Below are 42,102 nucleotides of genomic sequence, written 5' to 3' on the forward strand. Positions count from 1 at the left end.
TAAGAGAAAAATATCCTAAAAGTTGGTTATTGACTTTTAGGATATTTTTTTCATTTTCTTAAGATATTTAATTTGATATTAATTACTATTACCATTAAAGGCTCACCAAGTAGGAAGATGAAAAACGTACAAATTTCAAGATTTATTAAATCTTGAAATTTTGTATGTTTTACTCGGGTAGCAACACTGTTTTTACTTGTTGTACAAATTTTGCTATGTTTAAAAAGTTAAATAAAGGAAACCTTAAATAATAGGAAAAAGGAGGACAACAACATGAAACAATCTGAAATGCAGCAATTAAAAGATACACTATTAGAAGAACTGAAAGATTTAAAAGAAGGCCTTGAAACGCATGATGATATTGAACGCACTGAACTATCGAATTATGATAACCATCCAGGTGACAATGCTACTGAATTAACAACACAGCTGCTGGAGTATGCTATGGATGATTTTAAACAAGAAAGTATAGATAAAATTGAAGCAGCTTTGGAAGCAATGGAAAATGGCACATATGGTGAATGTAAAGTTTGTCATGAAGAGATTCCTTTCGATCGTCTGGAAGCGGTCCCAACAACACTAACTTGTGTCGAGCACAGCCAAGAGAAGGTAGACATGGAAACTCGACCGGTGGAAGAGGAAATTATGAATGAGCTCACACATAAATCATTAAAAGCTGTGGACTTCGAGGATGGCTCTGGGGAATTTCCTTCATCCGATAGCCCACAGGATGTCCCACAGGAAGTGATCCACCAAAATAATCAAGAAACAACTATACGGGATCAATTTCAATAACTATATTCTTTTCATCAAGAAATATGGAATTCATCCCACCATATCTTATACAATATAGTTATTCTGAATTGGTGGGGGATACATGAATATTATTGATTTGCATTGTGATGTTTTAGATAAATTAACGCGGCTGGAGAATGCGAATTTCCGAAATGATGCTAGATTAAGTGCAAGTTTGGAGAAGTTGATAGCAGGAAATGTTAAGGTGCAGGTTTTTGCAATCTTTGTGCATGCAGACCTTCCTGAAAATGAGAAATTCCTGGCCGCAGTACGACAAATTGAAGCTTTCCATACTAAAGTGTTATGCGAGCCAGAAATGGTTCACATAACCGAATGGACGCAACTAAACGAACTGGAAGAAGGACAAATTGGAGCCATTTTAAGTCTAGAAGGCTGCGATTGCATCGGGGAAGACCTACAAAAGTTGGAGCATATACTGAATGCAGGTGTGAAATTGGTTGGTCTAACATGGAATCATGAAAATGGTGTTGCATTTGGTGCTTCCGAAGATCCTTTGAAAGGGTTAAAACCTTTTGCCAAAGAGGTTGTCCAATTGCTAAATGAACGGGATATCATTGTCGACGTTTCCCATTTGAATGAGCAGGGTTTTTTTGATTTGCTGCCGTTAGCCAAAAAACTTATTGCCAGCCATAGTAATGCCAGGGCTATTTGCGACCACTCGAGAAACTTAACGGATACGCAAATCAAGGAATTAGTGAAGCATGGTGGCAGGATGCATGTCGTCTTTTACCCGCCATTTATTGAAAATGGAAAAGAACATACGTCCATCGGGTATTTAGTGAAACATGTAGAACATATTGCCTCACTCGTTGGAATACAGAACATTGGATTTGGCTCTGATTTTGATGGGATGGATTATTCAATTGAAAAGTTGGCAAATGCCGGGGAGTACGAAAACTTTATTAGAGCCCTGTTGAAAACTTTTACCTATGAAGAGGTTTCTATGATGGCACATCGAGGGTTCAATCGGTTTGTAAATAATAAAAACTTGGCGCGAGAGTAATTGCTCTCGCTTTTTCATTGTTTAAATTGCCCAGTAATTATAGATAGAAAAGAAAATGAGGAAACAATATCGATATGGTATATGTGAAAAAAGTGATATGATAGAATAGATAAAGTAAACCAAAAACACACATAAACATTTTCATTATATAGTGGAAAATCGAATCTCTCGCTATTTTTAGCGGAGAAAATACTATATTAGCAAATAAAAGGCATAAAGTTAAGCCAAGTTTTCTAGGTAAAATAACTGCCTTTGATGGAGGGAAATTCGATGCATCAGAAGTGGTTATATACCACTGAAGTAGAAGTGGAAACAATTAATTCAAGATTATCCTTCTATATTGAAACGATAGAGGTAAGTAGATTATCTGCTTTAGCATTTTTTGCTGCTGGCGAATCATGTTATAAGGGGCAACGCTTTTTTTGGCAAAATCGTGAAAAAACATTTACGTTGGTTGGTCTTGGGCATGCGTTTAAAATTGAAAATAATAAAGACGATGACCGTTTTGACTATATAGAAAAGCAATGGAAAGCTTTAACGAAAAACATTGTTAAGGAAGAAAGAGAACCTCAACCGATTCTGTTTGGCGGGTTTACCTTTGATCCCAAGGATGACAAAAAAGGAGAATGGGACGGCTTTCCGCAAAGCTTCTTTTCGGTAGCTACATATCAACTAGTCATACGCAATGATAAAGCATATATCAGCATTCATTTGATTACGGATAAAGAAGATAGTCTTGGGGACTTTGAACTGTTACGGAAAGAGCGAGATCAATTAATTCATGCTGCGCAAGTAAGAGAGTTGAAAACCTATACAAAACCGACTATGACGAATTATCGCGAACCATATAAAAAAGAGTATATGGAGACTATTACAACTGTTACAAATTTAATTAAAGCCAAAGAAGCAGAGAAAGTCGTAATAGCGAGGTCACTTGAACTGGAGTTCGAGGATAAAGTCAGTTCGCCGCAAGTATTATCGCATGTGGTAAATGAACAGCCAGAGAGCTATTTATTTGGCTTGGAGCATGAACATCTGCTGTTTTTTGGCGCATCCCCCGAACGATTGGTGAAAGTGGAAGATGGAAAAGCCTTCTCGTCCTGTGTCGCGGGTTCCATTAAACGAGGCGAAACTGCCGAAGAAGATAAGCTTCTCGGAGATAGCTTATTAAACGATGCGAAAAATTTGGGAGAACATCAATATGTTGTTGAAATGATTGCAAATACCTTTGAAAAAAATTGTATCCAATATACTGTACCAAAACAGCCAAAGCTTTTAAAAATACGTGATATTCAACATTTATATACACCAGTCGAAGGGAAGTTGTCACAAGACGCTACCATCCTGCAACTTGTAAAACTGCTTCATCCAACACCAGCTTTGGGAGGGGTGCCACGTCAAGGAGCAATGAAAATCATTCGTGATAATGAGGCGATGAACCGTGGATTATATGCCGCACCACTAGGCTGGATTGATGCAGAGGGAAATGGCGAATTTGCAGTAGCTATTCGTTCCGCGGCATTAAAGGACAATAAAGCTTACTTATATGCTGGTGGAGGCATCGTTGCCGATTCCGAACCAAACTCAGAGTACGAAGAGACATTAGTTAAATTCCGTCCGATGTTGCGCGCTTTAGGAGGACAGTTACATGAATGAACGTGAAATATTAACGAACTATGTATATAAAATGGTTGCATCGCTTATGCAAAATGGCGTAGAGGATGTCGTGATTAGTCCGGGTTCCAGATCAACACCCCTAGCGTATGCATTTGCGTCGACGAAAAATATGTCAATCTACAGACAAGTAGATGAACGCTCAGCAGCTTATTTTGCTCTTGGAATTGCAAAAGCAAAAGCAAATCCTGTGGTTCTTCTTTGTACTTCAGGTACTGCTGCCGCAAATTATTATCCTGCTATTGTAGAGGCGAAATACGCCCGGGTACCATTGATTGTCATTACTGCGGATCGGCCTCATGAGTTGCGTGAGGTCGGTGCGCCCCAAGCGATTAATCAAATATCCCTTTACGGTGAACGTGTAAAGTGGAGTGCCGAGTTTCCAATACCGGATGAAGGGAAAATGACATTGCCTTACATAGAACGCCATATAGCTAGAGGTGTCAGTATAGCGACAACTGCCCCATTTGGACCAGTGCATTTTAATGTGCCATTCCGTGAGCCTTTACTCATTGATTTTCAAGAGGAGCTGCCAAAACAAACATTTCAAAATAGCTTTGTAGGACGGATAGCACCGTCAGAACAGGCAGAAGATATATTGACTTCGATTATTAATCAAACTAAAAGAGGGTTTATCATTGTGGGGGAACTAGCCCTGGGTATCGACTTAGAGCAAGTGTGGGCATTTATTCGCAAATTGAAATGGCCAGTCTTAGTGGAAAGCCTGTCAAATCTAAGAACCAATGTTCCAACAGATTGCAGGCAATACATTGTTTCTACATATGACGCGCTATTAAGAAGCACAATCTTTAAACAGCAGGTCGTAGCCGATACAGTTATTCGTTTTGGGGCGCAGCCGGTTTCAAAATTCTTGACGAACTTCTTGATGGAAACATTGCCAACAAATTATATTGTCGTTGATGAAGATCCAATGTTCCGTGATTCAACAGCTGTTTCAACTCATTTTATCCATGCAACCATCGGGGAGTGGATCAGTAGAATAAATATAGATAATACAGTGTTTAGTGAAGAATACTTAAGGCATTGGCGCCAAAGTGAGGATCTTGCTGTTAAACACATTTGTTCATACCTTGAATTTGAGCAAGATGAAGGTGCGGCAGTACGTTACTTGATCGAAAACTTACCAGACAAAAGTGATCTTTTTGTTAGCAGTAGTATGCCGATTCGTGATATTGACACCTTCTTATTGCCAACCACAAAAGATATCCAAGTTTTTGCCAACCGGGGCGCCAATGGAATCGATGGAGTGGTATCCACTGCTATCGGCTTCAGTGAGGCGAGAAAAGATCGAGAAATGTATTTATTGATTGGTGATTTAGCCTTTCTGCACGATGTCAACGCATTAATAGCAACACGATACCAGCATTGTAAAATCAATATCATTGTCTTTAATAATGATGGCGGGGGAATATTCTCCTATCTCGCTCAATCGACCGTCAAGGAATACTATGAGGATCTGTTCGGTACTCCTACCGCATTGACTTTCTCGGATGTTGCCAAAATGTATGAAATGGAGTATGTCGGAATTCAGGAATTCAATGAGATCGAAAAAATAATGGAACCAAAAAATAATCCTCTGCGCCTCATTGAAATTTTTACGGACCGGCAGCAAAACGTTGCAAGCCATCGAAAGCTTTGGCAGCATATCCATGAGGAGTTGGAGCAATGAACCTTCAGGCCCGTGGAATGAATGTAAATGTTCGAATTTGGAATGGCGATTTAGAGCAAACTATTGTTATGCTTCATGGGTTTACCGGTAGTACAGCAACTTGGGAGGATGTAGCAATCTCTATAACCGACTACAGAATTGTTGCAATTGATTTAATCGGACATGGTCAAACAGGTTCACCACTGGAAACGGCAGCCTATACAATGGAAGAGCAAATTTTGCAATTGAATGAAATCTTGCAACAGCTTGATCTTCATAAAGTGATATTACTTGGTTATTCTATGGGCGGAAGGGTTGCATTATCTTATGCGAAATCTTATCCTGATCGAGTTGCACAACTCATTTTGGAAAGTGCCTCACCTGGTCTGAAAACAGAAGGAGAGCGTGCCCTAAGGCGATCCTCGGATGAAAGTCTTGCTGACCGAATTCAAACATATGGCATCGAAGACTTTGTGAACAAGTGGGAGAACATCCCTTTATTTGCAAGTCAAAAAAGGTTGCCTCCTGACGTTCAACAGAAAGTTAGAAAAGAGAGATTGGCACAATCGGAAATCGGGTTAGCCAACAGTTTAAGGAGAATGGGAACAGGTGCACAAACTTCCCTTTGGCCTTATTTGGAACAATTGAGTATGCCGGTTACATTAATAACTGGGGATCTTGATGAGAAGTTTTGCAACATAGCGGGAGAAATGCAAGCATTGTTACCAAGTGCCCAACACACCATAGTGAAAAATGTTGGTCATGCAATTCATGTGGAAAATCCTGAGCAATTTGCTACAATAGTAAAGGATGCTATAAAGATTCAAAAGTTAACATGACTATGTAACTTACAGCCGTAAAAATAGAAACATTCCTTAAAAAAATAGGAAGACCTATTGGCCAAATCTTAATGCATAATAGAAACAAATACAGGGGGTATAAAAATGACTCGTGAATGGACAAGTTTACATACTTACGAAGATATCAAGTATGAATTGTATAACGGGATTGCGAAGATTACGATTAACCGTCCGGAAGTTCGCAATGCATTTCGTCCAAAAACTACTGCAGAATTAATCGATGCATTCACTCGTGCTCGTGATGATGAGCGAGTTGGCGTAATCATCTTGACTGGTGAAGGAGAACTTGCATTCTGCTCGGGCGGAGATCAAAAAGTACGTGGCCATGGTGGATATGTAGGAGAAGATAATATCCCACGCTTGAATGTACTGGATCTTCAAACATTAATCCGTAAAATTCCAAAACCTGTAGTTGCAATGGTAGCTGGTTATGCTATTGGTGGAGGTCACGTACTCCATATCGTATGTGACTTAACTATCGCTGCTGAAAATGCTCGCTTCGGTCAAACAGGACCTCGTGTGGGATCATTTGATGGTGGTTACGGTGCAGGTTACTTAGCGCGTATCGTTGGCCATAAGAAAGCGCGTGAAATTTGGTTCTTGTGCCGTCAATACAATGCACAAGAAGCGCTTGATATGGGATTAGTCAATACGGTTGTACCGTTGGAGCAATTAGAGGACGAAACGGTTAAATGGTGTGAGGAGATTCTGGAATTGTCACCAATGGCACTGCGTTTCTTAAAAGCTGCTTTCAATGCGGATTCTGATGGCTTGGCAGGTATACAACAATTGGCAGGAGATGCAACTCTTCTTTACTATACATCCGACGAAGCAAAAGAAGGTCGCGATGCATTTAAAGAAAAACGTAAACCGGACTTCGGTCAATTCCCAAGATTCCCTTGATTAACAACACTACAAAAGCAAGAGAAGGTAATTCTTCTTTTGCTTTTTTTTGTGTATAGAGTTGATAACGAGTTAAATACTAGTGATATATATGTATTAAGGAGAGATGAAAAAATGAAACATTCTCCTAACTTCCAAAACGCCAAAAAGGATTCATCCATTGATTATCAATTACTTTTTAAGTTGAATACAGATGCCATATTCATTATTGATCATTCAGGTGAAATTCATCATGGAAATGCTGCTAGCGAGAACATTAGTGGTTACTCCATAAATGAATTAAGAAATCAGTCCATTCTTACTCTTATAGAAAATAAAGAACATGCTAAAGCCCATTTTCAAGATATCCTGAGCGGCCTTATGACAGAAACTCGTATACAATTACTGCAGAGAAGCGGGAACATGATCAATTGTTTGGTGAAATGCATTCCTCTTGATGTATCCGATTTCAAAAAAGGATTTTTTTTAATATTCAAGGATATGTCACTGTATGATTCTTTGGATAGTAAATTTCGAGAAACTGAACTTAATTTCCAGATTATCGCTGAAAATGTTCAAGATGTCATTATTTTAATGAATGAACAGAGAGAATACCTATATGTCTCTCCTTCAAGCAAGAACATGTTTGGAGTGGAAAATAAAACAGTAGAAAAATTACTGCAAAACAATTCATTTTTCTATAATCATCCAGATGACACTGAGCTTTTGGAGCGGAGTTATATTGATGCAAAGAAAACAGGAAAACCTTTCCGAATCGTCATAAAGATTCTCCATAAAGAAAAAGGATGGGTTTATGCTGAGGTGAAGGGAACTCCTGTATATGATGATGACAACAAATTCAGGCAAATGGTATTGGTTGTGAGTGATATTTCGGCGCAAAAGGAAAAACTGGACAGGTTAGAGTTTTATGCTTATCATGATCCCTTAACAGGTTTGCCAAATCGAAGATATTTTGAAAAGCGTTTGAGGGAATCGATTGAAAAACTAAATATAAAAGGGCAAATCTTTACTTTGATTTTATTTGATATTGATGATTTCAAGAAAATCAATGACAGCTGGGGACATGAAATTGGGGACCAAGTGATACAGGAGGTTGCCAATCGCACTCAACAAGTAATAGAACATGGGATAGCAGCAAGACTTGGCGGCGATGAATTTATCGTGCTTCTTTATAATTGCATGGAAGTAGAAGAAGTGAAAACGGTTATTCATAAACTACAAAAGGAAATTTCCAGGGACATCGTTGCAGGGAGAAATACGATCGCCATCACGAACAGTATTGGTGCAACCATTTGCAGGAACAAGTATAAAAGTGAAACTTATTATTTCAAAAGTGCCGATGTTGCCCTTTACGAGGTTAAGCAAAAAGGAAAAAACCAATACCAAATTAATTATTCATAATCATTATGTCTATTGGCGGAATACAACTTTTCCTAACCATTTGCTCTATTCACTAAGAAGAGGCTTCTATAACGATCAGCCTCTTCTTTTTAGTTTGACCATTTCCCAATTAGAGTTAAAATAAGGGTGCAAGAATTGGAGGAATGACAATGTATCCAAATTGGATTTTACAGCGTGCACAATTAACGCCTCACCGAACTGCCTTAAATTTTGAAGGCCAAATTTGGACTTTTGAAAAACTTAAAAAAATATCGATTGAAAGGGCAGAACAGCTAACCGCATTGGGCATCAAGCCGAAAGAGCGTGTGGCAATCATGGGTCCCAGTCAACCACGCCTCATTTTTATGATGTATGCTTGTATGCACCTTCAATGTGAAATGGTAATGTTAAACCGTAAGTTATCGAAACACGAACTGGAATATCAAATAAAAGATGCTCAAGTTGAAAAAGTACTCGTGGATGATGAGGATAATTCGCTTTTGCCTGACCACCAGAAACCTCTTTTGTTTTCTGAAGTGGAAAGTTCAATGAGAAAACCATTCGAAATCGAAAAAGAATGGTCTTTGGATCAAACTATCTCCATCATGTATACATCCGGTACTACGGGATATCCAAAGGGAGTGCGTCAGACAGCCGGAAATCATCAAGCAAGCGCTTTGGCTTCTGTTTTAAATATTGGCTTAACAGAAGAGGATGTATGGCTATGTGCAGTGCCATTATTTCATATTAGCGGTTTTTCGATATTAGTTCGTTCTTTACTTTATGGAAATGCTGTGAAGCTTTATAAAAAATTCGACGAGGAGGGTGCTGTCGAGGATATTGCAAATGGCACAGTCACACATATGTCTGCGGTAGCTGTCATGTTGCAGCGTGTGATACAAGGACTGGAAGAGAGAGGTTTAAGAGCTTCCCCCAAGTTTAAATTACTCCTGGCTGGTGGAGGTCCTGTTCCGGAAAATTATATTGAACGGGCGCATCGCTTAAAATTGAAGGTTTCCCAAACTTATGGAATGACAGAAACCTCGTCTCAAACGGCTACCTTATCAAATGAAGATGCATTAAGAAAATTAGGCTCTGCCGGGAAACCACTATTCTTTAATCAAATTAAAATAGCGGGAGCCTTGTCGCCGAGGGAAATGGGAGAGATTTTAATCCGTGGACCACATGTGACGCCGGGATACATAGGGCATTTCTCAGAGAAGGGTGCCACGGCTGATGGTTGGTTACATACTGGCGATATTGGTTACTTAGATGAAGAGGGCTATTTGTTTGTGGTGGATCGTCGGTCAGATTTAATTATTTCTGGTGGGGAAAATATTTACCCTGCCGAGATAGAAAATGTCCTTTTGAGCCATGAGGCAGTTCAAGAAGCAGGTGTCTGTGCCTTGGCAGACGAAACATGGGGGCAAGTTCCGGCAGCGTTTATTGTATTGAAATCGGATGCAGAGGAGTCCGAGCTGATGCAGTTCTGTACAGAAAGATTGGCGAAATATAAAGTGCCTAAGCATTTCCACTTTGTACCGGCGCTTCCTCGGAATGGTTCGGATAAATTAATGAGAAGAAAACTGAAAGATTTGTTGAAGTAAATAAAAAGGTTCCCCTCAAATGATTGAGGGGAACCTTTTTGGTTATTAATTATTCAATGCTTGTTTTAAAGTTTCAATATTTTTTTCCATAAGAGTGAAGTATGTCTCACCATTTTTGATATCTTCTTCAGTCAATACGCTTAAATTATGTAATTCAAGCGAATCGGCCCCGACTTCATTCTGAATAACCGCGGATAGCTTTGAAGATACATTTTGTTCAAATAAAATATATGAAACCTGCAACATTTCAGCTTGATCAACAATTTCAGTTAGTTCTTTCTGTGATGGCTCATTTTGTGAATTGATTCCTGCAATGGCGATTTGCTCTAACCCATATTGCTTGGCGATATAGCCAAATGATGCATGAGAAACAAAGAAAGTCTTTGATTTAGCTTCAGATGCCATTTGTTCAAACTGTTGGTCCAATGATTCCAATTCACCAATCAACTCGTCATAGTTTTCATTAAGCGATTCTTCTTGTTCGGGAAGAGCGGCAACAAGCTCATCTTTAATCGCTCCTGCTAAATTTTGCGCAATAATCGGGGATAGCCAAACATGAGGATCGATATCGCCGTGGTTATGTCCTTCATGCCCCTCTTCATCATGGCTATCGTGATGTTCACCCTCATGGTCGTGGGCTTCATGATTTTCTTCCTCGTGGCTGTGTTCTTCTTCCACTGAAGCATTTAACATGTCGTCTGTAATAACATCAGATGTGGCAACAAGTTTTACATTTTCATTCGCTAAAGTATTTTTAGCCTTTTCAACAAATCCCTCTAAACCTAAACCGATATAGAAAAACAGGTCGGCATCAGCCAGGGACATCATATCTGCCTGTGTTGGTTCAAATGTATGTTCATTTGTACCTGGTGGATAGATGGAAGAAACATTGACGTACTCTCCACCGATACGCTCTGCAAAGTAGCTTAAAGGATAAACTGTTGTATAAATGTCGATCTTGTTGGAATCTTCTTCCTTATTAGTGGGTGCTTTTTTTGTAGTGGATGCCTCATTATTGGCCGTTGTATTTGTTGTGCTATTACATGCTGTCAATCCAAGGAAAAGAGCAGCGGTCAATAGTAAAAAAGATAATTTTTTCAAATGATATCAAACCTTTCTAAATAGTAACTATTACTATTTGCGTTTTCAACATTCTCAATAATACAGGAAGAAGCGAAAAAAGACAATTAGAAAATCAATATTTTTTAAAATTACTTATAAGCATAATGAAAGGCCTTCGAATTATTTTTTCTTCGAAGGCCGTTTTTCTGGAACAGGGTCAAAGCCGCCTGGGTGAAAGGGTTGGCATTTTAATATTCTTTTAGTAGTTAAGTAAAAGCCCTTTATCGCTCCGTGTTTCTGGAATGCCTCTAGCCCGTATTGAGAACATGTGGGATAAAAGCGGCATGTCGGAGGGGTAACAGGGGAGATTACGCGGCGATAAAATTTAATGAGCCAAATAAATGGATATTTCACTATGTATTTCCTCACTATTCTCCGGTTTTGTTTAAACTTTTTATCGATTTCTTAAATATAAACTTAACATAATATAATGAGACAACCATAAAATAGTTGCAGTAATAGGACTTACCTCTATTGATCATTATAAATCAAGAAAGCGAAGGGTGCATGCTTTTCTAACAATCATAAGGCAGTTTATATAGTGGAATGTTTTAAACGAACTTATAACGGTTATAGTAATTATGTCGAATCAATTGAAAAAGGCAAATAAAGTTTCATTGTTAAAATTTAAAAAGAGGTGGATAATATGGCAAACAAACCATTGGTAGATCTTCTAAATGAACTAGTTGCAACTTCATCAGTACTTTATACAAAACTTCATAATTATCACTGGTATGTAAATGGTCCTTCGTTCTTTACGCTCCATGCAAAATTCGAGGAGTTCTATAATGAAGTCACATTGAATTTGGATGAAATTGCGGAACGTATTTTAACAAAGGGCAGTAAACCGGTTGCCACTTTGGCGGAGCATTTGGAAATGTCCCATATTAAAGAAGCAACTGGCGCGGAAACAACGGAAGAGATGGTTGAAACAACTATCAGTGATTTCAAAACCATTATGGGCTTCCTGAAAGAAGCTATGCAGCAAGCGGCAGAAGAAGGCGATGATCGAACAGAAGATATGCTGAATGCTATGACTCAAAGCTTTGAAAAACATGTTTGGATGCTATCTGCGTTCCTTGGTACTTCGGAGCGATAACCATACATTGCTATATTAACTTGACCCAAAATTTCCATGTGAATGGTTTTGGGTCTTTTTAATACAGTTTTATGCAGTAAGGATTCAAGATGCATAGTTCAGATTTTTTCGCTGCATACTGTTTGAAAAGGAGTTGATCACAATCGATACAACAACAATTTATGTTTCTGTCGCTAATCAGTCTTACAGTTATCTACCACTGGGCTTACCTTGTGAATTTAAGTTGCAATTAGAAGAACAGAAAGCACTTTTATTTGAAAAATTATTTCTGCAGTTAAATTCTTTGGAATTTGATAATATAGTTCGAGCACATTTACCTTATATCCCATATCACCTGGATGAATCAAATGATGAAATTGATAATCGTATGAAGAAAATCTATGCTCTCATTCATGAGTTTGGTGATGAACACACGAAAGAATTCGTTGAACAATTACCTTATTTCCATTGATTCCAAAACATCCCTTAGCTAGACTATTACTATAAAGGAAGTGGCTTAGGGATGTTTACTTTTATCGATCAAAACGGTTATAAGTGTGAGTTGAGTTTTAATCAGCACCACTCTTTTGAAATTGAACCCAAACATGTACTGGTGTTCGTACTATACAAAGGAAAATGGCTATGTACTATCAATAAAAAAAGAGGCATAGAATTTCCTGGTGGTAAAGTAGAAGTAGGTGAAACGTTGGAAGATGCTGCAATTCGTGAAGTTTATGAAGAAACAGCTGTTCAAATTTCTGATTTGAAATGGTTTGCCCACTACGTTGTTCATGAAACACCTCCTTTTTGTAAAGCTGTTTTTACAGGAAGAGTCGTGAAAATTGATGAGTTCATACATGAACATGAAACATTGGGAATGACTTGGTTAACTACCGAAGAGTTGGCGAATCATCCTTCTTTAAGTTTCTATATGAAAGATGATGGCATGAAAAAGATGCTGCTGGAGGTGAAGAATCATGAAAGACAATGGTAGTATTGAATTGGTCAGAGGATATCCTTCACCAAATCCAAATGTCACCATGCAAGAGATCATTTATTGGTCGCAAGGACTTCGGGTGAAAGGATTATTAGCGAAACCGAAAAAAGAGGGTCAGTATGAAGCATTGCTTTATTTGCGCGGCGGTCTTCAGTCGATAGGGATGGTGCGACCATCAAGGATAGCGCAGTTCGCAAGCCAGGGATTGGTTGTCTTTGCCCCGTATTACCGCGGTAATCGAGGAGGCGAAGGCCGCGATGAAATGGCGGGTGACGACCGATTTGACGCAGTAAATAGTGTAGAACTGCTCAAGACATTCGCCAATGTAAAGGAAGTGCATTTATTCGGTTTTTCCCGAGGCGGGTTGATGGCATTATGGACGGCTATTTTAAGGGATGATATTAAATCCGTTGTCACATGGGCCGGTGTATCAGACGTGACATCCATGTACATGGAACGTGTGGATATGAGGAGGACGTTAAAAAGGATTATCGGGGGTTCTCCAAATAAAGAGCAAGAAAAGTATGACGAAAGAAACCCAATCTTGAAAGCACAGATGATTAACGCTCCGGTACTTATTATTCATGGCACAGAAGATGAGAATGTTAGTATTGAACAAAGCTATGATCTGGAGCAGGCTTTAATAAAAGAAAAAAAACAGGTAGAAACATGGTTTTCTTCAGGTTTAACCCATTACTATCCGCCACACATCAACCGACAAACCGTAAGAGCTCTATCTGAATGGATGAAAATGAAATAAGAAAAGCGGACGTCTCTTTTTAGAGACAGTCCGCTTTTATTTTGCCAAAATTTTAAGCTAATGGTCCACCTTTTTTCAGAATTTCTTCTGATACATTGGAGAATTTTTTGAAGTTTTCCTTGAATAGGTTGGCCAGGAATGATGCCTTTTGATCATAAGCTTCTTTGTCTGCCCAGGCAGCACGAGGATCTAGTACTTCACTTGGTACTCCTTCAACAGCTGTTGGGATGTGCAAGCCAAAGATAGCATCCTGAGTAGTCTCTACATTGTTTAACTTACCATCGATTGCAGCTCGAACCATTGTACGTGTATAAGAAAGCTTCATTCGAGAACCGACGCCGTATTCTCCACCAGTCCAACCAGTGTTGACAAGGAAGACTTGAGAGCCGTGTTCATCAATTTTCTCACCCAGCATTTCAGCGTAGCGTGTAGCTGGAAGAGGCAGGAATGGTGAACCGAAGCAAGTTGAGAATACAGGTTCAGGAGATGTAACCCCGCGTTCTGTACCTGCCAATTTAGATGTGAAGCCACTTAGGAAGTGGTACATCGCCTGTTCTTTTGTTAATTTACTGATAGGAGGCAGCACCCCAAACGCATCTGCAGTTAAGAATACGATTGTTTTTGGATGGCCTGCAACAGAAGGCATGACGATATTATCAATAAAATGAATCGGGTAGGCAGCACGTGTATTTTCTGTTAATGAACCATCATCGTAATCCGGTATTCGGGAATCCGGGTCTACAACTACATTTTCTAACACTGTTCCAAAACGAATTGCATTATAAATTTCTGGCTCCTTTTCGGCAGAAAGATTGATCGTTTTGGCATAGCAGCCACCTTCAATGTTGAATACACCGTTGTTTGACCAACCATGCTCGTCATCACCGATTAATTTACGGTTCGCGTCCGCCGACAAAGTTGTTTTACCAGTGCCGGATAAACCAAAGAATAGTGCAACGTCCCCAGCTTCACCTACGTTTGCCGAGCAATGCATAGAGAAAATGCCGTTCTCGGGCAATAAGTAGTTCATTATGCCGAAGATGGATTTTTTCATTTCGCCGGCATATTCAGTTCCACCGATTAAAATAATTTTCTTTTCTAGGGAAACAATGATAAATGTTTCAGAATCTGTTCCATCCACTGCTGGGTCTGCTTTAAAGTTTGGAGCCGATACAATAGTAAATTCTGCATTATGGACAGCTAACTCTTCTTTAGTTGGGCGGATGAATAATTGATGACAGAATAGGTTGTGCCATGCGTATTCGTTAATTACTTGAATTTGCAGCTGAGACTCTTTGTCTGCACCGGCATACCCTTTGAATACGAATAGCTCTTCTTTTTCTTTTAAATAATTGATAACTTTTACATATAGATTATCAAACACTTCAGCAGAAATCGGACGGTTGACATTACCCCAGTCGATTTTGTCTTTCGTGCTTTCTTCTTCTACGATATATTTATCTTTAGGAGAACGACCAGTATATTTGCCTGTTTCAGCACTCAATGCACCCTCAGCAGTTAATGTAGCTTCTCCACGTTCTGTAGCTCTTTCCACTAATTGTGGTACGGATAATTGAACTTTAATATTTTCGCCGTTTAATAATTCCTTCAGCTCATTTGCAATTTCTACTGAATTCATCGATTAAATACCATCCTTTTTATAAAATTCCCTAAGAACTGGGAGGTTTGAATATTTTTAAAAAAAGTATAACACATTGAATTAATTAGTCTATACTAATCGCAAAATATTTTTTAAATTATAAAATTTTTAATAGATTTATTTAAAACTGATTGACAAGTAACGATACATTACGTAAGATGAAGACTTGAACGGATACTCTTATCCCGAGATGGTGGAGGGTCAAGGCCCTATGAAACCCGGCAACCTGCATTATTCATTTAATGCGATGGTGCCAACCTGATGCAAGGGAATACCCTTGAACGATAAGAGTGAAAGGTAATGTCATGTAACCACAATTCCTTTTACTCATGCGGCTTAACTTGAGTAAAGGGAATTTTTTTTTCAAATTAGAACACAATGATAAGGATAACATTTCTTTTTATTTTTATCTGCCTTTCTAAATCCATGTATGTGTAGAGGGCCGTCTCAACATTAGAATGTAGTTTTAATATGTCCAGTATTCAGAAAATAAACAGTTAATATTATGTACTGCGACAATTGCAAGTCCGGATTGTTCCTAACTGTTTTATACATAACGATAAAACAAGTACCCGAATTTTCTGTCCATAATCAAGAATTGGGGTACATGGACAAGATAAAGAAAAACAGCTGAAAATTACCGGACTCACGAAGAGCGGGTTTTAACATGGATAAAGAGTACCGTATCAACAAAGAGAAATCTTGCTATATACCTAGGAGGAAACGAAATGACAAATCGTCGACTGTTTACATCAGAAAGTGTAACAGAGGGGCATCCAGATAAAATTTGTGACCAAATTTCTGATGCGATTTTAGATGCAATTTTACGTGAAGATCCAAATGCTCGAGTAGCTTGTGAAACAACTGTGACAACGGGGTTGGTTCTAGTTGCAGGGGAAATTACCACTTCAACATATGTAGATATTAAAGGAATTGTACGTGATACTGTGGCAGAGATTGGCTACACTCGTGGAAAATATGGTTTCGATGCAGAAAATTTGGCGGTATTAGTAGCTATTGGTGAACAGTCTCCAGACATCGCATTAGGAGTGGACCAAGCACTGGAAGCGCGTGAAGGTTCAATGACTGATGCGGATATTGAGGCTATTGGAGCGGGAGACCAAGGTTTGATGTTCGGTTTTGCGTGTAACGAAACACCGGAACTTATGCCGCTTCCTATAAGTCTTGCGCATCGATTGGCGAGACGCCTTACGGAAGTGCGGAAATCGAATGAACTTTCTTATTTGCGTCCGGACGGCAAAACACAAGTAACAATTGAATATGATGAAAGAAACCAGCCGGTTCGTGTGGATACGATTGTTATATCCACTCAACACGATGAAGAGGTTACAATAGAGCAAATTCAAGAGGATATAAAAGAAAAAGTCATTAATGAAGTGGTTCCGGCAAACTTGATCGATGCAGGCACAAAGTACTTTATTAACCCAACCGGCCGTTTTGTGATTGGTGGTCCAAAAGGTGATGCAGGGCTTACAGGTCGTAAAATTATTGTTGATACTTATGGTGGCTATGCCCGCCACGGTGGCGGAGCATTCTCTGGTAAGGATGCTACAAAAGTAGACCGCTCAGCTGCCTATGCCGCAAGATACGTAGCAAAAAATATCGTTGCTGCGGGTCTGGCACAGCGTGCTGAAGTTCAACTAGCTTATGCAATCGGCGTTGCACGACCTGTTTCAATTTCCATTGACACGTTTGGAACGGGCATTGTGAAAGAAGAGCAATTGGTGGAGTGGGTAAGCGAATTATTCGACCTACGCCCTGCAGGCATTATTAAAATGCTAGATTTGCGCAGACCGATCTATAAACAAACAGCAGCTTATGGACACTTTGGCCGTACTGATCTAGATGTTCCATGGGAAAATACAGATATTGCTGGACAATTAAAAGCAAAAGCCGGTCTCTGATGATTCCGGTCACTTCAAAATAATTGGCAAACTTGCTTATTGCTGATAATAAAAACGTGCAGAAAAATGAATATTTTTCTGCACGTTTTTTGTTATTCCCCAAGGTACTAATACTGCTACCAGGCTTCCTTTAAGCATGCAAATTACCAAGTGTCTACTTTGCCATAAGAGGGGCATTCAACATCACCGTAATTCGGTAACTATGCAACCGCATTTATAGCCATCTAGAAAACACGTAGGAAAACAGATGTATTTCCTTACGTGTTTTTTATTTTATCTTTTAGGGAAGTGAAAGGTAACTTAGTAGAAAACCGAAAATACAAACTGATCTTTAAGGTTTGTTTAAGGTTTGTCACGAATAATGAGGTTCATGAGCGCAAGCTTTCGACTAGAGCCATTATTGCAGGCCAAGCATCTAGAGGTTGCTGATTGGTTTTTTGTAGAGTAGTAGATTAGAATTGTGAGGTCTTGAAGATGATACAAAAAGAAAGATTAAATGAAATAACCATTGTACGAGCGATAGCGATCCTTGGGGTGCTTTTGGTTCATTCAACTTCATTTATTACGGTTGAATTACCGACAGCGAGCAGAAGCTATGCCTTTTACAACTTTTTAAATACTTTTTTCAAATATGGGACGCCAACGTTTATATTCTTAAGCAGCTTTGTTTTATTTTATAATTATACAAACCGTGAAATAACAAAAAAAATGCTATTTAACTTTTATAAGAAGCGATTTGTATTTGTGGTCATCCCGTACCTTATTTTTTCCATCATTTATTTTGCCTTAACCGTACACCTTTATTACGATTATGGATTATTGGAAGCCATGATTATATTCACAAAAAAAGTATTAACAGGGAAGGCGTACACACATCTATACTTTGTTTTTATAAGTATACAATTTTATCTAATCTTTCCTCTGGTTCTTTTTTTGGTCCAAAAGTATAAATGGGTTTCAAGATATTCATTGTTAATAGGACTGGTAATCCAATGGACGTTTGTTTTGTTGAATCATTTTTACTTCAATATTACATTTAAAGGAAGTATTTCCCTTTCTTATATGTCCTATTATTTTTTGGGCATATACCTAGGCGTATATCTTGAACAGTTCAAAACATTTTTGAACACAAATAAAAGATATATACTGAGCGCTTTGTGGCTCGTCTCGGGGTTTTATTATGTATATGCAATGTATCTGACAAGGGAAGGTCTGGCGACATATGATTCGATGGTTTATGAATTGTTATGGAATGCGTTTACGTATTTTGCCGCAATATTTTACTTTGGCTTCGCGTTTATTATCTATGAAAAAATAAATAGTAAAATAAGAGAAGTCCTTCTCTACCTTGGTGATATTTCCTTTGGCGTGTATTTGATCCATCCATTGTTTTTATTATTTTACCGAATGATCCCGGTCTCAATAGAAAGCCCGTGGTATCACTTGTTTAATTTAGGTTTATTTTTATCGGGGCTCGTTTTTTCCATCGTTGCAGTCGAAGTGCTCACACGGAACTTTAGATATTCCTGGGTTCTATTTGGAACGGTCAGAAATAGGGCAGCAAGCCAAAACTAATAGTAAAAAAACACTTTCGATTCCAAGAGTACTGTTTTCGCAGTCTAAATCGAAGGTGTTTTTAATTTGGTTAACTAATCCCAATAAATGGGATGCTATATAATTGAAGCTTGGTGTAGATTCTACTTTTAGCGGCAGTATCCAAAGAACCTGTTGCCTTAAAACGAAAAGCGTAGCCATCACTAAAAGTGAAAATAAAATGTTCATCCGCCACTGATTCACCGTCGGGATAAATATGCCTTGCATCCGATAATTCGGACCATGAGTAGATTACTTTACTGCCAAATAGAGGGTTGTACTCAATATAGTTTTCATTTAAGTAAACATAATGACTTAATCCAGTTGAATAGATAGCAAAAAAACTTATTAAAGAAATGATGATAATGTAAATTTTTTTTATGAGATTTTTTACGAAATAAAGGATCAGCAATGCACAGAAAGCGATGAAAAATGCTATTGAGTACATCAGTAAACTTTTACCAAATGAAATGAAAGCAATTTTATTAGGATCGTCAAATACTATAACTGACACTACAGCGGGTGTTAATAATACAATGAACGGCGCAATAACAATGACAAGAATAGCCAACACCCAATAGAGGCTTCTTCTTTCAAATGGTTCCATTTCATTCTCCTTTGTTTACGTAAATAAGTAGAGCTATTGGAAATCATCAAAAAGTCAGGAAAGAGCTGGAGGCGCTATACCCATGATGGAAGCATGGGTAATTACAGTTTCTATTAATCTATGAGTTTACTTTTGAATTGATTTGTAAATTTGTCCTTTTTCTACATACTCCCGAATGATACGATCCATATCTTCGCGATCTGCAACTGTGACCTCCCGTACAACCTTCGCAGGTCTTCCCATCGCCAAGGAGTTCGGAGGGATTTTTTTCCCTGGAGGCACTAAACTGCCTGCACCAATAAATGCCCCTTCCCCGATTTCGGCCCCATCCAAAATGATTGAACCCATCCCGATCAACGCTCTTTTTCGAATGACGCATCCATGTAAAGTGACTTGGTGTCCAATAGTTGCTTCGTCTTCAATAATGACGGGGTTGTTCGGACTTTGGTGGATGCAGCTTAGGTCCTGTATACTGCATCGTTTACCGATAACTGTTGGAGCCACATCGCCACGAATGACAGTATTGAACCATATTGTAGATTCTTCACCAATTGTCACATCCCCTGTAACTACAGCATTATCTGCAATATAAACAGATGGGTCTATTTTAGGATTTTTGTCTTTAAAAGGGTAAATCATCGTAAATCTCCTCAATTCTTTAGTATGATATAGTATAGCGTATCAAATTAGGACGAGAATGAAAAATTATTGTAGTAGTGGTGCCCATCTCTAGGATGGGTAGGAGGGTCAGGTATGTGGAAATGGGAAGCAGAGGGACAAGCAAAGGCGGTTGTCGTTCTATTGCATAGTGCATTCGAGCATCATCAATGGTATGCATGGTTGATCGAGAAGCTCCGAACAGAAGGCTTTACAATCGTCATGGGAGATTTACCAGGGCACGGCAAGAACTCGAAATATGGGAAGATACATGATGAAGATTTGAATGAGTATTCGGAGTTCATCAAGAAACTGATGCAAAATGCATTATTGTATCAATTGCCGGTCTTTATAATGGGACATGGTCTGGGTGCAACATTGGCGATTAACTACTTGAGGAAAAATAAAGTGGAATGCGCAGGATTGATCCTTACATCGCCTTGGCTAAGCCTTAAAAAAACAACAAACCTTTTTACAAACGCGATTACAAGTTTGGGGCCGCTTGCTTCGAATAAGAAAATTTCGTTAAAGTTCGATAAGAAGATGCTAACAAGAAATAATGATGGGTATCAAGAGTTGGTGGATAATACGCCTTATCATTCCAATGTAACTGTAGGTTGGTATAAGGAAGTTTTGAACCTTATGAAAATTATTATGGCAGAACAAGAAAATCATTTAACACTGCCCATTTTGCTGGTAGCGTCAAAGCAAGATAAAATTACGGACTCTTCTGCCGGGCGTAGATGGCTCTTCAAACAAAAGTCGGCAGAATTGCAATATAAAGAGTGGCCATATAGTTATCATAATTTATTCCACGATAACGAAAGAGAAGAAATATTTATATATTGCAGAGATTTCATGAATAATGTATTGAGATCACTCGGTTATATAATTAAATGATATTTTACAAAATACCCAGATTCATGTAACTGGGTATTTTTTTATTTTAAAATAATAATTAGTAAACTATAAAAATATAATTTACAAAAAATATTGAATAACTTAAATTTATGTAATATATTGAATTTTATAACAATAGATTATACATAAAAAAAGAGGTGGGTAAATGGAAGGATTCGTAACGGCATTAAATGACTTTTTTTGGGGCCCGTGGTTTATCTATGGAATACTGATCGTGGGAATTATGTTTTCCATCATTACAAGATTTTTGCAAGTGCGCCATATCAAGGAAATGATTGTATTAATGTTTAAAGGGGAAAAATCCGAAAAGGGTATTTCATCTTTCCAGGCGATGTCTATCGCACTATCTGGGCGTGTCGGGACTGGTAATATTGCAGGTACTGCTACAGCTATAGGGTTCGGAGGTCCCGGGGCAGTATTTTGGATGTGGGCAATTGCCTTCATAGGAGCTGCAACAGCTTATGTGGAATCAACTTTGGCTCAGATTTACAAAGAAGAAAAAGAAACAGAATATCGCGGTGGTCCTGCCTTTTATATCGAAAAAGGGATGGGGCAAAAATGGTTTGCCGTTATTTTTGCGGTAGCCGCTTTAATCGCAATGCTGGTGCTGATGCCAGGGGTACAATCTAACGCCATTGCGGGTGCAGTCGAGAGTGCATTTGGTATTGAAACGTGGATTACTGGATTAATTATTGCTATTTTACTAGGTATTATCATTATTGGTGGAGTTAGATGGATTGCTAATGCAGCACAAATAATCGTTCCATTTATGGCAATTGCCTATATATTGATGGCGATTATCATTATCGTAATGAATATATCTGAAGTACCAAGTGTTATTGGACTTATTTTTTCAAGTGCTTTTGGGGCACAGGAATTATTCGGCGGACTAATTGGATCCGCGATTGCTTGGGGAGTAAAACGTGGGATTTATTCCAATGAGGCAGGGCAAGGTACTGGTGCACACCCAGCAGCTGCAGCAGAAGTTTCCCACCCTGCAAAGCAAGGATTGGTGCAGGCGGCCTCTGTTTATATTGATACTTTACTAGTTTGTTCAGCTACGGCATTTATGATTCTATTTACAGGAATGTATAATGTGCATGATGAAAAGGCGGCTGATCCTTCAACTACATTCGTTCAAGTCGGTGATTTCAATTCAGGCGAGTTGACAGGTGAAGAACAAATCACATTCGCGAAAAGTATAGAAGCAGGAGCCGCTTATACCCAATACGCAGTTGATTCTGCTTTACCGGGCTTTGGAGCGCCATTTGTGGCAATTGCTTTATTCTTCTTCGCATTTACAACAATCATGGCCTACTATTATATTGCGGAAACAAATGTTTCCTATCTTTTCTCAGGAACTTACGAAAAAATAGGTATATGGATAGCAAAGATTGCCATCCTAGTCGCTGCATTCTATGGTACGGTCAGAACATCAAGCATAGCTTGGGCAATGGGAGATGTTGGATTAGGCTTGATGGTTTGGATTAATGTCATTGCCATCATCATCATAATGAAGCCGGCGATTGTAGCGTTAAAAGACTATGAGCAACAGAAGAAGGAAGGAAAAGACCCGATTTTCGATCCTATCAAGTTGGGCATTAAAAACGCAACATTCTGGGAAAAATATAATAAAGACAAAAAATAAAATTAAGCGTGAAGTAAACGACAAATCGTTTTGCTTCACGCTTTTCTTATTTTACTGGTTGAAATGGCTTCACTTTTTCGAGTGCAACGATAAATGGAGGGTTATTCTGTTGATTAATAAATTCGTACCTTAAAACATGGACAAACTTTTGAGGGAGGGAACTTACGTATCGCAGTACTTCATCACGTTCCTCTTTGCCGCCGGCATGTCCATGATAGACTACCAGTACAATGATGCCTCCAACTTTTAACAGCTGCAGCAGTTGTTCAATGGCCATAATCGTGGTATTTCCTTTCGTTACGATTGAATGGTCGGCACCCGGCAAATACCCTAGATTGAAGATGGCACCCGCAACTTCCCCGTGCACATGTTTTGCTACGTTTTCATGACCATCTAGAAGGACGGTTGCATTTGTGGCATTGTGTTCGGCAAGGTGGTCCAAGGTTGCTTCGACAGCTTGCTGCTGTACATCAAATGCATAAACATGCCCAGCTTCTCCAACGAGTTGAGATAAAAATAAAGTATCATGCCCATTTCCTGCAGTACCATCAACAGCTACCTCTCCTTTTTCTATTGAATGCATAAGGAGGGTTTGAGCATATTGTAAAACCCTTTGAAGTTTCATATTTATTCACGCCCCCCAAAAATTTGCGCATAGTTGTTTGTTTGATTTACACGAATTCACTTGAAAAAGGAACATATAATTTTCCTTGCCAGCTGCCCCTGCGTTCAAGCTCCGCATCGATTCCATTCAGCACTTCCCATTTGTTCACACTCCACATCGGGCCGATCATTAAATCGATTGGACCGTCCCCGGTAATACGGTGGACAATCATCTCAGGCGGAATAATCTCCAATTGATCGGCTACCAATTGAATGTACTGATCTTTTTCTAGGAACTCCAACATCCCTTTTTCGTATTGCTTGACGAGTGGTGTTCCTTTCAATAGATGGAGAAGGTGGATTTTGATTCCTTGAACGTCAAGTTTCGCAACTTCTCGGGCAGTTTCCATCATCATATCGTAGTCTTCCAGCGGCAAACCGTTTATGATATGTGTACAAACACGGATATTATGTTTGCGGAGTTTTTCCACACCTTCCACGTAAGTTGCGTAATCATGGGCACGGTTGATTAAGTTCGCCGTTTTTTCGTGGACAGTTTGCAGACCGAGCTCCACCCATAAGTAGGTTCTTTCATTTAATTCGGCCAAATATTCAACTACATCGTCCGGCAAACAATCCGGTCGGGTCGCAATACTTAAACCCATAACTCCTTCGCAAGCAAGGGCGGCTTCAAATTTTTCTTTTAACACTTCGAGTGGCGCGTGTGTGTTTGTATATGCCTGGAAGTAGGCCATGGTCATTCCGTCTTTCCATTTGTGCTGCATTTTTTCCTTGATTTTTTCAAACTGAACCGGGATTGTATCCACGCGATCTCCGGCAAAGTCGCCGCTTCCCGCTGCACTGCAAAAAGTACAACCACCGAATGCGACTGTACCATCACGGTTTGGGCAATCAAAGCCTGCATCCAGTGCCACTTTATAAACTTTTTTGCCAAATTCATCCCTTAAATAGCGATTCCATGTATAATAACGTTTCCCATCAGACGGGAAAGGAAATAGTTGTTCCGACATTTGCTTTCACTCCTCTAACAAATCATTCTACCATGAAACAAGACTTGTGGCACTTGAACAAATCCCACCTTTGCTGTAATTCTTATGAAATTGTTAATTGGCTTGTTAATGTTTAAACAATTTTAATTTTTTGGTTATTTCTGGTTCTATTGATTTTTAAAATCTTTTACTTGTACTATTGAAAAAAGGGAACTACTATTATTTGTTGGCACATATGAAAGTTAGACCTTTTTTGCATAAGTGCGGCAAAGGCTTATCTCTAACATTAGAAGATTCTTTTTAAAAAAATTATTAAGTGCAATTAAAAATATATTCAACAAGAAGAACATCAGCCTATGCGGGGTGTTTCTACTAGTTTTGATGGAGGAGTATGGGAATGCCCAAAAATGTCTGGTTACTTGTTATCGGTGCATTTATTAACATTACAGGAAGCTCACTTATTTGGCCTTTAAATACAATTTACATGCATGATCATTTAGGACAGTCTCTGTCTGTGGCCGGGTTTGTCTTAATGATGAATGCCGGTGCGACCGTCTTGGGAAATTTGGTGGGCGGTTACTTGTTTGATAAATTAGGTGGTTATAAATCAATCATGCTTGGTATTTCAATAACAGTCATCTCGTTAATCGGAATTACCATCTGGCATGGTTGGCCGCATTATGTCTACTTTTTAATCATTATGGGATTCGGGAGTGGAATTGTTATCCCGGCGATGTTTGCTTTGGTAGGTTCAGTTTGGCCTGAAGGAGGCAGAAAAGGATTTAATGCGATTTATTTGGCGCAGAACCTTGGGGTTGCCGTAGGACCAGCTCTGGCAGGACCTATTGCAGAGATGAGTTTTGACTATTTATTTATCTCGAATTTGGGTCTCTATATTATCTTTTTATTGATCGCACTAATCACTTATCGTCACATGGTACCGAAGATTGAAAAAGGAAATAACGAGGAAGTTAATGAAAATAAACCATCAAAGGCAAACTTTTATTCACTGCTTATTTTGTGCAGTGCCTTTTTATTGGCATGGGTCGCTTATTCGCAATGGGCATCGACACTATCAACACATATTCAACAGCTGGGCATAGGATTGAAAGAATATAGCTTGCTATGGTCAATAAACGGGTTATTGATTATCACGCTTCAACCGTTGATTAGTCCGCTTGTTCAAAGGTTCGAGAAACAAATAAAAGGTCAGTTGGTTCTTGGAATGTTAATCATGATGGGCTCATTCATCATTATTTTATTCGCGGATAGCTTTAAAATGTTTGCCGTTGCCATGATGATATTAACATTGGGGGAGATTTTTGTATGGCCGGCAGTGCCTACTATTGCAAATATGCTTGCACCAAAGGGTAAAGGTGGAACATACCAAGGAGTGGTAAATAGCATCGGCTCTATCGGAAGAATGATTGGTCCATTTATCGGCGGAATAATCGTAGATGTTTATAACATGGATGTGCTAATTGCTGTGTTATGCGGTTTATTTATTATTGGAATTGTTCCTTGTATACTGTATGATCGCCCATTGAAAAGAGGCAATGGCGAATATACTGAACATATTCCAGCTGATAATAATTAGAAAATCTATTTTTAACCGATAATATAGGAAAGACTTGTTTATTTTTCCTGTATCCATTAAAATAAATAAAATATGAAAAGTACGACAATGAGAAGGAACAGTAAATTTTGAAGCTTCAAAGAGAGCTAGCGGGTGGTGCGAGCTGGCAAGCGGAAAAATTGAACTCGCCTTGGAGTCTGTTTTGGTGAAGATAGTAGCTGAAACCGTTTTTCCACGTTATGGAACTAAAGCTGAGTGTAGTGTCACTAATTTGGGTGGTACCGCGGGAGTTGCAAATATCTCTCGTCCCTTTCTAAGGAAAGGGGCGGGTTTTTTTATTTTTTTAAATATTTCGTCAACTTCAGCGAACTGTCCGCTTGTAAAGTAAATGTACTCTATGCATCAATGATTAGTATTACCATAATTAGGATAATCTACTTTTGTTACAGTTTTTGTTAACTTCACTCAATATAGATCCAAGCCTCAACTGAATGAAGTCAACCCCCCGGCGGATGCCACAGATTTTAAAGGTATTTATCAAGCTAGCTTGATGAAATCTGGGCAAAAATAGGCCAAGGCGGTTTTTGCAAAACTTCTTTCGTGTCGATACAGCGTGCCTTTAGAATACTTAGGAGGAGATAGCATATGAGTTTTAATCATCAACAAATCGAGAAAAAATGGCAACAATACTGGCTTGAAAATAAATCATTCAAAACATTGGATGATGCTTCCAAGCCGAAGTTTTATGCATTGGATATGTTCCCATATCCGTCGGGGGCAGGGTTACACGTTGGTCACCCGGAAGGTTACACAGCGACGGATATTTTATCGCGTTTTAAACGGATGCAAGGGTTTGATGTGCTGCATCCGATCGGTTGGGATGCATTTGGCTTGCCGGCTGAGCAGTATGCATTGGATACGGGGAATGACCCTGCTGAATTCACTGCGAAAAACATTGCGACATTCAAGCGTCAAATTCAGGAATTAGGGTTTTCTTATGATTGGGATCGTGAAATTAATACTACAGATCCCGGCTATTATAAATGGACACAGTGGATTTTTACAAAGCTTGTTGAAATGGACCTGGCTTATGTGGACGAAATCCCTGTAAACTGGTGTCCGGCATTGGGCACAGTACTTGCCAATGAAGAAGTAATCGATGGCAAATCGGAGCGCGGTGGGCATCCGGTTGAACGTCGACCGATGCGTCAATGGGTTCTGCGTATTACAAAATATGCGGACCGCCTGCTTGATGATTTGGAAGAGGTAGACTGGCCGGAGTCAATTAAAGACATGCAGCGCAACTGGATTGGCCGTTCGGAAGGGGCACAAGTGAAGTTTTCGGTCGCTGGCACAGAAGACCAATTCGAAGTTTTCACAACGCGTCCCGATACTTTATTCGGGGCAACATACTGTGTATTGGCACCGGAGCATAAATTAGTAAATGAAATAACAACTGCAGATCAACGTGGTGCAGTGGAAGCATACCTAGAAAAAGTGAAAATGAAATCTGATCTTGAACGTACAGATTTAGCAAAAGAAAAAACCGGCGTATTTACAGGTGCATTTGCCGTAAATCCGATTAATGGCAAAGAAATTCCTATCTGGATTGCAGACTATGTATTGGCATCATACGGCACAGGTGCTATTATGGCGGTTCCGGCACATGATGAGCGTGATTACGAGTTCGCAAAAGAGTTTGGTTTGGAAATCATTCCAGTCCTTGATGGCGGGGATATTGAAAAAGAAGCATACACAGGTGACGGCCCGCATATCAACTCTGATTTTTTAAATGGCTTAAATAAAGCGGATGGAATCTCTAATGCAATTAAATGGCTTGAAACAAATGGTGTAGGCGAGAAGAAAATTACGTATCGTTTACGTGATTGGTTATTCTCCCGTCAACGTTATTGGGGAGAACCAATTCCAGTGATCCATTGGGAAGACGGTACAATGACGACGATTCCGGTAAATGAACTGCCATTGGAACTACCGAAAACATCAAATATTCGTCCTTCCGGAACGGGTGAATCACCACTGGCCAACATTGATGAATGGGTGAATGTAGTAGACCCTGCAACAGGCAAAAAAGGTCGCCGTGAAACGAATACAATGCCGCAATGGGCAGGTTCAAGCTGGTACTTCTTAAGATATATCGACCCCAAAAATGATGAAGCGATTGCTGACGAAGAATTATTGAAACGCTGGTTGCCGGTAGATATTTATATTGGCGGAGCCGAGCATGCCGTGCTTCACCTTCTGTACGCTCGTTTTTGGCATAAAGTTCTTTATGATTTGGGAGTAGTGCCGACTAAAGAACCATTCCAAAGATTATTCAATCAAGGAATGATTCTTGGTGAAGGCAACGAAAAGATGTCCAAATCAAAAGGTAATGTAGTGAATCCTGATGATATCGTAAGTACTCATGGTGCAGATACGCTTCGATTATATGAAATGTTCATGGGTCCTTTGGACGCTTCTGTTGCATGGTCAACGAACGGTTTGGATGGGGCACGTCGTTTCTTGGATCGGATTTGGCGTCTATATACGACTGAGGAGGGTGCTTTATCCGAGAAAGTTCAAACAAGCTCAGATACGACACTTGAAAAATCGTACCACCAAACAGTGAAGAAGGTAACCGATGATTATGAGCACCTTCGTTTCAATACAGCGATTTCCCAAATGATGGTATTCATCAATGATTGCTATAAAGCTCAAGTTTTCCCGACTGAATATGCGGAAGGCTTTGTTAAACTATTGGCACCAATTGCACCGCATGTTGCCGAAGAGCTTTGGGAAATTCTTGGTCATACTGGAACACTTACGTATGAAGAATGGCCGACATTCGATGAGTCAAAACTAGTGGATGATGAAGTTGAAGTAGTCGTTCAAGTAAATGGCAAGTTGCGTGCAAAAGTGAAGGTAGCAAAAGATGTGTCAAGAGAACAACTTGAAGAAGTTGCGAAAGCTGATGAAAAAGTACTGGAATTCACAGAAGGTAAGCAAATCGTAAAAGTAATAGCAGTACCAGGGAAACTGGTGAATATCGTAGTGAAATAATGTTTTAGCAGGATGCAGCCACCTAGTTGGTTGCATTCTGTTTTATTTTCAGGACATACCTATGCAACTCTTATATAGATAGCATTTTGTAGTTTAAGGTCAATTAAAGAAGGCAAATTAATGTGTACGTCAGTAAAAAAATTCCCGTAAAATGAGATTCGATTAAATCAACGGGAGATCCATGACAGGCTTCGTCGTACAGGTATGTTTTGTTTAGTAAAATGCCCTTTTACACACACTAAACTAATCATGGCAGGTACTAAAATCTAATTCATGATCATTGATGCTATTGCTTCCCTAAACTAAATCGCTTTTTCAACAAAACAGTGTATAATAAACAAGCTTGATCGTTTTACTTATTACAAATTTTACTTAAACTTAATAAACATATAGTTAGGATGACTTGATGAATCACGTAGTTGAATTAATGTTAAAACCAAATTTTGTGGCAGAGATTTCAAATGGATACCCGCTTATATTAAAAGAGGCAGCTGAATCAATCGATGAAACATTAGAGGAAGGGACAATATTAAAAATTGTTCGACCAAATCGAAAATATATCGCTACCGGCTATTACGGAAAGCAAAACAAGGGAATAGGGTGGGTCTTGACAAATAACCCATTAGAAGAAATAGATGAAGTCTTTTTCGAAGTTAAGTTCAAGCATTCCATCAGCAAGCGGGATAAGTTCTATAAAAAGGATGATACAACGGCCTTTCGCGTATTTAATGGTGAAGGTGACGGAATCGGTGGGCTGACAATCGATTATTTTGACGGTTTCTATTTAGTCAGCTTCTATAGCAGGGGGATTTATTCTTTCCGTGATGCTATTTTCAATGCACTAAAAAAGACTGTGAACATTCGCGGGATATACGAAAAAAAACGTTTTGATACGAATGGCCAATATGTTGATCAGGACGATTATGTGGAAGGGGAAGTGGGTCAATTTCCTCTCATTATAAAAGAAAATGGCATGAACTTTGCGGTCAATCTAAATGATGGTGCAATGACCGGGATTTTCCTTGATCAAAGAAATGTTCGACTAGCGCTAAGAGAACATTATTCGAAGGGGAAAACAGTTTTAAATACATTTTCTTACACAGGTGCTTTCTCCGTTGCGGCCGCATTAGGCGGGGCTTATGAAACGACAAGTGTTGATCTTGCCAAAAGAAGTTTGCCTATGACGATTGAACAATTCAGTGTGAATGGAATCGATTATGAACAGCAACAAATCAAGGTGATGAATGTATTTGATTACTTCTCATATGCAGCAAGACACCAATTGAAATATGATGTGGTTGTACTCGACCCACCTAGCTTTGCCCGTACAAAAAAAATGACATTCAGTACTGCAAAAGACTATCCCAAACTTATCGCTCAAGCAATCGAGATTACAGCTCCAGACGGTTTAATCATCGCATCGACAAATAATGCAAGCTTTAATATGAAAAAGTTTAAAACGTTTATCGACAAGGCATTTAAAGAAAAAAGTAAGCGGTATAAAATCGTAGAACAGTATCAGCTTCCAGATGACTTTGCTACTTTGGAAGAATATCCGGAATTTAATTATTTAAAAGTATGCATGATCCAATTACTTAAATAAGGAATGAGTAACTATGAAATATACAAAATCCACAATGCTCAAATTAGTTAACGAAGAACGTGAGCTTCATGATGAATTGAAGCGGATTAAAAGTGAAATGGGGCTGGAAAAAAACCTGGCTTTAAAGGCGTTGTATCACTCAACAGTAGCCGATGGTGGACGCTATCAAGAACGTTACCAGGAACTAGATCGATAATTGCCATGCTTGAAGGTGAGCCTTCAAGCTTTTTTGGCTTTTTTTTGAAAGTGGAGATTGACATATAAAACCATTAAATTTATTATGTATATAAGTTTACTATGATTTGAATAGCTGACTAGAAAACTAGAGGCCCCAATAAACCTTTGATGCACATATACCTCCGGGTCATCATAGGCTTTATTGGGGTCTTTAAAAATTAAGTAAAATACTGAAAAATCATATTTTTCAAAAACATAGTTGACCGGTAAGAATTGTTGTGTTTATATTAAAGTAATATTTTTTTGCTGCGTAGGGGGTTCATAATGGGAAAAGTATATATAGTTGGAGCTGGGCCGGGAAGTGTAGACTTAATAACCGTTAAAGGTTTAAGGTGCATTCAGCAAGCAGATGTGATTTTATACGACCGGCTAGTGAATAAGGAACTGCTTGAATTTGCCAAACCCAATGCTGAGCTTATTTTTGTTGGCAAGCTGCCAAAATTGCATGGCGTGATCCAAGATCGAATTCATAGATTGCTAGTGGAGCATGCGATGCAAGGTAAGGTGGTCACCCGTTTAAAAGGAGGCGATCCATTTGTTTTCGGCCGTGGTGCTGAAGAAGCCGAAATATTAGTGGAGGCAGGGATCCCTTTTGAAATTGTTCCCGGTGTCACTTCCGGTGTCGCTGCTCCAGCATATGCTGGAATTCCTGTAACCCATCGTGATTACGGATCTAGCTTCGCCCTTGTAACCGGTCATATGCGGGAAGGAAAAGATGATACGATTAATTGGAAAGGTTTAGCTGAATCAATTGATACTCTTGCCATATATATGGGTGTAGGCAATCTACCCTATATTACAGGGCAACTTATAAAATTCAAGCGCAATCCCTCAACACCTGTAGCACTTATACATTGGGGGACAACTGACAATCAAAGAACGATTACCGGGACATTGGAAACAATTGTAGACATAGCAAAAAACGAGAACATTCAAAATCCAAGCATGATTCTTGTTGGTGAAGTAGTAAAAATGCGTGAAAAAATTGCATGGTTTGAAGAGACAAAAGGGAATTTTCAGGAAATTTCAGTTTGAGAAAGAAGGGAAATGAATGCAAGCAGTATTATATGTCGCACATGGTAGCCGAATAAAAGCCGGTGTAGAAGAAGCGAGAAGTTTTATTGAAACAGTGAAACCCCAGATTGATGTTGAGATACAAGAAATCTGCTTCCTTGAGCTTGCGGATCCTTCTATTGTGGAAGGCGTTTCTGCATGCGTTGCAAAAGGTGCGACGGAAATTGCAATCATTCCCATTCTATTATTGACGGCCAATCATGCAAAGCAAGATATCCCCCATGAAATTAATAAAGCACAGAAACTTTATCCAAAGGTTTCTTTTACGTTCAGCAAACCTTTCGGCATCCAAAAAAAATTGATTGATAGTTTACAGGAGCGAGTGCGACAAAAGAGCACGAAGCCCAATGAGGAGGTTGAAGTTTTGCTTATTGGACGCGGAAGCAGTGATGAAAGCGTTCAAATAGATTTCCAGCAAATTGCGGATAACCTAAAACGATCGTATAACTATGCAAAGGTTGATATTTGTTTCTTGTACGGGAAAGGCCCTTCATTTGAAAATGCATTAGAGCAATTACAAAACAATCGGAAAAATCCAGTATATGCAGTCCCATATATTTTGTTTACTGGCCTATTGGAAATGGGGATTCAAAAGAAAATGGCAAGTTTTAAATTCCCGGAAGATGAAGTAGTACTTTGTGAAAGCTTAGGGTGTGACGAAAACGTCCGTCAAGTGTTGATAGAACAAGTAAAAGAAACGTTATATTCGTATAGGGGGAGTGTTCAGAATGGATAAAAAACAAGCAAATTTTGAACAGGCAATAGAAAATCTAAAAAAAATGATGAGTACGATGAAGTATGGCTCAATAACGTTAATTGTCCAAGATAACACCATTGTGCAAATCGAAAAGAATGAGAAGATTCGATTAAAATAATTTAGGCGAAGAGGTGTGTCGGAAGTGAAGTTAGAAGTAACAAATAGCCCTTTTAACGAACAACAAGTCCAGCAACTAAATGAAATTTTTGCAACATTAACACAAAACCAAAAAATTTGGTTAACGGGTTACTTGAGCGCAACTGCTTTAGTAGGTACACAATCTACAAATGAATCAACTGTAGTGGAGCAACCATCGAATAGTGCCGGCGTATTGCCAACTGCAAAAAAAGCTCCATCCAAGCACATAACGGTTTTGTATGCTTCGCAGACAGGCAATGCCAGTAAACTGGCTAAAAAATATGGGGAACAGTTGCAAAAGTTTGGTTTTGAAGTGAATGTATCTTCGATGAGCGATTTTAAAACAAATGCCTTAAAAAAATTGGATCATCTGCTTGTGATTGCAAGTACCCACGGGGAAGGCGAGCCGCCGGATAACGCCATTGCATTCCATAGCTACCTTTATGGGAAGCGGGCTCCAAGATTAGATCATGTTAAATTTGCGGTTCTTTCTTTAGGCGATAGTTCCTACGAATTCTTTTGCAAAACAGGGCAAGATTTCGATGAGCAGTTAGAAAAACTTGGTGCCCAAAGATTGGTTGACCGTGTTGATTGCGACCTTGATTACGACGAGCCAGCAGCCAAATGGTTTGATACCGTAAAAGAAAAATTGCAGGAAGATCAAGTGAGCGGTCAAACATTGCAAGAAGCAGCTCCTACTGTTTTGGAATCGTCGGTCCAGTACACTCGCAAAAACCCATTCAATGCAGAAATATTGGAAAAAATTAATCTGAACGCTGAGGGCTCGAATAAAGAAACGATCCACTTGGAGTTATCTCTGGAGAATTCCGGTATCACATTCGAGCCAGGCGATAGTCTTGCCATCTATCCAAAAAATAATGAAAATCTAGTGAGTTCACTGATTGCCGCTTTAGGTTTCAATGCTGAAAAATCAGTAAATGTGGAGGGCGAAGAAGTAACACTGAAAGATGCTTTGACAAATTTACTTGAAGTTACAGTCCTCTCCAAACAAGTTATGCAAAAAATTGGTGAATACACATTAAACGATGATTTCCACGCATTGCTTGCAGACCGTACAGCATTTAAGAGCTATACACATGGCCGGGATCTATTGGATATTGTCGAAAAATTCGCTCCCTATAGTTGGGATGAACAAAACTTTGTCAATGTACTAAGAAAGCTGCCTGCACGTCAATATTCTATTTCGAGTAGTCTCGCGGCGTACCCAGACGAAGTGCATGTCACGATTGGGGCTGTCCGCTATGAATTGGAAGGGCGTGAAAGGCTAGGTGTTTGCTCCACACATGTTGCAGATAACTTAGAAATTGGTGATCACGTAAGGGTTTATGTACAACAAAACCCGAATTTCAAATTACCAACCGATGACAAACCGATCATCATGGTCGGACCTGGTACAGGAGTTGCTCCATTCCGTTCCTTTATTCAAGAGCGTGAAGAGCGTGGTGCGGAAGGAAAGAACTGGCTATTCTTTGGAGACCAACATTTTGTAACAGACTTTTTATACCAAACGGAATGGCAAAGCTGGCTCAAATCTGGTGTACTAACAAAACTGGATTTAGCTTTTTCCCGGGACAGAGCAGAAAAAGTTTACGTACAACACAAAATGCAAAAGCATGCGGCTGAAATATTCGAATGGCTGGAGCAAGGTGCTTATTTCTTCGTATGTGGAGATAAGGATCAGATGGCTGCAGACGTTCATAATACATTGCTACATATCATTGCAGATCAAGGAAACAAAACTGAAGAACAAGCAAAAGAATATCTGGAAAATCTGCGTAAACAAAAGCGCTATCAACGAGATGTATATTAAGGGGGAAGTACGAATGGTGCAAAAAGTTGTATTACCGCCTCAAGAAGGTAAACCAAGTGATGTCGAGGAAATAAAAGCAGATAGTAACTACTTGCGCGGTACTCTAATTGAATCGATGGAGGATGAAATCAGTTCCGGTATATCGGATTGGGATAACCGTCTAATGAAGTTTCACGGCAGCTATCTACAGGATGACCGTGATGTTCGTCTTGAGCGCGAACGCAAAAAATTAGAGCCAGCTTATCAATTCATGGTTCGTGTACGTATGCCTGGTGGCGTCGCAACACCGGAGCAATGGCTTAAAATGGACGAACTCGCAGAGAAATACGGCAATCAGTCTTTTAAAATCACTACACGTCAAACGATTCAATTCCATGGCATATTAAAGTGGAATATGAAAAAACATATGCAGGAACTGAACAGTGTTTTATTTGATACGATTGCAGCGTGCGGGGACGTAAACCGAAATGTTATGTGTAATGCCAATCCTTATCAATCCGAATTGCATCAGGAAATTTTTGAATGGTCGGCTAAAATTAGCGAGCATTTATTGCCTCGTACAAATGCATACTATGAAATTTGGCTGGATAAAGAGAAAGTAATTGATACACAAGAAGAGCAAGAGCCAATTTATGGTTCGCTTTATTTGCCACGTAAATTTAAAATCGGCATCGCGATTCCACCTGCTAACGATGTTGATGTATTCTCGCAAGATATCGGTTTAATTGCTGTGTTGGAAAATAATGAATTGGTTGGCTTTAACGTAGCAATAGGCGGGGGAATGGGTATGACGCATGGCGATACAGCAACTTATCCGCAGCTTAGCCGTTTAATCGGATACGTTTCAAAAGATAAAATTGTCGACGTTTGCGAGAAAATCATGACGGTACAACGTGACTATGGTGACCGTTCTGTACGTAAATATGCACGATTCAAATACACAGTCGATCGTTTGGGACTGGATCATGTAAAAAGTGAAATTGAGTCGAGATTAGGTTATACATTTGAAGAAGCGAAACCATTTAACTTTGAGCATACCGGGGACCGATACGGTTGGATAAAAGGGGATGACGGCAAATATCATTTCACGCTATTTATTCAAAATGGCCGCGTGCGTGATTTTGACAACTACCCATTGAAAACTGCACTACGTGAAATAGCAGAAATCCACAAAGGGGAATTCCGCTTCACTGGAAACCAAAATGTCGTGATTGCAAACGTGGGAGCCCGCGCAAAAAAAGCAATCGATGCAATTATTGAAAAATATCAATTGACTGATAGTGATAAATATTCGGCATTACGCCGAAATGCGATTGCATGTGTAGCACTCCCGACTTGTGGATTGGCAATGGCGGAAGCAGAACGATATTTGCCATCGTTAATTGAAAAAATTGAAGGCATCCTTGATGAAAATGGCTTGCATGACCAGGATATAACAATCCGCATGTCCGGTTGTCCAAATGGCTGCTCCCGTGCAGCGATGGGTGAGATAGGATTTATCGGCAAAGGACCGGGCAAATACAACTTTTATTTAGGGGCCAGTCATACCGGTACCCGATTAAATAAAATTTACAAAGAAAATATTGGGGAAGAAGAAATATTATCCACACTTCGCCCAATTATTGAACACTATGCAAAAGAACGTTCCGGCAACGAATATTTCGGTGATTTCGTAATCCGGACTGGCTATGTTGAAGCGGTTACGGATGGCCGGAATTTCCATAATCAATAACTAGATTCAAATAAAGGTTGTATTTCGATACAGCCTTTATTTGCTGTTTGGAAGGAAATCTTTTCATATAAATACTGATTGGTGAGACACCAACTAGGTGATATATGCATTGGGAGGGGAACAAGATGTATCCGATTATGCTGAAATTGGAAAACAAACGTGTGCTTATCGTTGGCGGCGGGGAAGTAGCGACTAATAAAGCGAAGATGCTCCTAGGGCAAAATGCTCAAATCATTGTTGTAAGTCCAACCGTAACCGAGACACTTCATACATATTCAATAGATGGAAAAATACAATGGTTGGAGAGGACATTTGAAGCAAACGATACAGAGGGTGCTTTTCTCGTTATTGCGGCAACGGATAATCCTGAGATAAATGCCGCTGTTCGGAAAAGTTGTTCCGGAAGTCAGCTTGTGAATGTCGTTGACTCTCCTGCTGATAGCAATTTTTATAATATGGCGTTTCTTGAACGTGGAAAACTGAAAATTGCCATTTCCACAGAAGGTGCCAGCCCTTTGTTGGCGAAGCAAATTAAGAACGATTTAAATGAGTTTTTTGACGAAAGTTATGAAGAGTACTTAAAATTTTTATTAACTGCCCGTGAAAAAATTAAATTGCTTGTGAAGGATGAAAATCGCAAATTTATTTTATTAAAGGAGTTATTACATGAGAAATATCGTAATAATGTATTGGAGAGGGAGCTATTTCTCTCATTGATCGATTAGGAAAAGGCTAACCCATCTGTAATTGGATTAGCCTATTTGTTTTGTTTGGCAGGTCAAGGATGCTTGGTGCTGGGATGATTGAACCCACTGAGCCCCTACAAAGAAAACATTACTCCAGAGCTCCCGCGTTCATGCCGGCAATTCGGCCGGTTACAAGGGCGCTTGTGATATTGTAGCCGCCGGTATAACCATGGATATCCAAAATTTCACCACAGAAAAATAGTCCGTTTTTCATTTTCGAAGCCATTGTTTTAGGTTCAATCTCTTTAACCGATATCCCGCCACCTGTAACAAAGGCCTTTTCCAGTGGCAATGTCCCGTGCACATCCATCGTAAACCCAACAAGTTCTTGGGCTAAATGACGTATCTTTTCCTGTGAAACTTCAGGCGCTGTAACCGAAGGCTCAATGCCGGCACGGTCCATTAAAAAAAGAAGCCATCTTTCGGATGTTACAGATTTCCATACGTTTTTTACTGCTTTTTTCGGGTCTTCTTTTAATAGCTTATTCAAATATTGCAGGCAAGTTTCTTCGTTGAATTCCGTCAACGTTTGTATTCGAATTTGCACCGGTGCACCGCCATTTTTCTTTCGTTCTTTCACGACAAATTGGCTGCATCTTAAAACGGCAGGTCCACTGACCCCAAAATGGGTAAAAAGCATGTCCATTTGATGAGTAATAACAGCCTTTCCTTTTTTATTCAATACCGAGACGGCTACATCACGTAATGCAAGTCCTTGCAGCTCCCTGGATTGAATGAAAGGCTCTTTCGATGTAACAGGCACTTCTGTTGGATAGAGCTCGGTTACTGTATGGCCGGCCCGCTCTGCCCATGGGTAGCCATCTCCGGTAGAACCGGTTTGAGGCACGGCTTTTCCGCCAACGGCCACAACGACAGCCTTTGCTAAAAGCTCGGTCCCATCGGATAGGCGCACTCCCAATATTTTCTCGTCGTCCATCAGTAATTTAGCTACAGCCGTTTGAAGTCGTATCTCGACATGAAGCCGTTTTAATTCTTTCACTAATGCTTCCACAACATCGGATGCGCGATCTGAAACGGGGAACATGCGGCCATGGTCCTCCTCTTTAAGTGCGACACCGAGACCTTCGAAGAATTCGATTATATTTTCATTGTTATAAACGGTAAAGGGACTATACAAAAAGCGGCCATTTCCTGGGATATGCTTGATGATCTCATCGACAGATAATCGATTCGTAACGTTGCATCTGCCTCCACCTGATATCGCCAATTTTTTTCCGAGTTTGGAGCCTTTTTCGATCAGTACAACCTTTTTCTTTTGTTCTGCAGCGGCAATTGCCGCCATTAAGCCAGATGGGCCTCCACCTATTACTATCACATCTATCATTTTTATTTCTCACTTTCTGGAAGTCTAAATTAATGGTAGTCAATCCTACTCTCCACATTATACATAATTATGAAGAAACTATTTGAGTTAATCGACTTTCACATGTAAACTAACATGTAGATTCGTTTTCGAAACAAAAACTGTTTGAAATCGTCGACTATTCCAGTCGGCTTTTATTTTTCTGTATTTAATAAAGGTTAGATTATTTAGTTCAATCATTCTAAGTAGCTCTTGCTTTTAATACATATATTCAACAACTTCATAAAGATTGGAATGTTTTTATGTCATCATTAATGAAAGGAACGGCGATATTAACAATAGGTTTGTTTTTATCAAAAGTTCTAGGGTTGGTTTATGTTTTCCCTTTCTATTCAATTGTGGGAAAAGATAACGTTGGTTTATACCAATATGCATATATTCCTTACAACATTATGCTATCCATCGCAATTTCGGGGTTGCCTCTTGGTGTTTCAAAGTTTGTCTCCAAGTATAATTCCGTAAATGACTATGAGGCAGGAAGGAAACTGTTTAAATCAGGAATCCTTGTCATGGCCATTACCGGTGTGATATCTTTTATAATCTTGAATTTATTGGCTACCCCCATAGCGAATGTAGTAATCAAAGATGAAGAACAAATCTACTCAGTTGATCAAATAGCATCGGCCATTCGTTGGGTCAGCTATGCCTTGTTGGCAGTTCCGATAATGAGTTTGATCAGGGGATTTTTCCAGGGGTACAGTCATTATATGCCAACATCCGTATCGCAACTGATAGAGCAAATTGTGCGTATTGTAGTTTTGCTTGGCGGCTCCTTTGTAGTGGTTATTCTGTTAAATGGTGAGCCGGAGACGGCCGTTAAATTTGCCGTATTTGCAGCATTTATAGGTGCCCTTGGAGGACTCGTCGTCTTATACTACTATTGGAAAAAATTAAGTCCTGAATTCAATATGCTGCGTAGAAGCAGCGTCTCTTCCGGTGAGCTTTCATATAGGTCTATCTATAAGGAAATCATCCAGTATTCCATTCCGTTTGTTTTTGTTGGAATGGCCAGCTCGCTTTTCCAGTTAGTCGATATGTTGACTTTCAATAGTGCGATGATTTCAATTGGGTTGGCAAGCGTGACGGATGATTATTTGACGATGTTGAATTTTACGACACAAAAAATCGTCATTATCCCGGTAATGCTTGCAACAGGTTTTTCCATGGCGCTTATACCAACGATAACAAAACAATATACTCTGGGAGCATTTGATACATTGCGGGGCGAATTGGATAAAACTTATCAAATACTGCTATTTATCACAATCCCGGCTAGTATTGGTATTGCTATATTGGCACCGAGCATCTATCACGTTTTGTATGAACAAAGTGAAATGGGGGCCAATGTATTAGCACACTATGCCCCCTTAGCCATACTCTTTGCTCTATTTTCGGTTACTGCAGCAATTCTGCAAGGAATCGATTATCAGAAATGGATTATCTTCAGTTTGTTAACCGGCATACTAGTCAAGCTGGTGCTAAATACGCCTCTTATTAAATTAATGGAAGTCGATGGGGCATTACTGGCCACCGCTCTCGGTTATGGTGTTACAATCGCAATTAATATAGGCGTTATTCATCGAGCATTGCACTATCGCTCGAACTTGGTTCTAAGACGAATTATTTTAATATGTATTTTAACGCTGCTCATGGCTATCCCGGTATTGATAGTCAATAAGCTGCTTAATTCCATTGCGGTGCCTTCAACGAAATCACTTGAAGCACTTTACCTGGCTATATTGGTGGGTGTCGGCGTTGCCGTATACGGTTATTTGTCATTCCGATTAAAACTTGCTCAGAAACTGTTGGGGGGGCGCGTGACAAGGTTAGCGAACAAACTAGGATTTAAATAGGAGGAATCCAGCTCAAATGAGGTTAGATAAGTTATTGGCAAATATGGGTTATGGGACCCGAAAAGAAGTAAAGCAATTGTTAAAACAAAAGGGCGTAACAGTCGATGGGGCGGTTGTTAGAGATTCTTCCTTGCATGTGGACCCGGATTTACAGGACATCAGTGTCTTTGGGGAAAAGGTAGAGTATATGGAATTTATCTATCTCATGATGAATAAACCACCCGGTGTAGTATCGGCAACAGAAGATAATGTCGATCGGACGGTGATAGACTTATTGGATCCATTGGCCCAGCATTTTAAGCCCTTTCCAGTCGGGCGTTTAGACAAGGATACAGAGGGCTTGTTATTGATTACGAATGATGGCCAATTAGCCCATAATCTATTATCGCCAAAAAAACATGTTCCAAAAACCTATTATGCAAAAATAGAAGGAGAAGTCACACAATTGGATATCGAAGCATTTAGCCGAGGTGTTGAATTGGATGATGGGTATATGACAAAGCCAGGGGAGCTGGTGATCTTAAGCTCTGGTTCACACTCCGAAATTGAGCTGACAATTCAGGAAGGTAAATTCCATCAAGTTAAAAGGATGTTCGAATCGGTTGGCAAGAAAGTTACTTATTTGAAACGGTTATCAATGGGGGGCTTGAAGCTGGATGAGCAGCTGAATTTGGGAGATTATCGAGAATTAACTGAAGAGGAACTGAACAGCTTAATAAAGTGAATATTGGATTTGATTAGTATAAAGCAAAAAGAATGACCCCGACGAAAGGTCATTCTTTTTTTGAGGATATGAAATGTTACTGTTAAGAGTGCTTATCGAAATTTGTTTCATCGATAAGCCTGATTTTCTAATATATAGTATGTTACTAATCGTAATGTCAGCAACAGTTCGCATAAGCTAGAGGTGAAAAGTACTTAAGAAGTGTTTTGCTAGCAAACCTTCCCCGCAACGCAAGTTTGGAGAATTTGTTGCATATATCTAGGATGATAATTTAACTTTTTTCTTCGTCGTTGTCCATTTGCCCCGACTTGGGCTCGTTACCAAATCATTAAAGGCTAACACATTCAAATCTCTTTGAATGGTGCGAGGAGTGATGTTGAACTCTTCGACTAAATCCTGTGTAGACACTGTTCCTCTATCAAGGATAAACATATACACGTCTTTAATACGATTAAGCATTCTGTCAGTAGTTGGTTTCATGAAAATGAACCACTCCTTCGATCTTAATTCTCATGGCAAAGACTAGCGGACGACAGCAGTGCAGAGGCACCAGGCTAATTAAATTTCTGCCTTAGACATCCCCTTCATATATTATTTGTCAAGTAGTTTACTATGACAAGGACATTATATCAGCAATCTATTAATTTTTCCATAATTCTCAGTCAATTAATACATTTTTTACAACATGTCTATATTTGGATAATACGAATAATAAGGCGTTTTTATGACAAATGTGCTTGTACTTTCTTGAAAGAAAAGTATAAAATTTATTGAATAAGTATGGAATCATTTTTGTTGTCCAGCCGCATTGGAATCGCCTGCAAGGACAAAAAGCGTCCTTTTGTCAATTCCTCCAATTGTTTTCGGAGCTGGGCAAGCACCTTTCGCTTTTCG

Annotated in this window: 37 protein-coding genes, 1 riboswitch and 1 other annotated feature; of the genes, 28 read left to right on the forward strand and 9 right to left on the reverse strand. The window is 39.4% G+C overall.

The window, feature by feature from the left end; all coding sequences use genetic code 11:
- The first annotated feature begins 273 nt into the window (after window positions 1-273).
- The 8 genes from CD33_RS01110 to CD33_RS01145 all read left to right on the forward strand — a co-directional run bounded on the left by CD33_RS01110 (window position 274) and on the right by CD33_RS01145 (window position 9,912).
- Window positions 274-795, forward strand: coding sequence for a TraR/DksA C4-type zinc finger protein (locus CD33_RS01110; protein ID WP_052129877.1), 522 nt, complete (start codon window positions 274-276; stop codon window positions 793-795).
- Window positions 796-877: 82 nt separating this feature from the next.
- Entirely contained in the window at window positions 878-1,819 is a 942-nt protein-coding gene (locus CD33_RS01115; RefSeq protein WP_036197347.1) for a dipeptidase, read from the forward strand.
- Window positions 1,820-2,089: 270 nt separating this feature from the next.
- Entirely contained in the window at window positions 2,090-3,475 is a 1,386-nt protein-coding gene (locus CD33_RS01120; RefSeq protein ID WP_036197348.1) for an isochorismate synthase, read from the forward strand.
- Window positions 3,468-5,183 (forward strand): 2-succinyl-5-enolpyruvyl-6-hydroxy-3-cyclohexene-1-carboxylic-acid synthase, encoded by a 1,716-nt coding sequence (gene menD / locus CD33_RS01125; protein ID WP_036197350.1) that lies wholly within the window; start codon window positions 3,468-3,470, stop codon window positions 5,181-5,183. The genes CD33_RS01120 and menD overlap by 8 nt, the downstream gene beginning before the upstream one ends.
- Window positions 5,180-6,001 carry a 2-succinyl-6-hydroxy-2,4-cyclohexadiene-1-carboxylate synthase gene (gene menH / locus CD33_RS01130; protein ID WP_036197352.1) on the forward strand — a complete coding sequence of 274 codons (822 nt, stop codon included), beginning with the start codon at window positions 5,180-5,182 and terminating at the stop codon, window positions 5,999-6,001. Before menD ends, menH begins: the two co-directional genes overlap by 4 nt.
- Window positions 6,002-6,106: 105 nt before the next feature.
- Complete coding sequence (gene menB / locus CD33_RS01135; RefSeq protein WP_036197354.1) at window positions 6,107-6,925, forward strand: 1,4-dihydroxy-2-naphthoyl-CoA synthase; 819 nt, start codon at window positions 6,107-6,109, stop codon at window positions 6,923-6,925.
- Between the two features lie 114 nt (window positions 6,926-7,039).
- Complete coding sequence (locus CD33_RS01140) at window positions 7,040-8,326, forward strand: sensor domain-containing diguanylate cyclase (protein ID WP_052129879.1); 1,287 nt, start codon at window positions 7,040-7,042, stop codon at window positions 8,324-8,326.
- A gap of 149 nt (window positions 8,327-8,475) precedes the next feature.
- Window positions 8,476-9,912: an o-succinylbenzoate--CoA ligase gene (locus CD33_RS01145; protein ID WP_036197356.1), complete on the forward strand. Its 1,437-nt coding sequence runs from the start codon at window positions 8,476-8,478 to the stop codon at window positions 9,910-9,912.
- Window positions 9,913-9,957: 45 nt separating this feature from the next.
- On the opposite strand, the gene CD33_RS01150 is transcribed toward CD33_RS01145, so the two are convergent.
- Both CD33_RS01150 and yidD read right to left on the reverse strand, forming a co-directional pair.
- Window positions 9,958-11,013, reverse strand: a complete 1,056-nt coding sequence (locus CD33_RS01150) for a metal ABC transporter solute-binding protein, Zn/Mn family (RefSeq protein WP_036197359.1) — start codon at window positions 11,011-11,013, stop codon at window positions 9,958-9,960.
- A 141-nt stretch (window positions 11,014-11,154) separates the two neighbouring features.
- Window positions 11,155-11,388 carry a membrane protein insertion efficiency factor YidD gene (gene yidD / locus CD33_RS19705; RefSeq protein WP_215490539.1) on the reverse strand — a complete coding sequence of 78 codons (234 nt, stop codon included), beginning with the start codon at window positions 11,386-11,388 and terminating at the stop codon, window positions 11,155-11,157.
- A gap of 292 nt (window positions 11,389-11,680) precedes the next feature.
- Between yidD and CD33_RS01155 the strand changes: the two genes are divergently transcribed.
- The 4 genes from CD33_RS01155 (at window position 11,681) to CD33_RS01170 (ending at window position 13,869) form a co-directional block, all read left to right on the forward strand.
- Window positions 11,681-12,133, forward strand: coding sequence for a Dps family protein (locus tag CD33_RS01155; RefSeq protein WP_036197361.1), 453 nt, complete (start codon window positions 11,681-11,683; stop codon window positions 12,131-12,133).
- 133 nt (window positions 12,134-12,266) lie between these two features.
- Entirely contained in the window at window positions 12,267-12,584 is a 318-nt protein-coding gene (locus CD33_RS01160; protein WP_235863428.1) for a transposase, read from the forward strand.
- 51 nt (window positions 12,585-12,635) lie between these two features.
- Window positions 12,636-13,106, forward strand: coding sequence for an NUDIX domain-containing protein (locus CD33_RS01165; protein WP_036197363.1), 471 nt, complete (start codon window positions 12,636-12,638; stop codon window positions 13,104-13,106).
- A complete protein-coding gene (locus CD33_RS01170) occupies window positions 13,090-13,869 on the forward strand; it encodes an alpha/beta hydrolase family protein (protein WP_036197365.1) in 780 nt (259 codons plus the stop codon). Before CD33_RS01165 ends, CD33_RS01170 begins: the two co-directional genes overlap by 17 nt.
- A gap of 52 nt (window positions 13,870-13,921) precedes the next feature.
- Here CD33_RS01170 and pckA read toward each other — a convergent pair whose 3' ends face one another.
- Complete coding sequence (pckA, locus tag CD33_RS01175; protein WP_036197366.1) at window positions 13,922-15,508, reverse strand: phosphoenolpyruvate carboxykinase (ATP); 1,587 nt, start codon at window positions 15,506-15,508, stop codon at window positions 13,922-13,924.
- A 198-nt stretch (window positions 15,509-15,706) separates the two neighbouring features.
- A riboswitch (SAM riboswitch) is annotated at window positions 15,707-15,820 on the forward strand.
- A 437-nt stretch (window positions 15,821-16,257) separates the two neighbouring features.
- On the opposite strand from pckA, the gene metK reads away from it, so the two are divergent.
- The gene (metK, locus tag CD33_RS01180) at window positions 16,258-17,454 is read left to right on the forward strand and encodes a methionine adenosyltransferase (protein ID WP_036197368.1); all 1,197 of its coding nucleotides are present in this window, start codon (window positions 16,258-16,260) and stop codon (window positions 17,452-17,454) included.
- A gap of 474 nt (window positions 17,455-17,928) precedes the next feature.
- The gene (locus CD33_RS01185) at window positions 17,929-19,029 is read left to right on the forward strand and encodes an acyltransferase (protein ID WP_036197369.1); all 1,101 of its coding nucleotides are present in this window, start codon (window positions 17,929-17,931) and stop codon (window positions 19,027-19,029) included.
- A gap of 70 nt (window positions 19,030-19,099) precedes the next feature.
- Here CD33_RS01185 and CD33_RS01190 read toward each other — a convergent pair whose 3' ends face one another.
- Together CD33_RS01190 and CD33_RS01195 are read right to left on the reverse strand one after the other, a co-directional pair.
- Complete coding sequence (locus CD33_RS01190) at window positions 19,100-19,654, reverse strand: hypothetical protein (RefSeq protein ID WP_036197371.1); 555 nt, start codon at window positions 19,652-19,654, stop codon at window positions 19,100-19,102.
- A gap of 126 nt (window positions 19,655-19,780) precedes the next feature.
- The gene (locus CD33_RS01195; protein ID WP_036197372.1) at window positions 19,781-20,293 is read right to left on the reverse strand and encodes a gamma carbonic anhydrase; all 513 of its coding nucleotides are present in this window, start codon (window positions 20,291-20,293) and stop codon (window positions 19,781-19,783) included.
- Between the two features lie 114 nt (window positions 20,294-20,407).
- Between CD33_RS01195 and CD33_RS01200 the strand changes: the two genes are divergently transcribed.
- Entirely contained in the window at window positions 20,408-21,211 is an 804-nt protein-coding gene (locus CD33_RS01200; protein WP_036197374.1) for an alpha/beta hydrolase, read from the forward strand.
- 166 nt (window positions 21,212-21,377) lie between these two features.
- The gene (locus CD33_RS01205; protein ID WP_036197376.1) at window positions 21,378-22,880 is read left to right on the forward strand and encodes an alanine/glycine:cation symporter family protein; all 1,503 of its coding nucleotides are present in this window, start codon (window positions 21,378-21,380) and stop codon (window positions 22,878-22,880) included.
- Between the two features lie 46 nt (window positions 22,881-22,926).
- Here CD33_RS01205 and mnmM read toward each other — a convergent pair whose 3' ends face one another.
- Entirely contained in the window at window positions 22,927-23,505 is a 579-nt protein-coding gene (mnmM, locus tag CD33_RS01210; RefSeq protein ID WP_036197378.1) for a tRNA 5-(aminomethyl)-2-thiouridylate-methyltransferase MnmM, read from the reverse strand.
- Window positions 23,506-23,551: 46 nt separating this feature from the next.
- Window positions 23,552-24,514 (reverse strand): tRNA modification radical SAM protein MnmL/YtqA, encoded by a 963-nt coding sequence (gene mnmL / locus CD33_RS01215; protein ID WP_036197379.1) that lies wholly within the window; start codon window positions 24,512-24,514, stop codon window positions 23,552-23,554.
- Window positions 24,515-24,890: 376 nt separating this feature from the next.
- Between mnmL and CD33_RS01220 the strand changes: the two genes are divergently transcribed.
- From CD33_RS01220 to CD33_RS01265, 10 genes are all read left to right on the forward strand, one after another.
- Window positions 24,891-26,090 carry an MDR family MFS transporter gene (locus CD33_RS01220; protein WP_036197380.1) on the forward strand — a complete coding sequence of 400 codons (1,200 nt, stop codon included), beginning with the start codon at window positions 24,891-24,893 and terminating at the stop codon, window positions 26,088-26,090.
- A gap of 78 nt (window positions 26,091-26,168) precedes the next feature.
- Window positions 26,169-26,383, forward strand: a binding site (T-box leader).
- A 331-nt stretch (window positions 26,384-26,714) separates the two neighbouring features.
- On the forward strand, window positions 26,715-29,129 hold the full coding sequence (leuS, locus tag CD33_RS01230; protein ID WP_036197382.1) for a leucine--tRNA ligase: 2,415 nt from the start codon (window positions 26,715-26,717) through the stop codon (window positions 29,127-29,129).
- 406 nt (window positions 29,130-29,535) lie between these two features.
- Window positions 29,536-30,732, forward strand: coding sequence for a class I SAM-dependent rRNA methyltransferase (locus CD33_RS01235; protein ID WP_036197384.1), 1,197 nt, complete (start codon window positions 29,536-29,538; stop codon window positions 30,730-30,732).
- 13 nt (window positions 30,733-30,745) lie between these two features.
- Window positions 30,746-30,928 (forward strand): hypothetical protein, encoded by a 183-nt coding sequence (locus CD33_RS01240; RefSeq protein WP_036197386.1) that lies wholly within the window; start codon window positions 30,746-30,748, stop codon window positions 30,926-30,928.
- A 305-nt stretch (window positions 30,929-31,233) separates the two neighbouring features.
- Window positions 31,234-32,004, forward strand: a complete 771-nt coding sequence (cobA, locus tag CD33_RS01245; RefSeq protein ID WP_036197388.1) for a uroporphyrinogen-III C-methyltransferase — start codon at window positions 31,234-31,236, stop codon at window positions 32,002-32,004.
- 16 nt (window positions 32,005-32,020) lie between these two features.
- Window positions 32,021-32,779, forward strand: coding sequence for a sirohydrochlorin chelatase (locus CD33_RS01250; protein ID WP_036197389.1), 759 nt, complete (start codon window positions 32,021-32,023; stop codon window positions 32,777-32,779).
- Window positions 32,772-32,918, forward strand: coding sequence for a YezD family protein (locus CD33_RS19710; protein WP_084591218.1), 147 nt, complete (start codon window positions 32,772-32,774; stop codon window positions 32,916-32,918). The genes CD33_RS01250 and CD33_RS19710 overlap by 8 nt, the downstream gene beginning before the upstream one ends.
- Before the next feature lie 24 nt (window positions 32,919-32,942).
- On the forward strand, window positions 32,943-34,769 hold the full coding sequence (locus tag CD33_RS01255) for an assimilatory sulfite reductase (NADPH) flavoprotein subunit (RefSeq protein WP_036197391.1): 1,827 nt from the start codon (window positions 32,943-32,945) through the stop codon (window positions 34,767-34,769).
- Between the two features lie 13 nt (window positions 34,770-34,782).
- Window positions 34,783-36,501, forward strand: coding sequence for an assimilatory sulfite reductase (NADPH) hemoprotein subunit (gene cysI / locus CD33_RS01260; RefSeq protein WP_036197393.1), 1,719 nt, complete (start codon window positions 34,783-34,785; stop codon window positions 36,499-36,501).
- A gap of 125 nt (window positions 36,502-36,626) precedes the next feature.
- Window positions 36,627-37,226: an NAD(P)-binding protein gene (locus CD33_RS01265; protein ID WP_036197394.1), complete on the forward strand. Its 600-nt coding sequence runs from the start codon at window positions 36,627-36,629 to the stop codon at window positions 37,224-37,226.
- A 109-nt stretch (window positions 37,227-37,335) separates the two neighbouring features.
- Here CD33_RS01265 and CD33_RS01270 read toward each other — a convergent pair whose 3' ends face one another.
- Window positions 37,336-38,592, reverse strand: coding sequence for a BaiN/RdsA family NAD(P)/FAD-dependent oxidoreductase (locus CD33_RS01270; protein ID WP_036197397.1), 1,257 nt, complete (start codon window positions 38,590-38,592; stop codon window positions 37,336-37,338).
- A 281-nt stretch (window positions 38,593-38,873) separates the two neighbouring features.
- On the opposite strand from CD33_RS01270, the gene CD33_RS01275 reads away from it, so the two are divergent.
- Together CD33_RS01275 and CD33_RS01280 are read left to right on the forward strand one after the other, a co-directional pair.
- Window positions 38,874-40,484, forward strand: a complete 1,611-nt coding sequence (locus tag CD33_RS01275) for a putative polysaccharide biosynthesis protein (protein WP_036197401.1) — start codon at window positions 38,874-38,876, stop codon at window positions 40,482-40,484.
- Window positions 40,485-40,500: 16 nt separating this feature from the next.
- A complete protein-coding gene (locus CD33_RS01280; RefSeq protein ID WP_036197403.1) occupies window positions 40,501-41,208 on the forward strand; it encodes a pseudouridine synthase in 708 nt (235 codons plus the stop codon).
- A gap of 258 nt (window positions 41,209-41,466) precedes the next feature.
- Here the strand turns inward: CD33_RS01280 and CD33_RS01285 are convergent, their stop codons facing one another.
- Window positions 41,467-41,688: a DeoR family transcriptional regulator gene (locus tag CD33_RS01285; RefSeq protein WP_036197405.1), complete on the reverse strand. Its 222-nt coding sequence runs from the start codon at window positions 41,686-41,688 to the stop codon at window positions 41,467-41,469.
- Window positions 41,689-42,102: the final 414 nt, after the last annotated feature.

It is taken from the genome of Ureibacillus sinduriensis BLB-1 = JCM 15800 (assembly GCF_000772955.1).
GTDB lineage: Bacteria > Bacillota > Bacilli > Bacillales_A > Planococcaceae > Ureibacillus > Ureibacillus sinduriensis.

What these genes read in the sequence shown, in the direction of transcription:
- pckA (WP_036197366.1), bottom strand. Translation starts at nt 15,508, where the DNA reads ATGAATTCAGTAGAAATTGCAAATGAGCTGAAGGAATTATTAAACGGC.
- CD33_RS01285 (WP_036197405.1), bottom strand. Translation starts at nt 41,688, where the DNA reads ATGAAACCAACTACTGACAGAATGCTTAATCGTATTAAAGACGTGTAT.
- cobA (WP_036197388.1), top strand. Translation starts at nt 31,234, where the DNA reads ATGGGAAAAGTATATATAGTTGGAGCTGGGCCGGGAAGTGTAGACTTA.
- CD33_RS01120 (WP_036197348.1), top strand. Translation starts at nt 2,090, where the DNA reads ATGCATCAGAAGTGGTTATATACCACTGAAGTAGAAGTGGAAACAATT.
- CD33_RS01200 (WP_036197374.1), top strand. Translation starts at nt 20,408, where the DNA reads ATGTGGAAATGGGAAGCAGAGGGACAAGCAAAGGCGGTTGTCGTTCTA.
- CD33_RS01115 (WP_036197347.1), top strand. Translation starts at nt 878, where the DNA reads ATGAATATTATTGATTTGCATTGTGATGTTTTAGATAAATTAACGCGG.
- leuS (WP_036197382.1), top strand. Translation starts at nt 26,715, where the DNA reads ATGAGTTTTAATCATCAACAAATCGAGAAAAAATGGCAACAATACTGG.
- CD33_RS01220 (WP_036197380.1), top strand. Translation starts at nt 24,891, where the DNA reads ATGCCCAAAAATGTCTGGTTACTTGTTATCGGTGCATTTATTAACATT.
- CD33_RS01185 (WP_036197369.1), top strand. Translation starts at nt 17,929, where the DNA reads ATGATACAAAAAGAAAGATTAAATGAAATAACCATTGTACGAGCGATA.
- CD33_RS01235 (WP_036197384.1), top strand. Translation starts at nt 29,536, where the DNA reads ATGAATCACGTAGTTGAATTAATGTTAAAACCAAATTTTGTGGCAGAG.
- cysI (WP_036197393.1), top strand. Translation starts at nt 34,783, where the DNA reads ATGGTGCAAAAAGTTGTATTACCGCCTCAAGAAGGTAAACCAAGTGAT.
- CD33_RS01240 (WP_036197386.1), top strand. Translation starts at nt 30,746, where the DNA reads ATGAAATATACAAAATCCACAATGCTCAAATTAGTTAACGAAGAACGT.
- mnmL (WP_036197379.1), bottom strand. Translation starts at nt 24,514, where the DNA reads ATGTCGGAACAACTATTTCCTTTCCCGTCTGATGGGAAACGTTATTAT.
- CD33_RS01250 (WP_036197389.1), top strand. Translation starts at nt 32,021, where the DNA reads ATGCAAGCAGTATTATATGTCGCACATGGTAGCCGAATAAAAGCCGGT.
- CD33_RS01140 (WP_052129879.1), top strand. Translation starts at nt 7,040, where the DNA reads ATGAAACATTCTCCTAACTTCCAAAACGCCAAAAAGGATTCATCCATT.
- menD (WP_036197350.1), top strand. Translation starts at nt 3,468, where the DNA reads ATGAATGAACGTGAAATATTAACGAACTATGTATATAAAATGGTTGCA.
- metK (WP_036197368.1), top strand. Translation starts at nt 16,258, where the DNA reads ATGACAAATCGTCGACTGTTTACATCAGAAAGTGTAACAGAGGGGCAT.
- CD33_RS01275 (WP_036197401.1), top strand. Translation starts at nt 38,874, where the DNA reads ATGTCATCATTAATGAAAGGAACGGCGATATTAACAATAGGTTTGTTT.
- CD33_RS01280 (WP_036197403.1), top strand. Translation starts at nt 40,501, where the DNA reads ATGAGGTTAGATAAGTTATTGGCAAATATGGGTTATGGGACCCGAAAA.
- CD33_RS01145 (WP_036197356.1), top strand. Translation starts at nt 8,476, where the DNA reads ATGTATCCAAATTGGATTTTACAGCGTGCACAATTAACGCCTCACCGA.
- menH (WP_036197352.1), top strand. Translation starts at nt 5,180, where the DNA reads ATGAACCTTCAGGCCCGTGGAATGAATGTAAATGTTCGAATTTGGAAT.
- CD33_RS01270 (WP_036197397.1), bottom strand. Translation starts at nt 38,592, where the DNA reads ATGATAGATGTGATAGTAATAGGTGGAGGCCCATCTGGCTTAATGGCG.
- CD33_RS01110 (WP_052129877.1), top strand. Translation starts at nt 274, where the DNA reads ATGAAACAATCTGAAATGCAGCAATTAAAAGATACACTATTAGAAGAA.
- CD33_RS01190 (WP_036197371.1), bottom strand. Translation starts at nt 19,654, where the DNA reads ATGGAACCATTTGAAAGAAGAAGCCTCTATTGGGTGTTGGCTATTCTT.
- mnmM (WP_036197378.1), bottom strand. Translation starts at nt 23,505, where the DNA reads ATGAAACTTCAAAGGGTTTTACAATATGCTCAAACCCTCCTTATGCAT.
- CD33_RS01195 (WP_036197372.1), bottom strand. Translation starts at nt 20,293, where the DNA reads ATGATTTACCCTTTTAAAGACAAAAATCCTAAAATAGACCCATCTGTT.
- CD33_RS01205 (WP_036197376.1), top strand. Translation starts at nt 21,378, where the DNA reads ATGGAAGGATTCGTAACGGCATTAAATGACTTTTTTTGGGGCCCGTGG.
- CD33_RS19710 (WP_084591218.1), top strand. Translation starts at nt 32,772, where the DNA reads ATGGATAAAAAACAAGCAAATTTTGAACAGGCAATAGAAAATCTAAAA.
- menB (WP_036197354.1), top strand. Translation starts at nt 6,107, where the DNA reads ATGACTCGTGAATGGACAAGTTTACATACTTACGAAGATATCAAGTAT.
- CD33_RS01165 (WP_036197363.1), top strand. Translation starts at nt 12,636, where the DNA reads ATGTTTACTTTTATCGATCAAAACGGTTATAAGTGTGAGTTGAGTTTT.
- CD33_RS01170 (WP_036197365.1), top strand. Translation starts at nt 13,090, where the DNA reads ATGAAAGACAATGGTAGTATTGAATTGGTCAGAGGATATCCTTCACCA.
- CD33_RS01265 (WP_036197394.1), top strand. Translation starts at nt 36,627, where the DNA reads ATGTATCCGATTATGCTGAAATTGGAAAACAAACGTGTGCTTATCGTT.
- CD33_RS01155 (WP_036197361.1), top strand. Translation starts at nt 11,681, where the DNA reads ATGGCAAACAAACCATTGGTAGATCTTCTAAATGAACTAGTTGCAACT.